This is a genomic window from Pedobacter sp. AK017, from assembly GCF_014200825.1.
GTDB classification, from domain to species: Bacteria; Bacteroidota; Bacteroidia; order Sphingobacteriales; family Sphingobacteriaceae; genus Pedobacter; species Pedobacter heparinus.
Genome location: NZ_JACHCW010000016.1, coordinates 1 through 57,671, shown reverse-complemented (window position 1 = coordinate 57,671; position 57,671 = coordinate 1). Strand labels below are relative to the sequence as shown.

Genomic DNA, 57,671 nt, shown 5'->3' with positions numbered 1-57,671 from the left:
GCGATCCAGCACTTGGCGGGTGTAAGTTCATCAAAAGTAATTGTGGTAATCAATAAAGACCCAGAAGCACCTTTCTTTAAGGTGGCCGACTATGGTATTGTTGGCGACGCATTTGAAGTTGTACCAAAATTAATAGAAGCATTAAAAGCACATAAAGGTTAATTAAACATACGGGGGTAATCATTTCATTGCTCCTGTATGTTTTACTTCATATGAAAAAAGTAAAACTAGATATTGTTGGTCTATCTTATAGCCAAACCCAGTCGGGCGCTTATGCGCTGGTATTGGGAGAAGTAAATGGCAGAAGGCGTTTGCCGATCATTATTGGTGCCTTTGAAGCGCAGGCGATAGCCATTGAAATAGAAAAGATGACCCCAAGCAGGCCATTAACACACGACCTGTTCAAAACCTTTGCACAGATTTATAACATCGATATCCAGGAGATCCTCATTTACAACCTGGTAGAAGGCGTATTTTATGCCAAGTTGATCTGTACTGACGGAAAAACAACTCATGAAATTGACGCCCGTACCTCAGATGCCATTGCCTTAGCTGTCCGGTTTAGTGCAGCCATTTATACCTACGAGTTCATCCTTTCTTCTGCAGGCATAGTCATAGAAGGCAATGATTTCCTTTTTCTTGAAAACATCGATAACATATCTAAAGAACAGGGCACGGAAGACCTCTCTTCTATCCCTTCATCAAGTTATAAGTCGCTTACCCTGGAAGAGCTTAACCAGAAACTGCAGGAAGCAATTGCGGAAGAAGCCTACGAAAAAGCAGCCAGGATACGTGATGAAATCAATAAAAGAGGATCAAAATAGATGAGCTTATGATGAATGTTAAGTTTCGCTTAACCCTGATGAATTTTATGCAGTTCTTTATCTGGGGTTCATGGCTGATTACTATTGGCGTATACTGGTTTCAAAATAAGAAATGGTCGGGCTCAGAGTTTGGTGCTATTTTTTCTACCATGGGCATCTCCGCTATTTTTATGCCTGCACTAACCGGCATTATATCAGACCGCTTTATCAATGCCGAGAAACTATACGGACTGATGCACATTTGTGGTGCAGTTGTATTGTTCTGTTTACCAATGGTAGATAACCCCCATACCTTTTTCTGGGTAATACTGTTAAACATGATCTTTTACATGCCTACCCTATCCCTTTCTATTACAGTAGCTTATTCTGCTTTAAAAAGCAATGGTAAAGATGTAGTAAAGGATTACCCACCCATCAGGATCTGGGGAACGATAGGCTTTATAGCTGCCTTATGGGTAGTCAGCATTTCCGGCAGCGAAGCCACATCCAACCAGTTTTACATTGCTTCGGCAGTTTCCCTGCTGCTGGGACTTTATGCCTTTACCCTACCTAAATGTCCGCCATTGGCCAATAAGGTAGATTCAAAATCATTTGTTGATGCCCTGGGTTTAAGGGCCTTTGCCTTGTTTAAGCAAAAGAAATTTGCTGTATTTTTTCTTTTCTCCATGTTCCTGGGTGCCGCCCTGCAGCTCACCAATGCGTATGGCGATACCTTTTTACACGATTTTAAGAATGTACCTGAGTTTCAGGACCTGCTGGCTGTAAAGTATCCGGCCATCATTATGTCCATTTCTCAGATTTCGGAAACCCTGTTTATCCTGGCCATCCCCTTTTTCTTAAGAAAGTTTGGAATAAAATATGTAATGCTGTTCAGCATGCTGGCCTGGGTATTGCGGTTTGGTCTGTTTGCTTACGGCGATCCTGCCGGTGGCCTATGGATGATCATTTTGTCCTGTATCATTTACGGGATGGCCTTTGATTTTTTCAATATCTCCGGATCGTTATTTGTAGAAACACAGATCGATGCAAAAATACGTGGCAGTGCTCAGGGCCTGTTCATGATGATGGTAAACGGCTTTGGCGCACTTTTCGGCAGCTTTACCAGTGGCTTTATCATTGATAAGTTTTTTACACATACCGATCAGAGTAAGGACTGGCACAGCATCTGGATCACATTTGCATCCTATACCCTATTGCTTGCCATTGTATTTCCATTTGTATTCAAATACAAACACAATAAGGCAGAAGAAAAGGCCATAGAAGCAATGCGCCATTAAAATATAAACCATAAAAAAAGCCCTGTCAGTTAATGACAGGGCTTTTTTTATGGAATTAAATAGCTGTATTACCTGTCTTTTATTGCAGTAAAAGTTCTGTCGGTATGACCAACGTAAATCTGGCGCGGGCGTCCTATCGGCTCTTTGTTTTCATGCATTTCTTTCCATTGTGCAATCCATCCCGGTAAACGGCCCAAAGCAAACAATACAGTAAACATATCCGTAGGGAAACCTAAAGCCCTGTAAATGATCCCCGAGTAGAAGTCGACATTAGGATATAGTTTACGTTGTACAAAATAAGGATCGCTTAAAGCTGCTTCTTCCAGTTTCTTGGCAATTTCCAGTACCGGATCGTTGATGCCCAGTTTTTCTAAAATATCATCACAAGCCTTTTTAATGATCTTAGCCCTTGGATCAAAGTTTTTATATACCCTGTGCCCAAAACCCATCATACGGAAAGGATCATTTTTATCTTTGGCTTTATTGATCCATTTTTCTGTATCCCCGCCATCTTGTTTAATTAGTTCCAGCATCTCTATTACTGCCTGGTTCGCGCCGCCATGAAGTGGCCCCCATAAGGCGTCTATACCTGCAGAAACCGATGCATACAAGTTACAATCTGAAGAACCAACAATCCTTACTGTAGAGGTAGAACAATTCTGTTCATGGTCTGCATGTAAGATCAATAAGGTGTTCATGGCATTTACCACAACCGGGTCAATCTCAACCTCCTCTGTACGCTGACCAAAGATCATGTTCAGGAAATTGCTGATGTAATCGTATTTATTTTTAGGATAGATCAGCGGGTGGCCTAAAGATTTTTTATATATGAAAGAAACAATGGTCGGAAACTTGGCCAGCAGTTTGATCATGGTCAGGTCCATCGTCTCAGGCGATGAATTTGCATTTAAAGACTCCGGGTAGAAAGTAGATAAAGAACATACCAGTGAAGAGAGCTGGGCCATAGGATGTGATTTCGACGGATAACCATCCAGAAATTTCTTCATATCCTCATGGATCAGTGTATGTCTGCTGATCTGTTTTTGAAAATCATCCAATTGCACCTGTGTGGGCAGGTCGCCATATATCAATAAATAGGCTACTTCTAAGAAAGTAGATTTTTTTGCCAGTTCTTCAATCGGATAGCCACGGTATTTTAATATACCTTGTTCACCATCCAAAAAGGTTATTGCACTTTTGGTAGAGCCCGTATTTTTGTATCCAAAGTCTAAAGTGATATGACCTGTTAAATCTCTAAGTTTAGAGATATCTATAGCTTTCTCCCCTTCGGTTCCAGTGATAACGGGGAATTCATACACTTTTCCATCAATCTTAATTTCTGCAATATCTGACATATATATTCTTAAATTTATAAAAACAAACTTAACTAATCCATTCCGGTTAGCTTTTAGCTTATTATAACAAAGCTGTTAAATTATTATTAAATGCGCGTCAAAAACAAGTAAGAATCAAAAATATTACTTACCAGTTCTGATCTCTTCCACAACCCTTCCGCAATCCATCATTTCATCTCCATAATAAGGGTTCTGTATTTTCTTTTCCGAAGCAAGCCAGTCGCCCCCAACGCCATTATTGGCCATTGGGCAATGCTGTACAAAAATGCTCCCTTTAATCAGGTCTGCATGTTTAAATAAGGCGATTACATCTTCACTCAGGGATGTAAACAAGGCCCTCTGGTTTTTAATATCCTTTGCAACAGCAATTTTTTCGGCAGTTAAAGCTGTGCTTTCACAACCTTTATAAGCGGCCAGATCCGTTTTAAGCACTGCGGCAGCCTTTTGTGCGTCCTCAAATTTTGCAGCAACCAGCGCATCTTTCAAAGCGATATAACCATTATAAATAGCCTGGACTTTATTGTCCTTCAGTTCAATATGATTAGCGATGGTATCAACAACGCCCGATGTAGTATCCGAATTCCCTGCTACTTTCTTTTCTGTATTGGTGCAGGAAACTATCCCTGTGATGAGCATTACTGCCAGATATTTCCTCATGTTTTGATTTTTGGGTTAAAATAGCATTTTAATTTTAAATAAATAAAAAAGCTCCTGAAAAAATCAGGAGCCTGGTAAAATTTTATACCTTATAGCAGTTACAACTTAAATCCGTAAGCTATTCTAAGTGCAACCTGGCCCAATGATGCACCGCTAAATTCAGCACCTTCATAACGCAGACCAAGATCTATACCATTGTCAAAGCCATAACCAATTCCAGGAGCCCACAAAAAGGCTGTTTTTGAACCTGATTCTGTACCAAACCCTGCACCTAGTTCACCGGATGCATACAGGCTCTCGGCTAAGAAAATTTTAACACCAGCTTTAACAGGTACCATTCCGAAACTTCCACCACCATAGCTATCCTTTAATGAGAAACTGGTATAACCTGCAGACAATAATCCTGAAACATTGGAACTAAAATCTTTTTGTAAACGTAAATCTCCACCTATTGCCAGACTATATCCGGTAGTTGTAGGCACACCTACATTAAGCCCAACGCCCAAGCGCCATGCTTTAGAATCTCCAGACTGAGCATGTACATTTGTACTAACCAATAAAGCTACTGCAGCTACTGCAGAAGCTAAAAATTTTGTAACTTTTTTCATCATTTGATTCGTTTTAATTTAATTTTTAATACAGAAACAATCCGTACACTATAGTTCTTTGCAAACAGCATGCCATAGCCGAAAAAATGAACACATTAAATTAAGAAATTTTATACAAAGAGATTATTTTACTAACCAGCTGATCTGTATTACCCTCTGTGTTCAGCCAATGGATGTTAACCCCATCCTTTTCCATTTTCCTGAAAAAGGTCATCTGTCTTTTCGCAAACTGGCAAATGGCGGTCCCCAGTTTCTCTTTAAGTTCCGTATAAGTGATTTCCTTATCCAGATATGACACCATAAATTTATACTCCAGACCATAAAAAACAAGCATTTCCTTACTTACCCCTGCTTCAAGAAGCTGTTCAACTTCTTCAATCATCCCTGTTTCCAGCCGTAGCTCCAGTCTTTTAAAAATCCTTTCCCTTCTTTTCTCCACATCCGAAAAAAGACCGATAACCAGAGGCTTAATGACCGCTCTTTCGGGTATATTCAGTGGGTACCGGCTTAAATAGGAAGCAATTTCTATAGCCCTGATCAGCCTTTTTGCAGAAGAGTGATCGGCATGTCCTGTAAATACATCAGGATAGGCCAGCAATCTTTTCCTCAGTTCCTCCTTATCCAGCGATAATAATTGTTGCCTAAGTTCCTGATCTACCGGCACTGCTGTATAATCGTGTTTTTGCAGTAAACTGTGTATGTACATACCAGTGCCACCGCACAGTATGGCCTTTTTGCCCTTACTGTTCAATTGCTCAAATACTTTATAAAAATCTTCTTTAAATTCATTTACATTGTATTTTTCTCCGGGCTTTTTAATGTCAATCAGGTGATAAGGGATTTGTTTTCCCTGGATATTGTACTCCTTCAGATCTTTACCCGTACCAAGGTCCATTCCTGTAAATATCTGTCGGCTGTCGGCACTGATGATTTCCGCATCCAGTACATCGGCCAGCTCAACTGCGAGTTTTGTTTTACCCGATGCAGTTGCGCCCAGCACGATCAATAATTTAGAGGCTTCCATTTACAAGTATAAGATGTATTTTAAATTACCAGTGTTATAAATCTGTACATAATCTGCCGCACAAGAAACTGCATCAGCTGGTAAGCGATGTTCAAAGTATCTGCAAAGCTCATTTTTGTTCAGCCATATTTTTGCTGGCGCCGTAGTTTCCTTTAGCACAAAGCCCGATTGGGCGTAAGCATTGCCGAGCGACCAGTCACGGTCGGCATAACTCATCACATCATCCGGCTGCATCAGCGTTATAAAATGTTTAAGCAGCTTACTAAAGCCCCCTGTAATCGTAAAGCCGGTAAGGCTTGCAAAGCGGATCAGCTCTGCAGATTTATGAGTAGCTGAAATGTTTTTCATTGACCTTAAAGCACTAAAACAAGCTACTGCAACAATTTTTTCATCTATACAAAGTGCAAATTTATACCTGGCTCTGGCCGATGCTTGTAAATGGTGCTGGTCCATAAAATCAGCGGCTTGTTTTTGGGTAAGCACTCTTATTTTTGCCTTGCGCGCATGCAGGCGCTTGTTTATGCCGAGTAATGAACAAATCCTGCCCAGTACCTGTACTTGCCTTGTCAGCCATACATCCTCCCACAAATGCAACAATATCTTACCAATAGCCTTATATTCGGTTTGCAATGCAATAAGACCAGCGGGATCATAATTATTTTCCAGGGGTACCAAATGGAGCACCACTTTTTGATTGCAAAGTAACAGCTGGTATATTTCATGCTCAGGATGCTCAACATACAGGCCTGTTTCTTCCAGCGCCAATACTACTTTACTTTGCCAAACCGATTTTATACCCAAGCCTTTTCTTTATATAATCTGTAACCCTCAGCAAGCGCATCTTCAATATGCCCTAAAAGTGCATCATCTAATTTTTTGATGTGAAAACACGATTTACCTTTCAACAACTTTAAAAGTGAAGGGTCAAAAATACGTTTCATTTCCGGTTCGGCATATACCGGCATATAATAAAACCCTACATGACCTTTATGGATCATTACTGCAGCAAAATATAACTCATTTCTTTTTTCACCATCAATTACTACATTTTTATCGCTCCAAAGGTCGTAAGTGGTCTCACTGTTTATCCGATTGCTAAAGCCCAAAGTTGCGTAAGGCTGTAAAACAGCCCTGATCGTTTGAAATATCTCTATAAAGTCTGTTTTCATCTTCTCAGGTTAATATGCTATTACAACAGTAAACCACGACTATTGTTTATGAATAATGCCTAATCCAGCCACCATTCTTTTGAAGGATAACTTTCATCTAAAATAACAGATTCTCCCAATAAAGGTGTAGTGAGCTTAAAATTTTCTGCCTTTGCTTTTTTTACCACTCGGATGGCCGGTTCATTCCAGGCATGCATGGCCAGGCTAAACTTAGCCCAGTGCACCGGCATCAGCACTTTTGCATTTAAATCTTTGGCAGCCTGTACCGTTTGTTCCGGAAACATGTGTATCAATGGCCAGTAAGTATTGTACTGTCCGCATTCCAGTATGGCCAGATCAAAAGGCCCATACTTTTCTCCGGCCTCCTTAAAGTGGGTATCATACCCCGAATCTCCTCCCAGGTACAGTTTGTGTTTTGTACCTTCCAGCACAAAGGCCGACCACAAAGTCTGGTTTCTGGTAAATGTTCTGCCTGTAAAATGGCGGGCTGGGGCTGCCCTAAACTTTAAGCCTCTGGCCAGCGTTTCTTCGCCCCATACCAGTTCCCTTATTTTAGCTGCAGGTACCCCCCATCGCTCCAGGTGCGCACCTGCACCTAAAGAAGTAATGAACAAGCTGGTCTTATCCTTCAGTTTCAAGATACTCTGATAATCCAGGTGATCATAATGGTCGTGGGTAATTAAAATAATATCCGTTTCAGGAAAATCTTCTGCTTTGATAAAATCCGTTCCCTTGTAGGCGCTGCTGCCCAAAAAAGAAAATGGAGAAGGTTTTTTACTAAATACCGGATCTACCAGTATTTTTACCCCATCTATCTGTAAAAAGTAGGAAGAATGACCAAACCAGATGAGTTTAGTCTGCCCAGATCCACTAAAATCCGGCACCTTATGCGGTAAAGGCTTTTTAGGTGAACTGTTTTCATTACCTTTGATCATTCCCCTGATCATATCCCAGTAACTTACACCATCCGGTTTCATCGGTGTGGGCGAAAGGTTTTGCAGGGCTCCCTCTTTATAATTGGCCAGGCTTTTTATCCGCTCCAAACGCTTTCCGGCAGGCACACCCCCAAATACGGGCAGGCGAAGTACCAAAATGATGGTCAACCCAAGCAGCACAACGATCAGCAAAATAACATACATAGTATTTTTCATTAAATAATTCTCCCGTTCCAAGGCATTAAAAGACAAATATATATTACACCAGGCCTTTTACAAGCCCAATAGCTTAGCGCAGCTTAAATTTACACGCCGGCTACACATCAATTGTATCTTAACAGGCTTATCGTTAATATTGCATCATGTTAAGAAAGACCTTGTTCCTCTTGTGTTTATTGTCTCCCCAGATTGGCGCTGCTCAAAAAAAAATGAGGGCCAGAGACTATGGCATCAACATTGGTGTGTTACCTGTTGGCCTGTTCAATGCCATTACCGATGTTCCCGGGGTTAAAGTTGGCCATACCACCCTTATTAAGGGCAATCATATCCGAACAGGCGTTACCGCCATATTGCCGCACTCGGGCAACCTTTTTCAGCAAAAAGTACCGGCTGCCATATTTGCCGGAAACGGATTTGGCAAGCTTGCCGGAAGCACACAGGTCATGGAGCTGGGGAACCTGGAAAGCCCCGTTGTGCTCACCAATACCTTAAATGTGGCAACCGCTATGGATGCTGTAGTTGGCTATACCCTGCAGCAAAAAGGAAATGAGAAAGTGCAATCTGTAAATGCGCTTGTGGGTGAAACCAACGATGGCTATTTAAATGACATCAGGGGAAGGCATGTTAGCCGGCAGGATGTGCTCCAGGCTATCCAGACTGCTACAGGCGGAAATGTGACCGAAGGGAATGTTGGCGCCGGCACAGGCACCGTCTGTTTCGGTTTTAAAGGCGGTATCGGCACTTCGTCCAGAAAATTACCCAAAAGCATGGGTGGCTATACCATTGGTGTAATTGTACAAACCAATTTTGGCGGTGTATTGCAGATTGCAGGTGCCCCTGTTGGTAAAGAGCTGGGTACTTTTACTTTCAGCAACCAGCTGCTGAACAACGTAGACGGATCCTGCATGATTGTAGTAGCTACGGATGCACCTATAGACAGCCGGAATCTGGAGCGTCTGGCGAAACGGGCATTTATGGGACTGGCCAAAACAGGGGGCATTGCCTCAAACGGCAGTGGCGATTATGTTATTGCATTCTCTACGGCCGAACAGCTGAGAATTGCCCACAGCCCTGCCAGCCCAACACAGGGCACCGAACTGCTGACAAACGATTACACCTCGGCTTTGTTTATGGGGGCTATAGAAGCGACAGAAGAAGCCATCATCAATTCCCTTTTTGCAGCAGAAAACATGAAAGGCAACGGCAAGGAAGTCGCCGCCCTTCCGGCCGATAAAGTTATCCCGATCTTAAAACATTACAACACCGTAAAATAATGAACAACAATTTCGTTTTTATCAATGATGCCTTTTTTCAGGCCGAGCATTCTGCCATCCTTATAAAAGATCTTTCCGTACAGCGGGGCTATGGCATTTTTGATTTTTTCAAAACGGTTAACAGCAAGCCGGTATTCCTTGATGATCATTTAGACCGCTTTTATTATTCTGCAGCACAGATGCACCTGCAGGTTGGCCTGTCACGCAGCCAGCTAAAAGAAATCCTGGCTGAACTGATGAAACGAAACAACCTTCCCGATTCAGGCATCAGGATTACCCTTACAGGTGGCTATTCAGAAGATGGCTATAACCTGGCCGAAAAGCCCAACCTCATCATCACCCAAAACAGCTTTGCCATTAACCAGCAGGCCATCAATAAAGGGATTAAACTGGTTACCTACAATTATCAGCGTCAGCTTTCGCACATCAAAACCCTCGATTACTTAACCGCCATCTGGCTGCAGCCTTATATAAAAGAACATGCTGCCGAAGATGTGCTTTACCATAACAACGGTGCTCTGCGCGAATGCCCGCGCGCTAATTTTTTCCTGGTTACAGCAGCGAATGAAGTACTTACCGCCGGCGAAAGTATTTTAAAGGGCATTACCCGTAAAAACATCCTTAACCTGGTACAAACTGACATACTGGTTGCAGAAAGGGCAATTACACTGGACGACCTGGCCACAGCAAAAGAAGCTTTTATTACCAGCACCACCAAAAACATCATGCCGGTTACAAGCATAGATGGGAAAAACATTGGCAACGGAACCATTGGCCCTGTTACCTCAAAACTGCAGGAGCTCCTGAGGCAGAAAGCCAGTACAGCTACCGGTATTTAGTTTTTATATTTTTTCTGCCAGTGTTAAGCCCGCTGCAAGCAATTCATTGGTAATGGTTTTGGTGTAATCGGCTATTTCGGCTTTAAAATCACTTACAGAAGCACCAGACCTGATCTCTTCCAGCCTTTTTTCCCATTGTCCGGTCAGTTCAGCCTGGGCAATTTTCTGGTCTTTTACCACATCGTAAACTGCCAGTCCTTTAGTTGTGGGCACCAGGTTCCGCTTTTCCCTGGAAACGTATTCACGGCTGATGAGCGTTTCGATGATGGCCGCACGCGTAGCGGGTGTACCCAATCCGCTATCCTTCATAGCGTACCTCAATTCCTCATCTTCAATGTCCTTACCCGAAGTTTCCAGTGCTTTTAACAAAGAAGCCTCATTGTACATTGCTTTAGGTTTGGTTTGCTTTTCCAGCAACGCCTTATTGGTAACCGGAAGCTCCTCTCCTTTTTTCAACTTAGGCAATGCCGGGTTATCCTCATCCTTCTTCTCCTCATCCGATTCATTAAATACCGACCGCCAGCCAGCAGTACGGATCACCGTGCCATTGGCAATAAATAAAGAACCGGATTCGACAGATATCTTAGTAATCTCTTTTACACATTCCTGATGAAAAGCCTCAATCATCCGTCCAACTACCATATCATAAACAGCTTGTTTATCACCACTTAACTGATAAGGGGACTCGCCTGTAGGTAAAATGGCATGGTGGTCGGTTACCTTTTTCGCATTTACACTGCGCTTGTTTAAAGGAACCGTAAGCAGAAACTCTGCCTGCTTTCCAAAATCTTTATGGCCCCTTACCTTATCGATCAAAGCAGGCACACCCGCAAATATATCATCGCCGATATACCGGCTGCCCGTACGCGGGTAAGTAACCAGCTTGCTTTCGTAAAGACCCTGGAGCAAACTTAAGGTCTGGTCTGCCGTAAAGCCCTTGCGCTTATTGGCCTCCTGCTGCAAACTGCTCAGGTCATGCAGCAATGGTGGTGGTTCCTTACGCGGCTTGGCTTCCACACTTAAAATCTTCCCTCCATTACTAAAACCCGAGGCCACGTCTTCAATTTTAGCCAGCAGTTCCTCTGCTTCTTCCTTTTTATCAAAATTGCTGACCGACATGGCCCTGAACAGCTGTCCGTCCTTATCCAGCTGTATGGCCAGCTGATAATAAGTTTGGGGGACAAAATTTTTGATCTCCAGAAAACGGGAGCAGATCATGGCCAGTGTAGGTGTCTGTACCCTGCCCAGCGACAATACCGAACGGTTTCCTGCCGAGATACTTAAAGCCTGTGTGGCGTTCATCCCTACCAGCCAGTCAGACTCCGACCTGCAGTGTGCAGAATTGAACAGGGTATCGTAATCTGTACCCGGCTTTAAGTTCCTGAACCCCTCTTTTATGGCTTCATCGGTCTGCGATGAAATCCAGAGCCTTCTAAAAGGCTTCTTGCATTTCAGGAAATAATAAATATAGCGGAAAATGAGTTCACCTTCACGCCCGGCATCCGTTGCCACAATGATCTCTGTAGCTTCATCAAATAACTTTTTAATGATATCCAGCTGCTTCCGCACACCCGGATCTTCAACCATGCCGTCCTTGGTTTTGATTTTACGGATAGCCAGTTTAAATTTCTTGGGCAGCATAGGCAAATGCTGTCTTCGCCAACCTATAAAACCATATTCCTGCGGCGGGGCCAGTTGTAATAAATGGCCAAATGCCCAGGTAAAAGAATAACCTTTCCCTTCAATATATCCATCCTTTTTAGTTGTAGCACCGAAAACCTTTGCCAATTCACGTCCCACGGAAGGTTTCTCTGCAATAACAATCTTCATAATTATTCAAAAATATCTAAACCAATTTTAAACGTACTGCAATGTGCATCCACAATGTCCTTAATAGCCGGCGAATAGCCACCACCCATACTTACCTGCACCGGCAAATGATGGTCTTTACAAAACTGCAGTACCATTCTGTCCCTCTCCCTGCAGCCTTCTTTGCTCAGGGCCAGCTTACCCAGCTTATCGCTGGCCAGTACATCCACCCCCGAAAGGTAAAATACAAAATCAGGCCGATGGGCCAAAAGCAAAGGTAAGCTTTCTTTCAGCTTACTTAAAAATTCAGCATCCCCTGTTCCATCTGCCAAAGCAATATCCAGGTCAGACTTTTCTTTCCTGAAAGGGAAATTCTTATCGCCATGCATGGAAAAGGTAAACACCCTGGGCTCATTTTCAAAAATCTCGGAAGTGCCATTGCCCTGGTGCACATCTAAATCAATTATTAAGATACGCTTTGCCAACCCGTTATTTAACAAATAGTTTGCTGCAATCGCCTGATCGTTCAGCAAACAAAATCCTTCTCCCCAGTTACTGCCAGCATGGTGTGTACCACCAGCAACATTAAAGGCAATTCCATATTGCAGCGCGTACTCGGAACCATCAACTGTACCCTTTGCAATCCTGATTTCCCGCTCCAGTAGTTGTGCTGTTAAAGGAAAACCTATCCTTCGTTGTTCCCTGGCAGGCAAACTGAGTGATTTTAGCTGCTGCCAATAAGCCTTTTGATGCGCATACAAGACAACCTCTTCCTCAAGCAAGCCCGGCTCAAATAAATTAGCTGCGCTGATCAGCCCCTCATGTAACAACTGTCCTGGGATCAGTTCGTATTTGATCATCGGAAAACGATGTCCTTCGGGAAGCGGGTGGGCATATAAAGGATGCCAGGCTATTTTAACCATGTTATTTTAAGATCTCCCCAACATGCTTTTCAATATTGTTGCATATCTCATCCACAGGAAGGTCATTGGCATCTTCGCCAAAAGGGTTTTCTATTTCCTCTGCGATCAGTTCCAGACTGGCCAGTACATATAAGATAAAAGGAACAATAGGCACTACAAAATAACCCAGACTAAACACCCAGCCAAAAGGCAGGGTGATCACATAAATGAAAATAAACTTCTTGATAAATGCACTATAGGAATATGGAATAGGTGTACGCTTAATCCGCTCACAACCACCACATATATCTGTAAATTGCTGAACATCTGCATTAAGTATAATCAGCTGTTCCTGACTGATCTCGCCATCTGCCTGCAGCTCAAATACCCTGGATGAAATACTTGCAGCCACCTGATTGGGAATATGTTTTCCGCCATCTACTTCGATCAGCAGACTGTTTTTTCCGAAATACTGTTTTTCCCTTAAATGCTCTTTTAAAGCAAAAGCATATTTGGCAATGGCATAATCAAAAAACTCATTGTGCGCTTCAGATAGTTTTAAAGATTTGATCTTAATGGCAAAATTCCGGCTCACATTGGTCAGCGCCCCTAAAAACCTGCGCCCTTCCCACCAACGGTCATACGAAGTATTGGTGCGGAATACCAGCAACATCGAGATTACAAAACCCAGGAGATTGTGCATCATGCCTATATTTTTAACATAAGTTGTTTCTGCAAGTTTCAGATAGTTCAGTTCGAGGTAAGCAATTATACCTGAAAATACCGCCACACTGATCATCAATGGCCATAACGTACGGATGGTATCTGCCTTGTGCACATGAAATATAAAGGTTACCCAGTCTTTCGGATTATAGTTTATCATATTGCTAAATTGTACTCAAAATTCATGGTTTAAAACTTAACGGTTAGGTTTACTTACATAAGGATTTCCTTTGATGTAATACCGCCATGGCAAAAGTGCATGCTCTTCTGCATAATCCACACCTACCCTCGGAACTGCTGCAATGGTCTCTTCACTAAACTTCAGACCAGTGTCTTCAATCCAGATCTCATCGCCCAGCAGGTCTTTTTCGTTCAGCAGCTTATCTATGCCCATTGCCTTGGCCAGTGCTCCCGGACCCGCGGTAAGGTTCGGTCTTACAACCTCCATATTTCTTCTCCTTAGCATCACATCTATGCCGATAAGCGGCTCCAGCCCCCTGATCAGTACTGCATGTGGTGTTCCTTGGGGGGCAGTAACCACATTAAACAAATGATGGATGCCGTAACAAAGGTATACATAAGAAAGGCCACCGGAACTGTACATCACTTTTGTACGGGGCGTAAACCTGCCACCATAGGCATGCGAGGCTTTATCAATCACGCCTTTATAGGCTTCCGTTTCTACAATGGTACCCGCAGTTAATTCGCCATCCACCAGGGTAAACAATTGCTTGCCCAATAACCCCACTGCCAGGGCATTCACATCCTCATGCTGATAAAAAGAAAATGGAAGTTTAGCCATTTAACAAGTTAATTATTTGCTGCAGGTATCTGGCATCAACATCATCAAAATGAGCAAGATGTTCACTGTCCACATCCAGAACTCCTATTACTTCATTTCCTTTATGCAAGGGCAATACTATTTCCGATCTTGAAGCAGATGCGCAGGCAATATGCCCGGGAAAAGCATCCACATCAGGCACAATCAGCGTTTTATCCTGTTGCCATGATGCCCCGCAAACACCCTTTCCTTTGTTGATGCGGGTACAGGCTACAGGTCCCTGAAATGGACCAAGCACCAATTCATCTCCTTTAACCAGATAGAAACCCACCCAAAACCATTTAAACTGCTCTTTTAAAGCTGCAGCGATATTAGCCAGGTTGGCAATCTGATCATCTTCACCATCAATCAGGGCTTTAATTTGTGGAATTAAAGATTGGTATTGAGCTTCTTTGTTTACATTTGTTGCAATGATCAGGTCTTCTGCCATGAACTTATATTTTTACACTGCAAAATTAAACATTCCGCAGCAATAAACTATCCACCTCAGCCTTTTTCCTTTTCTTATACGCTTTGTTTGTACTTTATTTTGTATGTCAAAAACAGACATTTACCAGAAGTATTATACTCAAGCAAATATCAGTGCATATACACTGACCGCAGACAGAGATGCACAAAAGATAAACAAACACTCGGATTAAAATTTTAGATTTGACCTTTTTAATGGCCATTGCAATGAAAGCAATACCAGCTTAACGGAAACTAACTGCTATACATAACAAAGATGAATAAAAAAATGCGAATTACATTATTGCTGACCGGCGCATTGCTTACAGTCGGCATTGTGCAATCGGGCTATAAGCCCTGGGAAGAGGGCATGTTCCCCTTAAGCGAAATCCATAAACTGGATCTAAAAAAAGCTGGCTTAAAGATCAGTCAGAATGAAATCTACAATCCAAATGGCACCAGTCTGGTTGATGCATTGGTCAATGTTGGTGGCTGTACCGGCTCATTTATATCTGATGCAGGACTGATCATCACCAATCACCATTGTGCTTTTAGTGCCGTGCAGCAGGCCAGCACACCTGAACACGATTACCTGAGCAATGGTTTTGTAGCACAAACAGCTGAACAGGAAATTGAGGCAAAGGGACTAACCTGTCGAATTACTGATAGTTATGAGGATGTGTCTGATCGTATTTTAGGTGCAGTATCGCAGGTTACCGACCCTGCTTCAAGGTTAAAACTGATTAACGACGCCATGAAAAACATTGAAGTTGAGGCCGAGAAAAAAGACCCGGGCATAAAAGCCGAAGTATCGGAAATGTTTATCGGAAAAACTTATGTATTGTTCAGGTATAAAACCATAAAGGATGTGCGGCTGGTTTATGTGCCCAACCGGCAGATCGGTGAATATGGTGGAGAAACCGACAACTGGGTATGGCCACGTCATACGGGCGACTTCTCTTTCATGCGTGCTTATGTGGCACCAGATGGTTCTCCGGCCAAATACGCAAAAAACAACGTTCCCTACAAGCCAAAAAAATTCCTGAAAGTAAACCCCAACGGAACCAACGAGGAAGACTTTGTATTCATTCTGGGCTATCCGGGCAAAACTTTCCGCCACCGCCCTGCCCAGTTCATTGCCTATCAGCAGCAATTTGTATTGCCCTACGTTTCGGACCTATATGATTTCCAGAATACCACTATGGAAAATGCCGGCAAAAAAGATAAAGCGACCGAAATTAAACTGGCAACCAGGATTAAGAGAAACGCCAATGTAATGAAAAACTACAGAGGTAAATTACAGGGCCTAAAGGGCATCGACCTGGTTGGCAAAAAGAAAGCGGAGGATGCGGAGCTTGCCCGGTTCATTAACAATAATGTGGAAGTAAAAGCCAGGTATGGCAGTTTAATGACCGACATTGACAACCTGTACAAACTAATTAACGGAGATGCCAAGCGGGATTTATGGCTTACCCAGCTTTACAACTCAACCAGTTTACTGGGTGTATCCAAAAACATCAATATATTCAAAGCAGATCTTGAAGCTCAGCCGGCAAACCAGCAGGAAGCTTTCTTTAAACAGAACCTGCCACGCTTAAAAGAGTTTCTGTCTGGAAATTATGCTTCATATGATATTGAGGCCGACAAAAACATCTTTAAAAAGATGCTGACTGATGCTGCAGCACTCCCTTCAGACCAGCAGGTAAATGCATTAAGCATATTAAACCTTACTTCCGATAGTGAAAAAGAGATTAGCCGTTTTATCGATAAAACATTTAACATCAGCAAATTGAAAGATAGTGCTTATGTGTTCCATACTTTATTGGCAAGCCCTGGTTCACTTACTGCATACAGCGATCCTCTGCTGGTTTTTGAAAAAGCAATAGCCCGGCAGATAGCCGAACTGAAATCAGAGAAAGACCGCCGGGAAGGCATATTGAATAAGCTGATGGGCGATTATGTGAATGTTAAAGAAAAATTCCTGAAGAAAGACTTTATCCCCGACGCGAACAGTACTTTAAGGCTGACTTATGGCTATGTTAGGGGATACTGGCCGGCAGACGCATCATATATGCGCCCATACACGACTATAAAGGGTATACTGGAGAAAGGGACAACCGGAAATCCGGAATTTGATTACCCGGCGCAGATCAGGGCATTGTGGGAGGCCAAAGACTTTGGGCCTTTTGCCAAAAAAGACCTTAAAGATGTACCTGTAGCTTTTCTTTATAATATGGACACTACCGGGGGCAACTCTGGCTCCCCTATTATGAATGACCGCGGTGAATTGATCGGTGTAAATTTTGACCGTGCTTACGGTGCTACGATTAATGATTATGCCTGGAACGAAAGTTATAGCAGGTCTATAGGGGTCGACATCCGTTATGTGTTATGGGTAGCCGCTAAAATTGACCATGCCAACTTTCTTTTAAAAGAGATCGGCGTTAAAATATAAATAATTAAAATATGAGAGTAATTGCAGAACTGCCCCATCCGGATTGTAAGATCACTTTATTTAACATGAACCAGAAGTACATCATCAAATTTGAACAGGGAACATTGGAACAGAGTTATAAACTCTCCGAACTGGACCTGACAGGTGGTGGGGCGAATGAAATTTTCCAGATCCTGGATGAGGCATTTATTGCCACGGTAGTGGAACGTTTTAAGGGAATGAGAGGTGATTTTTCAGCTGCTTACAACAGGCAGCAGTATTAGTTTAAATAAAGATCATAATACAATGTAAAACAGAATAAAAATATGTGTTTCAGAATATTATTTTGTGTTTTAAGTATAACTACCCTTATCAGGTAATTTTAAATTAAATAAAAAATCAATATAAATAATATTAATTATATTGATTAATAAATAGTTATATAAACAAACAAAATAATATTCTGGAGTACAGAAACGCCAAATATAATATAAGTTGCTTCGATTTAGGGAGGAAAAATGGTGCATTAAAAAACAAGATAAACGACCAGACAAAAGCTAACCGAATGAGGTTAAGGATTGATGGTCTCGATTTTATTTCGAATATTTGCTGCGTATAAATCACACCTCTACCCTTAGCCCGCCATGAAAAATAAAGTCTTATATATTGCTGTAATTTTGCCGGTTGTCATTTATACCTCATGCAGTAAAATAGCAGAAAATTTACAGCGGGATGCCATTGTTACAGACACGGTTAATTTTAAAATCCCTGTAATTGCAACATTGGATAATGCCCTTACCCTACCTAACGTAGCAACAACCATAAACCTGGAAAACCAGATCAATGCCCAGGTCCAGGACCTGACAGCTTCGAACCTGCATTCGGTTAAGCTTAAAAGTATCAACCTTGGTTTAGCTGAAATTGTTAAAGATTCCATTGATACAAAAAACAATTTCGCCAATCTTCAATCCATCAAGTTCAGCCTTACCGATGGCAGTAAAACCGATAGCCTGGCCAGTGTATCCATTCCTTCCAAAACATTAAGCCGTGGGCTGACCCTAAACCCGGTCATATTGCCCGAAACCTTGAAACCATATATCTCAAAACCTGCTATGAAATACAGCATCACCATTAAAGCAAAAGAAGTGACCACTGCTGTAATGACCGTTAGCGCTGCAATAAGCTATACAGTTACCCTGGTAAAGTAAACAGATAAGGTTTTTACGATAAAATTGCTTATATTTGCATAAAACGGGATATTCTAATACTTTTCTCTTCCCATTATCTGCCAACTCTTCTATTGAATTGGCTTCAAATTCATTCGGTTGTAGATCCGTTGTCAACCAGGAATTAAATTACACTCAGACCAGCATGATCCTAGCGAATCATTATAAGGTTACACAGGTAAGCGCAGAGGAAAGTTATTTTTTAATTAATTGATTGAATTTATGGCTAAATCTCAGGCTACCTTCATGAAGAAGCAACTGGAAAAAAACAGACAAAAGAAAAAAGAAGATAAAGAACAACGTAAACTGGAACGTCAGCAAAATTCTACAGGTGGAGATCTGGAAAGCATGATGGCCTGGGTAAATGAATTTGGAGAAATTGTGAATACACCTCCGGAGAAGAAATAAAAAAAGCTGCTTTACGCAGCTTTTTTTATAAGGTATAATTCAAAAGCAAGCGGAAATAACAGAAAAGTTACAAACATACAGATCAATAGTATTGGCTTCCGCCAGCTTTACATATCCGTTATCAGTATTTTTTTTAGTAATTTTGGAGAAACAGATAATTAAACAGTATTATTTATCTGGGGAATAGTAGAAAATAAGCAATAAGCTTTTAAATCACTAATTTAACCAATATAATGACAATTTTAAGTCTCTCCAATGCCGGCAGATAATTCCTCCCTACACAGCAATCAGAAAGATCAACTTGTTCATGAGCTTTTTGAAGTGGCGGCTGATCAGCATCCGGATGCTATCGCTGTAATGTTTGGTGACCACTTTATCAATTATCATGATTTAAATGCGAAATCGGATAAACTGGCTGCTGTCATATTAGATCATACACTTGGAGAAGAAATTATAGGCATCAGCACCACCCGGTCTGTAGAGATGATCATTTCCCTGCTGGCCATACTAAAGGCTGGAAAGGCATACCTGCCTTTAGACCCGGCCTATCCTGAACAGCGACTTGAACAGATCATTGCTGATTCAAAAATAAAATCCTGCATTGCCGAAAGCGACAGGCATGACTTTTTTAATGCTCTTGATTTGTCCGTTATTGCCGAAACTACTGAATTAAACGGGGCAGAGAATGCTGTGCGCATACAAAACCCAAATATTTATGTGCTATATACTTCGGGCTCAACCGGCACCCCAAAGGGAGTCTACATGACGCATAAAGCCATGGTGAACCTTATTCGCTGGCAACATGCCAGTTCATTGGCCGCCGTTGGCAGCAGGACATTACAATTTGCACCACTTACCTTCGATGTGTCTTTTCAGGAGATTTTCACTACCCTGACCATTGGGGCAACATTGGTATTGATCAATGATGATTTACGACTTGATCCGGAAAACCTGCTGGCACATATTGACCAATATAAGACAGATCGGATTTTCCTTCCTTTTGTTGCACTTCAGTTCCTTGCGGAAGCAGCCACGAGCACAAAACATTTCCCTGATAGCTTAAAAGAGGTGATGACCGCCGGTGAGCAATTAAAAATTACACCCCAGATCCGGGAATTTTTCAATTCTTTGAGCAGATGTAAGTTGTACAATCAATATGGCCCTACAGAATGTCATGTGGTTACGCAGCTCGAACTGACAGGTCCGGTTAGCGACTGGCCACTATTGCCAAATATTGGTATTCCAATATGGAATACGGCCATATACATCGTTGATGAGGATAAGAACCTGTTACCTGATGGAGAAACCGGTGAGCTGGCCATTGGCGGCTGGGGTGTTGCCGCAGGCTATTTAAACCGGCCTGAACTAACTGCAGAAAAATTTATTAACCTTAAAACAGCCGAACCTGAAAACCGGGTTTACCTTACCGGAGACCTGGCCCGCTATGAGGCAGATGGAACAATTGAATTTTTGGGCAGAAGGGATGATCAGGTAAAAGTAAGGGGATACAGAATAGAACTTGGCGAAATAGAGGCAATTTTAAATGAGCTTAAAGGTATTAAACAGGCTGTAGTAACAGCAAAAAATGATTTAGTCGGTCAGAGCAAATTAATTGCTTATCTGGTTGCGGTTGATACAGGATTGAATACCTCTATTATAAGGACTTATCTGGAAGAACGTCTTCCTGATTATATGATTCCGTCTGCTTTCATATGGCTGGATGATTTCCCTAAAACCAGCAGTGGAAAAATAGATAGGAAAGCGCTCCCTGCCCCTGAACAAAAGCGACCGGAGCTCACTGTACTGTATACACCGGCAAGTACGCTTAAAGAAAAGAAAATAGCAGCCATCTGGGCTACGGTGCTGGAACTGGATAAAGTTGGCATCCATGATAACTTTTTTGAGCTTGGTGGCAATTCTTTACTGGCCGTAAAAACTGTTTCTATGCTGAAGGCCGGCGCACAAATAGATTTACCGATTACCAGGTTATACCAGTTTCCAACGATACATGCTATCCTGAATTACCTGGAATCAGGAAGCAACCTAAATAGAACTAAAAGAAAATCTACTCCTTCAGATACTGCGCAACCTATTGCCATAATCGGTATGGCAGGCCGGTTTCCCGGGGCAGACACCATTGAAGAACTTTGGACAGTACTAAAAAACGGGGAAGAAACGGTTTCTTTTTTTAAGGAGGAGGAACTGGATGAGACCATTCCGAATGAGGTCAGGAAAGATCCCTTGTACGTTAAGGCAAGGGGTATAGTGAAAGATGCGGATTTATTTGATGCAGCTTTTTTCGGCATCAGCCCTAAATTGGCTGAAGCAATGGACCCGCAGCAAAGGATTTTTTTAGAGATCAGCAGGGACGTGTTGGAAAAAACCGGTTACCTGCCTGCTGTATATGACGGATTGATCGGTGTTTTTGCAGGATCGGGAAACAACAGTTACTATCCACATAATGTACAAGGTAATATAGCGCTGATCGATCAACTGGGCAGTTTCCAGGTAATGACAGTGAACGAGAAAGATTACATATCTTCCAGAACCTCCTATCAGTTAGACTTAAAAGGACCCGCGGTAAGTGTATTCTCCGCCTGTTCCACTTCCCTGCTCGCTGTTTCTCAGGCAGTGGAAAGTCTAAGAAAAAACCACTGCGATGTGGCCATAGCAGGTGGGGCGAGCATTTCGTCACCTGTGAATAGTGGTCATCTTTATCAGGAAGGTGCAATGCTGAGCAGAGACGGACATTGCCGTACTTTTGACGAAAATGCTACAGGAACTGTATTTAGTGACGGTGCAGGCGTTGTATTGCTGAAAACACTGGCCAATGCAATTGAAGATGGCGACACAATATACGGGCTGATCAAAGGCCTGGGGGTAAATAACGACGGAAGCCAGAAAGGAAGTTTTACTGCACCAAGTACCGAGGGGCAAGCTGCTGCAATTTCGATGGCCATAGCCGATGCTGATATAGAGGCTTCTACCATTTCTTATGTAGAAGCACATGGAACAGCTACCCCTTTGGGTGATCCTATAGAAATTGAGGGACTTAAACAGGCATTTGGCACTCAACAGCAGCAGGCTTATTGTGCCATAGGTTCCATAAAAAGTAATATGGGCCATATGACGGCGGCAGCCGGTGTAGCAGGGCTGATTAAAACGACACTGGCTTTATACCATAAGCAGCTCCCACCCTCCATTAATTTTGAACGTCTTAACCCTAACCTTGGTTTTGAAGGTTCTCCCTTTTTTGTAAACGATAAACTAAGACCATGGGAAGCGGCCGTACCACGAAGGGCCGGTATCAGTTCCTTTGGAGTTGGGGGTACAAATGTACATCTGGTGGTAGAAGAATATGTGCAGGAAACTAAAAATAAACCAGGTCAGACCGCCAGATCAAAACAGCTGTTTACCTGGTCTGCAAAATCACTGCATAGTTTACAGCAATATGGTAAAAAGCTCAAAAATTATCTGGGAGAAGTTTCTATTGATCTATCAGATGTAGCCCATACCCTGCAGACAACCAGGGCTGATTTTAACTACCGGACCTTTATCGTAGCAGAAAATACTGAAGAACTTAAAAACAGTTTGGACTGGGCTGGCAATCTTGAAGTGCCTCAGTTAAACCAGCTTCCGGGAGAAACAGTATTTCTGTTTCCTGGCCAGGGTGCACAATATATCGGTATGGGGAAAGAACTGTACGACAGTGAGCCGGTTTACCGCCAGGCCATTGATGAATGTGCCGTACTGTTAAATGCTTATCTGGATAAAGACATTCGTAACGTTATTTATGCCAACGAACATGATGAGCTGGCTGTTACAGATTTAAATAACACAAAATATACCCAGCCTGCACTTTTTGTAACTGAATATGCTTTGGCTACATTATGGATGAGCTGGGGAATAACACCTTCTATATTGTGCGGGCACAGCATAGGAGAATATGTTGCCGCTCATCTGGCAGGTGTTTTTTCGCTGGAAGACGCCATTAAACTTGTTGCCTGTCGTGGTTTACTGATCAGTGAACAGCCTGCTGGAAGTATGTTGAGCGTAAGGGAGAAATTTGAAGAGGTAAAATCCATATTGCCATCAGATTTATCAGTTGCTGCCATAAACAGTGATAAAATCTTTGTGGTTTCCGGTACTGATGAAGCTATTGAGGCTTTTCAGGGAGTACTGGATGCAAAAGGCATTCTGAACAAAAAACTATTTACCAGCCATGCTTTTCACTCTGCGATGATGGATCCGGTGCTGGATGATTTTGCCGGAGTAGTTGAAAAAATAAAATTAAACAGACCACAAAAACCTATAGTTTCGACCGTAACAGGGGATTTTTTAACCGACAGGGAAGCCCAAAGCCCGGCATACTGGACCAGACACCTGCGTGAAACGGTTAAATTTTCGGCTGCTATACATACTATACTTGAAATGAGCAATCCTGTTTTAATTGAAACAGGTCCGGGCACAGTGTGTACCACACTCGTATATCAGCAACAAAATAAAAATGCTTTTGCTGCACTTGCCAGTTTAGATCATAAAGCAACAACAGACTCGCTTAAATCTATGCTGCAGGCTCTGGGAAGGGCCTGGCAATTGGGTTTAAAACCCGACTGGACGGCATTTTATAGTGGCAGACAAGGAAATAAAATAGACATACCTACTTACAGTTATCATAAAAAAAGATTTTGGTCGGACTTTAAGCATCCTGCGAGTCCTGAAATCAATGAATCAGAAAATCACAGTAACATGCGGAAAGACACTTTACTTGAAAAAATAAAACAGGTTTTAGAAAATGCATCAGGCATAGAAATGGACGGAGTAAGTGCCCATCAAAGCTTTATGGAAATGGGCCTGGATTCTTTATTGCTTACGCAGGTTGCCATTTCGTTAAAAAATGAATTTAAGTTGCCCATTACTTTTAGAAAACTGCACGAGGAATATCCGAACCTTGGGGCTTTGACAAATTATATATCGCAGCATACAACGGCTGAGGTTAGTGCCGGGCTGCAAAACCATCAGGTTACCAAGCCTGCGTTTCAACAGATGCTTGCCAGCGGTAACGGAAATCCGACGACCGAAAATGGCGCTGTACTGGGACTTCTGGCACAGCAACTGGAAATTTTATCTAAACAGGTGATGCTGATGCAAGGGCAGCAGCAGGACAATGCCATCGTCCTGTCTGACCATTCTCCTGCTGTAACGGTGCATAAACCTGTACAAAACGAGGAGCTGAGCATTTCAGAAAAAAAGGAACTGCAAAAACCATTTGGAGCTACACCAAAAATAGAACGGAGTAGCGATGAGCTTAGCGCCAGACAGCTGAATTTTATTGAGCAGTTAACCGAACGCTACAATAAGAAAACGCAAAAAAGTAAAGTATATGCTGCTGAGAGCAGGAGCTATATGGCCGACCCCAGGGTTGTTTCTGGTTTCAGGCCGCAGACTAAAGAGCTTGTTTATCCGATAGTGGTAAACCGGTCGGAAGGAAGTACATTGTGGGATATTGATGGAAATGAATACATTGACGCACTGAATGGTTTTGGCTCTAACATGCTAGGCTATCAGGCCCCTGTTGTTAAAAAAGCAATGCTGGAACAGATCGAAAAAGGCTATGAGGTGGGCCCTCAGCATGAACTTGCGGCTGAAGTAAGTAAACTGGTATGCGAACTTACAGGTTTTGACAGGTCGGCTTTATGCAGCACAGGTTCTGAGGCCGTACTGGGTTGTATCAGAATTGCAAGAACAGCTACCGGCCGGTCGCTCATTGTTGCTTTTTCGGGTTCTTACCATGGCATTAATGATGAAGTGCTGGTGCGTGGAACAAAGAAACTAAAGTCCTTTCCGGCAGTTGCAGGCGTAATGCCGGAAGCTGTTCAGAATATACTGGTGCTTGACTATGGTACTGATGAATCGCTGGCTATTATTAAAGAGCGGGCCCACGAAATTGCAGCTGTTTTAGTGGAACCGATACAGAGCCGGAGGCCTGAATTTGTACCTGTAGAATTTGTAAAACAACTAAGAGAGATTACCCTGTCATCGGGCACAGCTTTGATATTTGATGAAGTGATTACTGGTTTCAGGATGCATCCCGGAGGTGCGCAGGCCTTGTTCGACATTCGGGCAGACCTGGCTTCGTATGGTAAAGTTGTTGGTGCAGGTGTTCCTATTGGGGTAATTGCCGGTAAAAAAGAATATATGGACGCCCTGGATGGTGGAAGCTGGGAATATGGTGACAGCTCATTTCCGCAGGTTGGAGTAACCTATTTTGCAGGAACATTTGTACGCCATCCGCTCGCCCTGGCTTCGGCTAAGGCCGCCTTAGGGTACATGAAAAAGAAAGGCCCTTTGTTGCAAGAGCAATTAAACGAAAAAGGAAATCGTTTGGCCAGGTTGTTAAATACAGAGATTGAAAAACGGGAATTACCTTTTTTTGCTGCAAATTATGGCTCATTATGGAAAATTAAGTTCCATGAGGAATTGCCTTATACTGAACTACTGTTTACACTGATGCGTGAAAAAGGTATTCATATCCTCGATGGTTTCCCTTGCTTTATTACAGAAGCAATATCTGATAAAAATATAGATCAGATGGTAAAATGCTTTAGTGAAAGTATGGATGAGATGATTGAAGCAGGTTTTTTTAACCAAAAAGAGCAGCTTAACGGCGCTGTCCTAAACAACCGGGTAGTTATCAATTCGGATACCCCTCCTGTTGAAGGCGCAAAACTGGGTAAAGATGCGCAGGGAAACCCGGCCTGGTTTATCAAGGATGAAAAGAACCCTGGAAAATATTTACAAATACAGCTTTAGAAATCTTCAGATAGAAATGCATAATAATTATAATCTTGTAGCTGTCGATTTTAATCCTTTTGAGGGTAATGAAATTGAAAAAGTTGTCATTACCAATGAGCCTCAAAGAGAAGTCTGGCTATCCTGTGTACTGGGTGGCGATGAGGCAAGTTTAGCGTATAATGAGTCTGTATCGCTGGAGCTGAATGGAAATTTTGATCACCTGGCTTTTCATAAAGCGATCCATAGCTTGGTTGAACGTCATGAAGGGCTGAGATCTGTTTTAAGTAAAAATGGCGAAGATTTAATAATATATAAAGAAATAGCTTATGATGTTTATACATCAGACAGCCTATCAGACCTTAGCCCGGAAACACAAGAGCAAGCGCTTAAAAACTTCATCCACGAAGAAATGGGCAAGGCATTTGACCTTTATGATGGTCCGCTTTTTAAGTTTTATGTACATAAGCTTAGTAATACCCGGCACTACTTCAGCCTGATCATTCATCACCTTATAGGAGATGGCTGGTCGCTGGGCATCATACTTGAAGATCTTAGTTTATTTTATAACGCTTATTTAGCCGGTAGGGAACCACATTTACCAAAAGCGGCGCAAATAAGTGATTATGCACTGCAGCAGACTGCTTTTGAGCAGAGCGAAGAACATCAGCTCACCAACGATTTTTGGCTTGACCAGTATAAGCATATTGTGCCGGTTTTGAACCTGCCTTTAGATTATAACAGGCCTGCTGTAAGAACTTACACAGGTACGAGAAATGACTATACCCTGGATGAGCAGCTGCTGGTCCAGATCAAACAATTGTCTGCAAAGACCGGAAGTAGCCTCGTGGTTACCCTAATTACAGTTTTTGAAGTTTTATTGTATCACCGTACCGGACAAACAGACCTGGTGATTGGGTTACCTGCAGCCGGACAGCTGGCAACTGAAAACCTGAACCTGGTAGGACATTGTGTTAATTTATTACCGCTATTGAGCAAAATTGATCCGGACGAGTCCTTTATCAGTTATCTGATAAAACGCAGGTCTGAAATATATGATGCTTATGACCATCAAAGGCTGACATTTAGTGAGCTGATCAGAAAGTTAAACCTGAAAAGGGACAAAGCACTGATCCCTTTAGTCCCTGTTGTTTTTAACGTAGACATGGGGATGGATGAGAAAGTAAGTTTTGATGGGTTAAAGCATCATTTAAGCTCCAACCCCAGAGTTTCACAAACCTTTGAAATCTCATTAAATGTAAATGGGTCTAAAAATGCGCTTACCTTTGAATGGGCATATAATACACAGCTTTTCAAATCGGCCACTATAGACGGGATGATGCAGGAATTTGAGGCTTTATTAAAAAAAGTAACCTCGGTTCCGGATGTGGCCATCCGGGATGCTATAGTTCACGAGTCCCCTTTCCCTGAAACAGCAGTACATTATTGTGATTATCCAAAAGACAAAACCTTCCTGGACATATTCTCAGGACAGGTTACCAAGGGTCCGGATCAAATTGCTGTAGTATTTGAGGGCAGGAAATTAACTTATCTTGAACTTGAGACAAAAGCTAACCAACTTGCAAACTACCTGCTCAATAAGGGTGTAAGAAGTGGGACATTGGTACCCATTTGCATCTGCCCTTCATTGGAAATGTTAGTGGGGATCTTAGGCATATTAAAAACAGGCGCTGCTTATTTACCTATTGATGTTGAATTCCCTGCTAAAAGGATTAGTTATATGCTCAATGAATCAAAATCTGATATCATTATAAGTGATAGCGAAACTTCAAAATCATTTTCTAAAATAACAGAAAAAGAGATCATTTGCCTCGATAACGCAGCAATAAGTATTTGGAAAGAATCGGGAAAAAGGCCTGAAGTTCTAATCTTACCAGATGACCTTCTATACGTTATCTATACTTCTGGTTCCACCGGAAACCCGAAAGGTGTAATGATAGCGCATGGTGCTTTGATGGATTATTTGTTTGGTTTGAAAGAGACCGTATCTGTCCTTAACTCCTGCAAGCAATTCGCGCTGGGTTCTACTATAGCTACAGATCTGGGCAATACCATTTTATACAGTGCACTTATCTTAGGTGCTGAGCTCCACATCTTCAGCAAGAATAATTTTAATGATGCGGATTATGTCCATGAATATTTTGAGAGGCAAAACATTGACTGTTTAAAAATTGTCCCTTCTCATTGGAAGTTTTTGACAAAGTCAAACCGCTCTTTGTTTCCTTCAAAACTGCTGATTTTTGGCGGTGAATTGCTACCCGGTGAATTTATCAGGGAAATCACTGAATCAGGAACAAGTTGTGAGGTAGTTAATCACTATGGACCTACTGAAACAACAATAGGAAAGCTGCTACATAAAGTTGATAAAAACTTAAATTATCCGGTGACTGCTCCTATTGGTAAACCCTTTTCTAATACAACCATTCTGGTACTTAATCAGCATTTGAAATCATGTCCGATAGGGATACCCGGAGAGCTTTATATTGGAGGGGCAGGTTTAGCCAAGGGCTATTTAAATAATATTGAGCTAACCAATAAAGTTTTTGTGACGAATCCGCTCAAACCTCAGGATGGTGCCCGGTTTTATAAAACCGGAGATCTTGTCAGATGGTTAGCAGATGGTAATATTGAATACATTGGCCGTATTGATGACCAAATTAAAATTAGAGGAAACCGAATTGAACTTGGGGAAATCCAGAATGTACTGCAAAAGTTTAAAGGTATTAAACAATGTGCAGTCACTGTAGAAGAACACCCCACTGCGGGTAAAATGCTGGCTGCTTATATCGTAAGCGAACAGGAATTTAATAAAGAAAACATCATTGCCTATATAAGGGATCTCCTTCCGGAATATATGATTCCGAGGCTAATGATGAGGATTGATCAGATTCCATTAACCCCAAATGGGAAATTAGATAAAAGAGCACTTCCCAAAATCGAAAGTCTGATTGAATTCGACAGAAAAGAATTCATTAAACCCCATACAAAAGAACAGGAACTTATTGCCCGTATATGGGCAGACGGTCTTTCTTTAAAAGAGGTAAGTATCAATGATGACTTTTTTGAACTGGGCGGACATTCTCTTATTGCTGTAAAGGTCATGGTAACAATTGAGAAAGAAACTGGAAAACGCCTGCCTCTTGCTGCCCTTTTTGAAAATCCGACCATAGATGGGCTTGCAAAAATGCTGGTTGCTGATGAACAGGAAATAAAATGGGATTCTTTGGTCCCTATTAAAAAGACAGGAAACAAAACTCCAGTTTATCTGATACATGGCGGAGGACTGAACGTACTGGTATTTAACCCATTGGGAAAATACATGGATCCGGAACAGCCAGTTTATGGAATGCAGGCTTTAGGTCTCGACGGAAAAACCGAGTTTCGGTATAATATGGAAGATCTGGCTGATCGCTATAATGCCGAAATACTAAATAATGATCCGATTGGCCCCTACAGTTTAGTTGGATATTCCTTTGGTGGCCTCCTTGCTTTTGAAATGGCTAAAAAACTATTGGCAGCGGGTAAAGAAGTTAAAATGCTTGGCATATTGGATACTTACGCCGGTGGTAAAGATAAAAGTCATAGCACATGGTATAAAATCTATAAAAAAGCATTCCGACAGTTTTATAAGGTGTTGTTTTTTGGTAAAATGTTACTTAGTAATCCAAAGGAAACGCATGATTACCAGGTTTTGGTTTTAAAACGAAAAATAAGAGAATTTTTTAATAAGAAACCAGTAAATCAAGGAGATATGATAAGCTATCTGGATGAGATTGAACGTGCTTATGATATGGCTTCACATAATTATTACATGGAGCCTCTGGCAATTAAAGTTGATCTGTTTAGAGTAAAGAAAAGATTGTATTTTCTTGACGATGCTGTAACATTAGGTTGGAAGGAATATGCGAAAAAAGGAGTAAATATCCATGAAGTTCCGGGCGATCATAAGACTTTTCTTTTTCCACCATACGATAAAGAATTTGCTGAAATACTTCAAAAGGCACTCGACAATTAATTCTAAATAAGATGAAGGACATTTTATTTAATGACGAACCTTCATGGAGCCGCTATAATAAAGATTTAGGCTTAGAAAGGAATGCTATTCATATTTTTAAAATAGAAACAGATAGCTTTTACGAACAGATAAAATTACTTTACAACAATGTTTTATCCGAAGCAGAACTGATAAAAGCCAATCGCTACGCTCAGATCAAGGATAAAAAAAGACATATTGTGAGTAGGTATGCTTTACGGAATATTTTATCAGATTTTACAGGAACAGGGGCATCTTCAATTCAGTTTCTTTATACGGCAGGCAAAAAGCCCTATCTTAAAGAAATAGAATTTAATGTTACCCATAGTAATAATGCTGTATTAATTGCAGTTAGTGATCAACTGATTGGCATTGACATGGAGTACATCAATAAAGATTTTGATTACAAAATTCTGATACCCACAGTTTTTAATCAACCGGAACAGCAATTTATCGATTCGGGTTTAAACAGGCTAATTTGCTTCTACTTATTATGGACCAGGAAGGAAGCCTTCTTAAAAGCAACAGGTGAAGGTTTAACGGATACAATGGACCAGGTAAACTCATTACAGCCAGTTATAACAAGGGGTGATTTGGGTTTCCATGTTAAAAGTTTATTGATAAATGGAAGTTATATGATGAGCCTGGCAACAGAAAACAATAACGATCAGATATATTACTGGAATTATGAATAATTTATTTGGAATGCTGATTATTAGACAGATATTTATATATCGTTTTTAAACTTATCACATGGAAGTACAGAGAAAATCAAATATTAGTTATCAGGAGTTTATGGAAGAGCATCATAATCCGGGAATTCCTGTGATTTTCACTGATGCGACTAAAATTTGGAAGGCCAGTAATTTACTTACACCAGATTGGTTCAGAGAACATTATCCAAATAAACTAAGTGAAGTAAAAAACAAGGATACTGGAGAATTTTATACCATGACAGAGGTACTGGATATGGTAGAGCAAAGCACTACCGAAAAGCCGGCACCTTATCCGCTTACTTTCAACATTACTCACGAGATTCCTGAAATGCTGGATTTACTGACACCATTAAACCTAAATTATGCGAAACCCAACTGGTTGGAAGATAAACTTTTTAAACGTGGCTATTGGGGTGGAGTAACAGAATTGTTCATTGGTGGCCCAGGCGGCAAATTTCCTTATGTCCACAAGGATTATTATCACCTGAGTGCCTGGATTAACCAGCTATATGGTGAAAAGAGATTCACCGTATTTCCACGGGGGCAGGAAGAATTTCTTTACGTAACAGGAAAGAACCAATGGCGTTCTGAGGTCAATATTTTTGAACCTGATTACGAAAAACATCCTAAATTTAAACATGCCACTCCAATTAGTTTTACCGTAGGCCCTGGAGAGACTTTATATATTCCATTTGGGGTTTGGCATTCGGCTTACTCTCTTACTCCTACAATTTCTGTTGCTTTTGACCAACTGAACAGTAAAAACTTCTCGCCGTTCATGAAAGACGTATGGCATTTTAAAAAGCAAAATGGAAAGACAAAAGCGTTAGCGGCTTATGCTTATGCTTTGATGTCGGGCATCAGGTGTAAGCTAAAGGAAAGTTAAAACTATTTCCTCTTCGATTTTTCCCAGGCAGCACTTTGGTTCTTTTTTAAATATCTGATTATACCCGCAATTACCGCATAATTCATAAGGCAAAAATAATAAGGGATAAAAAGCACCTTGATGCGCATGTTTCTACTTTCAAAGAACAGCCCTAACAAACTGAGAAAATAAAACATAATTTGTGCAGCAAATAGGATTTTGTAAAGCATAGCCCCCCCATTGGCAACAATAAAGCCATTCAATACTAAAGTTGCAATTAGTAAAAATGGTGTAACTGTCCATCTTAAAACCCTGTGGCTAAAGTATTGAAAGGTGAGTACCGGATAATAAAAAGGATTAGCTGCTTTTGCTAAACGGAGAATGGATTGAATGCCCCCTGCTGCTATCCTTACTTTTCTTTTCAGTTCTTCTTTGGTGTTGGCTGAAGCCGTTTCCATTGCATAAGCATTGGGTTCGTAAGCAATGATATAACCTTTTTCAGCAATTCGCATCGCAATCATGTGGTCGTCAATAATGGTATCTGATTCTACCGGCTGGTAAAGAATAGTCCGTATACTGAACAATTCTCCAGCCGCACCTACATTGGAATACAACTCGTAATCCCATTTTTTAAGTGCGGATTCATATTTCCAGTAAAAGCCCTCTCCTGCTGAACTGGCATCGGCTTTTTCTTCTACCAAAATTCTCTTTTCTCCTGCCACTGCTCCCACTTTATCGTTCTGATAATGTTTTACCAGCTCAAGGATGGCATCTTTATTCAAAAACGTATTTGCATCTGTAAAAATGGTAATTGCTCCGTTAATATAAGGCATGGCTCTTTTTATCGCAGCCATTTTACCTGCACGACCATCCTGATGCAATAAAGTAATCCCCTCAATGTTCCTCAATTTTTCGGCTGTACCATCGGTAGAACCATCTGTAATAAATATGATCTGTATTTTATCTTTCGGATAATTAAGTTCCAGTGTATCATTCAATTTATTGGTAATGATAGCTTCTTCATTATAGGCGGCGATAAGGAGACTGACTTTAGGCAGCTCATCTGGCAAAGCGTTAAAAACCCGGGGCCGGGTGAATATTCTTTTTATCTTAATAAGGATAAATAACACCAGGCCATATCCAACAAAGGTATATATGATGATGAAAAGACAAATCCAGAAAGCTATGATCATATTTTATATTTTAAAGCCAAGTTTATGGCTGTTTTTTGAATTGGTAAAATTCCAAAGTATTCCTTTAAAAACCCATTTTATTAAATCTGTCCTGCCTTTTGAAAGGTAAACAATAATTTGCTTGGCACAGGCAAACAACAGATAATAGATGCTAAATAATAATGTATTAAGCATGCCCGTATTTCTTCTGATAAAAAGCATCCGGTTACGGGTCATGAAATAGGTTTTGATGCTGCTCTCCTTTCCTACACTGATTGATTCTTTATGATAAATTTTGGTTTTACCTGTAAACCAGATTTTTTTACCTGTTTTTTTAAATTTCTCACACCAGTCCAGCTCTTCATAGTACAAAAAGAAATGTTCAGCCATCAGGCCAACAGCATTCAGATCTGCTTTACGACACATCATTGCTGCCCCATGGCAGTATCCAGTTTCCCTGCTGTCCAAATCATACTGTCCCCTGTTGGTTTCCATGCTTCCTATCCCCCGGTTTCTGCAGGTAAGGTAATTCATGGGTGTAAAACCTGCATATTGAATAAGCTCTGGCTGGTCAAAGTATAAAATCAAGGGCGACAACATCCCGATTTCCGGATGCTCCTCAAACTCTGCAATCATTGTTTCAATAAAGTTTTCCGTAATTTCAGTATCATTGTTCAGCAGCAAAAGATAATCTCCTTTGGCTATTTCAATTCCCAGGTTATTACCACCGGCAAATCCGAGATTTACAGCTGACCTGATGTAAACCAGTTCCGGATAAACCGCTTTATACGCGTCTTCATGATCTTCCCTGCTCCCATTGTCGACCAGGATAACCTCTACATTTTTTTCAGGAGTATTTTCTTTTACAGATTTAAGAAAATCTATAGTTACTTTGGGTTGGTTAAAATTTACTGTGATGATAGAAGTCGTTTTCATTTTCGTAAATGTAATTATATGTTTTTTAAATTTTATTAAAATCCATTCAAGACAAATACTTTTATAGCTGCGTTCAAATCGTGTTGCGATACTTCAAATTATTTTTCTTAAATTTTAACAACTCTTATTATAATTAATTAGCTTAGAGGCTAGTTTTGTAAACACCTTTAACACGGCCGTATTTAAAATTTTGGATAATATTGACCTGATTTCCTGCAATGATTAATAATTTAAAATCTACTTTAAGAAAGAACCTTCCGGTTTTTTTAAAACGTTATATAAATCGTATTGGCTTATATCCAGGATTTGTCCCTCCACAGGGCAAAATCAGTTGGGGAGATTTTAATTCTGTAGTACCGTTTAGTAATGATTTTGGTTTTGATCGTGGGGGTGCTGTGGATCGTTATTATATTGATAAATTTTTGACTGAACAATCCGTTCATATCAAAGGTAATGTTTTAGAGATCGCAGATAACGCATATACTTTGAAATATGGTGGTAACAATGTTATAAAAAGTGATGTATTACATTTAAATCCCGGAACACCTGGAGCTACTTATATTGGGGATTTAAGTAAAGGTGAGCATTTACCTTCGGACCATTTTGATTGTATTATACTTACCCAAACCTTACATCTTATTTATGATTATACATCAGCACTCAAACATTGTTACCGAATCCTTAAAAAGGATGGAATATTACTGATAACAACTCCGGGGATAAGCCAAATCGATCGGGGAGAATGGGGTCAATACTGGCTATGGTCATTTAATGAGCACTCTATGAAGCGTATTTTGACAGAGCTATTCCCTGCTAACAGTTTTCAGATACAAACTTATGGTAATGTATATGCAGCCACAACTTTTTTATATGGGGCTGGACTGTCTGAAGTGGATCAATCAAAGCTTGATGTAAGGGATACAGCATATAGTGTCATTGTTGGCATTCAATTAAAAAAACAGGCTTAATGTTACGTTCGTTGCTATACAGAGTGAAAAATAAATTTGCTCGCCGTGGTGTAGTATTGATGTATCACCGGATAGCAAAACCTATATCGGACCCCTGGGACCTTGCTGTTAGCCCTGAAAATTTTGAAGAACATTTAAAGGTGTTAAAAGCCTATAATGTAATTTCTGTAAATGAATTGGCTGATATACTTGCCCAAAAAAGCAAAATGCAGACCAATACCGTTGTTGTTACTTTTGATGATGGCTATCGCGATAATTATTTAGCGGCGAAACCCCTACTTGAAAAATACAATATCCCGGCAAGTTTCTTTATGACGACTGGCTCTATTGGAAAGCAAAAGGAATTCTGGTGGGACGCACTAGAACGCATTTGTTTGCAATCGGCTAAGCTACCTGATAAATTAACACTTGAGGAGCCAGATAAAATTTCATGGGATATTGGCAATTCTGATATCATTAATGTGCTAAGTCCACTTGATTTGTATTTAAAACTTTGTGACATTGTTAGAAAAATGCCTGCAATAAAACACCAGGCGTTTATTAAATTCCTTGAAACATGGGCAAATAACATCAATGAAAGGCCAGCTTATTTTACAATGGATGAAAAAGAATTGTTGGACCTGCAATCAAACAAACTCTTTACCATTGGTGCGCATACGGTAACACATCCGTTTTTACCAAATTTTTCATGCGATTATCAAAAAAAAGAAATACAGGAAAGTATTAACTTTTTGAAAGATTTAACAGGAGACGAAATTAACTACCTGGCATATCCTCATGGTGGGCATAATCAATCTACCATGGATATAATGTCGCAGCTAAACCTAAAGCTTGCTTTTACTACAAATGCAGCCTGCTTTACAAGTAAAACTTATGCTTATACCATTCCGCGTTTTCAGGTTAAAAACTGGGATGGCGATACATTTGTTGCAGAACTTAAAAACTGGATGAATCAAATATTTTAATTAAAAATGAATAACAAGGAGAATGTTTCTTCAGATTGGGAATGGGAGATAAATTCAACCAGAAGTTGGTTTAAATTGGGTTTAAAAGATCTTTACTTTTACAGAGGTCTTATTCTTCGTTTTGTACGGCGTGACCTGCTGGCTAGCTATCAACAAACGATAATCGGTCCACTTTGGCTGTTTTTACAGCCACTGTTAACAACCATAATTTACATGGTTGTATTTGGAAATATAGTTAAAATTTCTACTGATGGAATACCTAAAATATTATTCTATTTATCTGGGAGCATTATATGGAACTTTTTCTTTGATAGCCTTTCCGGTACCATGTACACGTTTATCACCAATTCACATATTTTTAGTAAGGCTTACTTTCCCAGACTGGTTATGCCTGCAAGTATCATCATTACACAAATGGTTAAATTGCTGATACAATCTTTGTTGTTTGTAGTGATTTATTTTTTTTATCATATATCCTATGGTATGTTTAACTTATCAGTTTCATTACTGCTGGTTCCATATCTCATCATTCTTACAGCAGCATTTGCAATGGGCGCTGGATTGTTAATTTCAGTGTTTACCGCAAAATATCGTGATGTAGATACTTTTATACAATATATATTGCGCTTATTCATGTTTGCCACTCCGGTAGTATTTCCAAGCTCAATTGTTCCAGCAAAATACGAATTTCTATTATGGTTAAACCCGCTTACGCCAGTTATAGAAACTTTCAGATCTATATTTTTTAACAGTTCGGATATTCGCTTCGATTATTTGTTGCTGGCTACAGTTGAAGTCGCCATCCTATTGTTGTTAGGGCTTGTACTATTTAAAAAACGGGAAATTGAAGTAATGGATATCATTTAAATTTGAATTGATGGGAAACTTAGTATTAAAAGCTGAAAATGTATCGAAGTATTATCGTTTAGGCGTAATTGGTTCAGGCTCGTTAAAAGAAGACATCCAAAATCTATGGACAGGTACTTTTTCTCCAAAACATAAAAAAGTGCGATTGCCAACAGATAAAGCTAATGCCAATGAACTTTGGGCATTAAAAGATATCAATTTTGAAATCATGCAGGGGGATGTTGTGGGCTTTGTTGGTAAAAATGGAGCTGGAAAATCGACTTTATTAAAAGTGTTGTCGCGCATTACATTACCAACAATAGGTTCCATTAAGGGTAAAGGGCGGATTGCGAGCTTACTAGAAGTAGGAACCGGTTTTCATGCAGAATTAACCGGCCGGGAAAACATTTTTCTAAATGGTCAGATCTTAGGCATGAATAAAAAAGAGATTGTAAGCAAATTTGATGAAATAGTAGATTTTTCGGGAATTGAACAATTTTTGGATACACCCGTAAAAAGATATTCAAGTGGAATGTATGTACGACTTGCCTTTGCAATAGCTGCACACATTGATCCTGATATATTAATTGTTGACGAAGTACTGGCAGTTGGAGATGCAGAATTTCAAAAAAAATGTCTGGGCAAAATGAAACAGGTCTCTACAGAAGAAGGCAAAACTGTACTTTTTGTTAGCCATAATGCACAGGCACTTAAAAATTTATGTACTAAAGCTATTTATCTGGAAAAGGGCAGCATGATTGACATAGGACGTCCAAATGATGTTATAGCTAATTACTTAAAACGTGAACAAACTTTTTATCTAAGCAAAATATTTGCGGATCCTGACGCAGCACCTGGAAATGAAAATATCCGGATTAAACGTGTAGAAATGCTGCCGCAATACCTGGATACCAGCAACATCATTGACATCAGAACACCACTCATCATTGAATTTGAATTTTGGTATTCTCCAACTGAAGAAATGCATCTGGGGGTAAATATCCTACTAAATACTGTAATGGGTGAATGTATTTTTGATGTTGCCTCACTAGCGGGTCAGTACACCAAAGGGTTGATCAAAGGGAAATGTACCATCCCTGGTGACTTTCTGAATAATGGCTCCTATTCAATAGACTTATTGTTTGTAAAAAACACAAGTAGCTCTTTGTTTGATTTTGAAGAATGCTTATCTTTTGATGTTGAGGACTTTAGAGAAAATACGGCATGGTACGGCGAGTGGGTTGGTGCGGTTAGGCCAAAGTTTAAAGTACAACTACAACAGGACGGGTTTTAAAATATGGAAAACTTCAAGCCCTTTACCATACAGCATCTCCAGGTTGATCAACTTGATTTTTTTATGCCATTTCCTGTTAATTACTACCTGGTTTTTTGGTGGAAAAACATTCCTTTAGGACACTTATGGCTATATACCTATAACAGCACCATCGATAGTACAACCTTCAAACAAAAGGTAACAGGTGCTATACAAGAGGCCGTTGATCATTACGCCACTATACAGAAAAAGGATAACCAAACTTTATGGAAAACCTATCTGTTAAATAGTGACCTGGAAAAACTTAAGCTAGAACTGGATGATATCATTCCTTTAAAAATAGGCAGTACAACTGATGAAAAGCTTTCAATTGTAATTTGTACCCGAAACAGACCAAAGGCACTTGATCAGTGCGTAAAAGCCCTGATGGATTCACAGGATAAGGATTTTGAATTAATAGTGGTCGACAATGCGCCTGATGATGATAGTACAGAGCAGATCATGAAAAAATACCCTGATGTAAAATATGTAAAAGAACCTCGTAAAGGACTGAGTATAGCTCGTAATACAGGTGTCAGGCATACAATACATAATATAATTGCCTTTACCGATGATGATGTAATTGTTGAGCCTAACTGGACCAGAATTATTAAAACAACTTTTCAGGATCCTTTAACCATGGCTGTTACCGGCTTAGTGATTCCGATTAGTTTACAGGTTAAAGCGCAATATCTTTTCGAAAAAAACCAGGGTTTTAATAGGGGTTATATAACAAAAGTTTTTGACAAGAACTATTTTGAAAAGTACCTTAATATTGGTGTCCCGGTGTGGGATATTGGCGCAGGGGCCAATATGGCATTCAGGCGCAAAATTTTTGAACAGATAGGTTGGTTTGATGAGCGATTGGGTGCGGGGGCCTCGGGTTGTAGTGAAGATTCTGAATTTTGGTACAGAATAATGGCCGAAGGCTGGAGCTGTAATTATTATCCGCAATTATTTGTTTATCACCAGCACCGTGATTCTGAAGCATCGCTAAAAAATCAAATGTTTAGCTATATGCGCGGGCATGTTAGTTCCTTACTGCTGCAATACAAAAATTATCACCACAAAGGCAATTTATTTAGGCTGTACCGGGTACTACCGGTTTATTACCTTAAAAGGATATGTTCAGCTATTCTTCATCTTCGGTTTTATGTATTAAAAGGTACTTTGAACGAAGTTTATGGATGCATTTCAGGTTATCTGTATTATTTTAAATATTGTAACGGAAAACAGAATGATACATAAAAAGACCAGTATATGTGATTGATTATGATTTAAAAAACGACAAAAATGTTTTAAATATCAAATCGAAATATAATCGTTTATCATATTTTCTTAAAGTTTTAAGCGTTAATTTATTTGATTCAATACTTTCGTGGAAAACCTTGACCATTTCATTGTGCATAATATTACAATACCAGTTTTTCCAGAAAGTCTGACCTAAATTAAACCAATGTCTTTCATTGGCATCTCTCAAATTACTTTTTTGTGCATCTAATATTTGTAAAGCGGTACTTAGCATCATTGCTGAGCCTTTAGATACGTTTGAATCATGAATAAAATAGACCGCAATTAATTCTGTATGGTGGGTAACAGGATATCTGCGTGCCACCTTCAAATATAAATCATAATCTTCACAGACCTTCAATGTAGTGTCGTATCTGAAGGAATCAAACACCCAGCGTTGAAACATTACAGCAGCGATCATAGCTATGAAGTTGGTTTGCAAAAGATTACAATAATGATCGGAATCTACTTTTCGTGTAACATCACGCGTTGTTTGATCGTGGCCATAAAAAAATCGAAATCCACCAGACACAAAAGCCAGTTGTGGGGACATTCGGATAAAGTTCAGATTTATCATTAACGCATCTGTTAGTAACCAATCATCCGCATCCAAAAAAACCAGGTAGTCACCAATACTTTGATCAATACCGGTATTCCGTGCTGCAGAAAGTCCCTGATTGATTTGATATATATATTTAACCTCTTTATAATTCTGGGCTATTTCTTTAGTATTATCTTTAGAACCATCATCTACAACTACAATTTCAAAATGAGTATAAGTTTGTGCAAGCACACTTTCTATTGCCTTGGATAAATATTTTCCATGGTTATAACATGGGATAATGACACTAACCAGCGCCTCATCTTTTAAATTGATCATAGTTTACCACATTTTTAAATGCAACAATTAATTTAAAAGTTTTTATATTGCATACGGAACAAAAATAAAACAAACTTTTACTTTTATACATAAAAAGTACTCTCCTCCTGAAATACCAAAGTCCGGTGTAGAGCGCAATTGATGTGAAAAATGTTGATACAGATCGATATATTGATTAATTATGTTTGAACGAACGCCTAAAGCCCCCCCAAGGATTGCGCCAATACCACTAAATGTTATCAGACCAAAATGGTCGGTTATGATTCCATCATACAATTGCATTCATTATTTGCGTAAAACTATAAAAAGCGTTTTAGAACAAGCGCCTTCAATAGAAGAAATGCAAATAGAAGTTGTTGATGACTTTAGTACTGATGGTGATGTAGAGGCATTGGTGAATGAAATTGGCAGAAATAGGGTCTCTTTTTTTAAACAACAGAAAAATGTAGGAAGTCTTCGTAATTTTGAAACCTGTATCAATAGAGCCAGAGGAACATTTGTTCATATCTTGCATGGAGATGATCTTGTTAAACCAGGATTTTATGAGGAAATAGATAGTTTGTTTGTAAAATTTCCGGACATCGGAGCCGCCTTTACTGGCTGCACAGATTTTAATGAAAATGATGTGCCTATCTGGGACAGCAAAAAAATCCTCTCCGAGCCTGGTATAATTGATAACTGGCTACTTAAAATAGCAGAAGGACAACTGCTGCAAACACCCTGCATTGTGGTTAAACGGAGTGTATACGAACATCTGGGCAGTTTTTTTGGTGTACACTATGGTGAGGATTGGGAAATGTGGACACGCATTGCGGCTCATTATCAGGTTGCCTACTCTCCCAAACCTCTAGCATTTTACAGGGTTCATAATAGTAATATCACAAGTAATTCTTTCCGCTCGGGTCAAAATATAAAAGACATTTCTACAGTAATTAATATCATTCAGGATTATCTACCCAAAGAAGAAAGAAAAAGATTAAAGAGAATAGCAAAAAAAAATTATGCTTTTTATATTACTATGAATGCTGATGCCCTTTACCATAACAATAAAGACCCAAAAACAGCATTGTTGCAAACGGCAAGGGCTTTCAGGCTGCACAGTAACAAACATACTTTATACTATTTTCTTAAAATTTCGATAAAAGCATTAATTGGATATAAAACCAAAACATCGCATACATCGAGAGTTTAAGATGATTTGAGGTCAAATATATTGTTCTACATCTCATTCAAATAAAAATTAACCATTTTACAATTAAATTCTGGGATAATTAGGGAGACGATGTAGACTGTTCAGAAATAAAATTTGGCATTCCTTTTCGTTTTAGAAAAATGGCTATTTTCCAAAAAAAATTATTAGGTTTGGTTACTGTAATTAACGTAACAACGAATGTTTGCTGTGATCATTTTATACAGTGTTAAAAAATAATATGATAACCTTTAAGGAACTTAAACGCAATTTAAAGAAAGAATACCCTACCCTTCCTGTCAAAAAAGTAGCGCTCTTAGGTGATGTTGCTACACAGTTTTTAGCTGTATCCGTTAAAGGAATGGGATACGAAAGAAACTATAATATCGATTTATTTGAGGCCGAGTTCAATCAGGTTGAACGCCAGGTAATGGATCCCACTTCAGACTTACATGAATTTGGTGCCGACTATACCATTGTTTTTCAAACTACACACAAATTATTGGAAAAATATAGTATCATGTCCCCCTCAGCACAAGTAAACCTTGCAGAAGATCGGCTAGATTTTGTCCGCACATTATGCAATTCGGTTAAAGGACGTATTATCTATTATAACTATCCGGAAATAGAAGATACCGTTTTTGGTAGTTATGCCAATAAGGTACCCTCTTCATTTACATACCAGGTACGCAAGCTTAATTTTGAGTTGATGAACCTGGCACAGGAAAATCCAAACCTGTTTATCTGCGACATCGCCGGATTACAAAATAAATTCGGACGTGATGTCATGTTCGATAGCAATATATACGTAAGTACAGAAATGGTACTCAGCCTGGATGTTCTGCCCTATGTAGCTTCCAGAACGCTGGATATCATAAGTGCTATAGAAGGGAAATTTAAAAAGTGCCTGATCCTTGACCTGGACAATACTACCTGGGGAGGCATAGTTGGTGATGATGGTTGGGAAAATATTCAGGTTGGACATGGTTTAGGTATAGGTGTAGCCTTTTCCGAATTTCAGCAATGGGTCAAAAAACTAAAAAACCGGGGCGTCATCATTGCAGTTTGCAGCAAAAATGACGAAGACAAGGCAAAGGCGCCCTTTGAGAAGAATCCAGAGATGGTACTAAAAATGGAAGACATTGCTGTTTTTGTAGCCAACTGGGACAATAAAGCAGATAATATAAGGATGATCCAGGGAATTCTCAATATTGGATTCGATTCTATGGTATTTCTTGATGACAACCCTTTTGAACGGAATATGGTACGGGAAAATGTACCCGAAATTACAGTACCCGAACTCCCGGAAGATCCGGGTGGATATTTAGAATATCTATATTCGTTAAATCTTTTTGAAACCGCGTCCTATTCTAATGCAGATGCCGACCGAACCTTGCAATATCAGGTTGAAAATCAACGTGTTTCACTTTTAAAAAGTTTTACCAATGAAGCTGATTTTTTAAAATCCTTAGATATGCTTTCAGATGTAAAAGGATTCGATTCTTTGAACACCGTGCGTGTAGCGCAACTCACACAACGTAGCAACCAGTTTAATCTGCGTACTGTCCGTTACACAGAAGCTGAAATTGAGGCCCTGGGTAAAGATGATGAATATGTAAATTTCTCTTTTACCCTTTCAGATAAATTTGGCGACAACGGACTTATCTGTGTCATCATTTTAAAGAAGCTTGATAACGAAACACTATTTATAGAGTCCTGGTTAATGAGCTGCAGGGTGCTTAAACGCGGCATGGAGAATTTTACGCTAAATACCATTGTAGGTTATGCTAAAGATAATGGCTTTAAACGGATTGTTGGTGAGTATCTGCCAACAGCTAAGAATCAAATGGTAGAAGCGCATTATCCCAAGCTGGGGTTCAATAAACTGGCCGCAAAAGAAACCATGCAATTTGAACTTGACGTAAATACCTATCAAAACAAAGAATGTTATATCACTAATAAATAATAAGAACAAAGAATGGAACACAATGAAATTTTAGCTAAAGTACAGGAGATTTTCCGTGACGTACTCGATAATGATGATATAGTACTAAGCCCTCAGACTACTGCTGATGATGTGGAGGATTGGGACTCCCTTTCGCACATTCAACTGATTGTGGCTATTGAAAAGGAATTTAAAATAAAATTCACGTCCAAAGAAATTCTTTCCTGGGCAAACGTGTCTGAAATGATTGAATGTATAGCCAGCAAGTAAAAGATGCTCAGTAATTTCAGATTTCATCACATTGGCTATGTAACAGATAGCATTGAGCATACCGCGGCACTTTACTTGAAGGCTGGTTATCAGGCAACGTCCAGAATAGAAGACGAAATTCAGGGCGTTTATATCTGTTTTCTGACAAAAGATGGTTTCCCTCGTATAGAACTGATAGAGCCTGTTAGTGAAGTATCTTCAGTAAATAAAATTTTGAAAAAAAGTGGTGTAGCCCCCTACCATGTCTGCTACGAAGTTGATGACATTAACGAAGCATTTGATAAATTGGTGGATGAACAAGGTTATATCCCGCTTTTCCGTCCTGTTGAAGCTATTGCATTGGACAATAAACTGATCTGTTATCTGTATAAAAAAGAAATAGGGTTTATAGAACTGGTAAATAAAGATTAACGATGGTCGTAAATTCAATCAATTTTCTGATATTTTTCGTAGTTATCTTTTTTGTATACTACTTTCTATTGAAAGGCAAAGGCAAAGCACAGAATGTATGGTTGCTGCTGGCCAGCTATTTTTTTTACGGTTTTGCAGAATGGAAAATGATTCCGTTACTGCTTACGGCTACCATTGTTTTTTATGGCATTGGGCTTTCCATTGGAAATTATAACAAGACCAACGAAAAAAAAGCATCTATACTAACTACCGTAGGTGTGTTGCTGGGTCTGGGCTTGCTTTTGTACTTTAAATATCTGAATTTCTTTATACAATCTTTTAGTGATTTTTTTAATGCAATCGGACTTCAAACACATTGGAGTACCTTTAACATCTTGATGCCATTGGGCATTAGTTTTTTTACTTTTAAGCTGATCAGCTATGTCATTGAAGTGCACCGTGGGCACATAGAGCCAAGTAAGGATTTTGTAGATTTTGCAACTTACATTTCTTTTTTTCCTACCATTCTTTCTGGCCCTATTGACCGTCCGAAACCTTTTCTGACGCAGCTGACAAAGGCACGTATTTTTGATTATGAACTGGCATCAATCGGACTGAAGCGGATATTTTGGGGAATGTTTATGAAAATGTGTGTAGCCGATAGGTTAGCCATTTATGTGGATGCTATTTTTGACAATGCCTTGCACCATAACGGAACCTCCCTTGCTTTTGCTTCCCTGCTTTATCCAATCCAGATGTATGCTGATTTTGCCGGCTACTCTGAAATGGCCATTGGTGTCGGTTGCCTGTTGGGAATTAAAATCACCGAAAACTTCAAAAGACCTTTCTTCTCTCAAAATATAGCTGAATACTGGCGAAAATGGCACATCTCGCTAACCGGCTGGCTTACAGATTATGTATTTATGCCATTAAACATACGCTTCAGGAATATGGAAAAATGGGGCTCTATTTTCGCCATCATCATTACCTTTGTGCTGATTGGTCTTTGGCATGGATCTGCATGGACCTTTGCCTTGTTTGGTTTGTATCATGGTCTGTTATATATTCCATTAATGCTCTCAGGAGCTTTTTTTAAGAAGAGTAAACTAAAAAAGAACAGCTATGGTTTACCAGTATTCAGTAGCAGCCTAAAGATGCTGGGCACCTTTCTGTTGGTTGCCCTCGGACTTATTTTGTTCAGGTCTGCCAGTCTTAATGAAGTTGGGATGATCCTATATAAGATAGCTGGCAACTGGGGAAGTCTGTTTGTTGATTTTAAATCATTGATAAATGGAATTCTTTGTATGATTATTTTGTTTTGTAAAGACTTTCGTGATGAATTTTTTCCGGATAAACAGGCTTTCTCTACAGGGGTTTTTCATCGGTACCGTTACGAACTGACCGTAGCTGCGTATATAGTTTTAATTCTGTTTTTTGGTGTACTTGACGGAAACCAGTTCATCTATTTTAAATTTTAGCCAGGATGAAAAAATTTCTAACAAGACTGCTGATCATTATAGCCATTACTTTAGTAGCAGACAGAGCCCTATCTTATGTTATCCGTTTCTTTTATAATACAACTACGACTACAGATGAATATAAAATAAACTCCGTTACCTCCCGAATGACTGATCCTGTTATATTTATGGGCAGTTCAAGGTGCCATCATCATTATATTCCCTCTATTATCGGTGATTCATTACAAACTGGTGTTTACAATGCTGGTTTATGGGGTATGCGTAATATTTATTTTCAGTATGCCTTACTTTCCAATATACTTGAGCGATATACTCCCGAAACAATATGCCTCGAAATACACCCGGCAGATTACCTTAAAACCCCTTTTTCAGATATAGGCACAGTTGGTATTCTGAGTCCTTTTATCCATTACAGCCACGACTGTGATGAGTTGTTAAAAAAAGCCGGTGTATATTATAAAAGTGAGGTTTCCCATTTGTACAGGTATAACAGTCAGTTTGCAAATATACTTGCAGGTAACCTGTCTGAACGCTCTTTTGCGGCAGACAAAGGATATAAACAATTAAATGGCCAACTGGATATCTCCTACGGAGCACCTAAACCAGAAAAGTTTCCGTTTGCTGTAGATCAGGAAAAAGTGCAATACCTCCAGGCTTTTATAGACAAATGCAAGAAAAAAAACATCAATCTGATCTTTTTATTTTCTCCAATGTATGCGACAGAAAAAACAAATTTATTTGACATTCCATCCCATATTGCAAGTAAAAACAACATCCCCTTCCTAAATCACTATTATCTGGAAGGTATTACCGGACACCTCCAATATTTTCATGATTTTGGTCATCTCAATGATGCCGGAGCCAAGTTATATTCCTCTATAATAGGTTCAGAATTAAAACGATATATCAAAAGGAAATGAAACAACTGCATTGGTTATGCTTCTTTTTAACAATTCTATCACTGGTCGGATGTTTTAAAAAATCTCAGCAAAAAAAAACAGTACTGGCCATACCCGTGTATGGCCAGAGTCTGGCACTAGGTGAAGAAGCCATCAGAATAACTGATTTTGACTCATTAAATAAACAGACGCATCATCATGTACTCACAGAAAACCTCGACGATAAGTTTGGATACCTTTCAGATACCCATTTCAAACAATGGATGAAAAAACTATTGCACGACAGACGTCGTGCTTTTGAGCTTTCCATATATGGCATGTCGGAAGTTGTGGTGAACTATTTAGACAAAAAAGGGTATCAGGATAGCGTGTTGATCTGTACTTTTCCAGGTGGACGGGGTGCTACCAGCATTGTTGATTTGGATAAAGGAAGCGAGGCATACATAAAATTTTTAGACGAGATAAAAGAAGCTTATGAAACAGCCCAGGATAAGGGCTGGAATTTTGTAGTTCCTGCTTTTTGCTGGATGCAGGGTGAAGATGACATTGTGTGGAAAAAATCCACCAATTATAAAAAGGACCTCGAACAATTTCAGACAGACCTAAACAAAGACATAAAAGCGATTACCAAACAACGGCGTAATGTAATTTGTATTGCTTATCAGACCAATTGCCTGACCTTATCTAAGGATTTTAAAGCAAATGACTTTAAAAGCAGAGAAACCTCGGTTCCTCAAGCACAGCTGGAGTTGATCAGAGATAATTCGTTTTTTATGGCCAGTGGCCCTACTTATCCCTATTCTTTTGCCGGAGGAGAACGTGTACACCTTGATGGCCTTTCGCAAAAACGTTTAGGCTACCTGGCAGGATTGTCAGTAGTAAGATTGCTTGAATCGCAACCTGGTGGAAAAGGGCTAACCCCTGAAAAGTTCAGGATATCAGGCAATACAGCAGAAATAACATTTAACGTACCCAGTCCTCCTTTAGTGCTCGATACCAATGCTGTATTAAAAGCTGCCAATTATGGTTTCAGCGTTATAGATTCAACAAATACCAACATTTTGAACAAGGTGAGCTTACAAAACAACAAAGTAATGCTTTATTGTAAAAAATCTCCTTCCGGGTGTAAAATAAGATATGCAGTAAATGGCATTAAAGAAAAAAGCGGTTACAGGTATGGTCCCAGAGGAAATGTCCGCGATTCACAGGGTATAACACAAACAGCAACTATTCTTAAACAAGTATATCCTTTACACAATTGGTGTTACCAATTTGACATACTTGTAAACTAACTCCATTCTTGCATGAGCCAATCCATACCATACGAAAATTTAAAAACACTTAATAAGCCGTTTGAGGAATTATTAAAACAAAAATTTTCAGATTTCTTAAGTAAGGGCTGGTATATTTTAGGCGGAGAAGTTGCTTCATTTGAAAAAGAATTTGGTAATTTCCATAATGAAAAATATGTAGTTGGTGTTGCCAACGGACTGGATGCACTGATTCTTGCTTTAAAATGCTGTGACTTTAAAAAAGGAGATGAAGTTATTGTCCCCTCAAATACTTATATCGCAACCATACTTGCAATTTTACATTGTGACCTGGTGCCGGTTTTTGTTGAACCAGATATCCATACTTATAACATTGACCCGAAGAAAATAGCAGGCGCCATTACGGAAAGAACAGTAGCCATAATGGTAGTTCATTTATATGGACAATGCTGTGATATGGAACCAATAATTTCAATTGGACAGCATAAAAAACTCAAAATAATAGAAGATTGTGCGCAGGCGCATGGCGCAGCATATAAAGGAAAACTGGCAGGAACTTTTGGGGACTTTGCTGCTTTTAGTTTTTACCCTACTAAAAATCTTGGTGCTTTAGGCGACGCGGGTGCTGTTATATGTAAATCTGAAGAACATTATCTGATGCTTAAACAACTTAGAAACTATGGATCTTCAGAGAAATATCACAATGCTGTAATAGGATATAATTCCAGGTTAGATGAAATTCAGGCAGCCTTTTTAAGGGTTAAGCTACCCTATCTCACTAAAATCAATTTATATAAGAAGGCACTTGCAGAGATATATCAAAAGAATTTAAACAATAAATTTATTAAGCCTGTAATAAATAAAGATTTTGATAACATTTATCATATATATAACATCAGGCATCCAGAAAGGGACCGTCTAAAAAAATATTTACTTGATAATGGTATTGGAACCGAGATACATTATCCGGTTGCTCCCCATAAACAAGAAGCTTTAAAGTTTATGCGCCACTTAAATTATCCGCTCTCATCAGAAATCCACCATACAACATTGAGTTTACCTTGTTCTTTTGCCCATACCCATGAAGACATTTATTATGTTGTTGAAACCCTAAATAATTTTAAATAGCAAAATATTTATGCATTACTTGATTAGAAAGTTGATATTACCCTTAATAAATACTTTGAGCTGGTATAATCCGAAATATGACTGGACAAGTGTAACTATTACTTTCTAAAATGACAGAAACTATTTTAAAATCATCAAAAAGGTCGGGCACACTTGATTTATTACGTTTCATAGCCGTATTGTATGTTTATTTCGCCCATTATGCCGATTCATTTAATTACATCTATCAAATAGTTCCTGCCAATTTAAAATACAACCCAGTAATTAAATATGGGGACACAGCGCTGCTAATCTTTTTCTCGGTAAGCGGTTATGTGGTTACAATGACCTCGATAAAAAAAGATTTAAGAGTATTCTTTATAACCAGATTATCCAGGATTTATCCCCTATTTTGGGTAAGCTGTATAGTAGCATTTCTTTTACCAAGACTGGTTTCGGAACACACCTATTTATCGCAATCTTCTTTTAAAACTTTTCTGGTTAATCTGACAATGATGCCTTCTGTCTTTAAGTATGAGATGATCAATCCCATTTATCATACACTACTTGCTGAGCTCATTTTCTATGCCTTTATAGGACTTATTATTGCTTTTAGGTTATGGAACAGGATTTTAATCATCATTGCCGCCTTACTGGTTTATTGCTTGTCGTATGGATTAAGTTTAGAAAAATCTGTGCAGGTATTTATAATACCTTATGTGGCCGGAATGCTATTTTATCTGATACGGATTAAATATGATAAACCCTGGAAATTGTATACCTTGCTGGGCATAACTTATATATGCCTGTTAAACATTGGCAGGATACTGGCACATGATGTGGATTTGTTTTTTGATAAACCGGGGCTTGTTAACCCCTGGATAATGTGTGTAGTTATTACTTTCATTTATTTTTTATTCCATTTAATATCAATCAATAAACTAAATATTAAAAGTACTGTAGTGACAGAGGTTTTGGGTCAGATAGCTTATCCTTTTTATCTGTTTCATATTTATTTTTTTTATGTGTACTGGTATTTTAGCGATAAAATACAACCTGATCTGTTGTTGATTGGCCTCTTATTTTTAATCATGATTGTTGCATGGATACTTCATGTTACTGTAGAAATTCCATTTTCACAATTATTGGCCAAAGGCCTCACTTATCTTGCAGACATTTTGAGCAAAATTAAAAGACACTTCCTTTCTTCTTTCAAAACCTTAAAAAAGAAAGCTTTAAACAGGAAGCAACAAACTGCATATCTGGCTAAAAGCCTGGAAGATTATACTATTTTAAATGTTAAACCCGACAGACCAGAAAAATGGGAAGATGGGATGCGTACCGATGGTGGGAAAGGAAGCTATGAGTGGTGGTATTTTGATACACATTTAGAGGATGGGTCGAAAGTGGTTATTGTATTTTATACCAAGGCAATGACCGAAGTAAACAAGTCTTTAAAAGCTTATGCGACATTAAATATTGATTATGCAGATGGTACCAGGTTTGAGCGTTACCTGCCTTCTGAAGATTTTAGTGCTTCGAAGGAACAGTGCGATGTGACCATTGGAAAATGCTATTTTAAAGGTGATTTAAAAACTTACCAGATTCACCTTGAAGACCATGATTTTAGTTTTGATGTTGAATTTTCTAATGAAGAAGAAAGCTGGCGTCCCGAAACAGGCCATTTAAATTTTGGAGATAAAGGTTTTCATCTTTCCTGGTTTGTTGCAGTACCTAAAGGGCGTTCAACTGTCAGTTACCGGATACCAGGTAAAACGGTTAATGTAAAAGGCACCTGTTACCATGATCATAACTGGGGAAATAAAAGCTTGCACAAACTTGTTAATCATTGGTATTGGTCCAGATCTGAATTTGGTCCCTACACAATCATCATGTTCCATATTATTCCAGCCAAAGCATTTGGCCACAATCCCATCAATATGGTTTATGTTTCAAAAGATGGGATAAAGATCGCAGATCATGCGGAATACCTGAAAGTTTACAGGAGTTATCCGGTAATTGCCGAGACTGGGAATAAACCTATCAGCAATGATGTGTTGTTTACTTATGAAGAGGGGGATTTAAAGCTTGATCTTCATTTAAGCCGGACAAGGGATATAATGCAAACTTATTTAATTTATGAAAAATTTAAGCGGGAACTTATAAAAACAGCTACTGGGTTTAATGGGGCTTACTTCAGAATTACAGGTAATTCCATATTACAGGTATATGATAAAGAACTAGTTAAGGAACGTTTTGAAAACAGCAACTCCATTTGGGAACTGATGTATTTTGGAAATCCTATTTAATTTATTATTTTTTTGTATATCGATTTACAAATATGGTAGGCATCCATACAAACATTGAGGGCAATTTTATGAAAAAGTAAAAGATGAGCTATCAAAACCACCCATCCATAAGCTTGAGTATATGAGGCATATACCAGCAGCGATAAGGGAAAAAACAGTGCGTAATAATCCAGCATCAACATTTGAAAATGGGTGTCTTTTTTAGATACTATGATGATTATTTCTGATTTGAACACCTTTTGACGGATAAAGATAAAGATCAAATAGATCAATAGGAATACCAATGGAAAACCAAAACCCAATTTAAATAATATAGTAATTAAGGCCATTATTTCTACGGCAAAAATTATTAATGATTTCAATTTAAAAGAATCAGGGTTAATGGTACTTACATAAGTTTTTATACCAGATTTAAGGTCATTTTCCCTGTCTAAAAACTGGTGCCATAAAATACTTCTTAGGCCATGACAAAAAGCTACAATACCAGCTGCCGTAAGCCAGGTAAAATCAAGAACCCATCCCGAAAAATGAGCTACAATCGCAATCGAGAACAACGTTGGAAACAAGTGCTCGGCCGCAGCACAGGCAATTACCCCCCAAAAGCCTCTATTTTTTAATCTAACTGGAGGAAATGAATATGAACTTATAGCAATAGCAATACACAAATAAAAACTAACAGCATAAATATCAGGATAAATGAAATAGGTCACCATTAAAACCAACATCAATGAAGATAAGGTTAAAAGCCATCGAGTAACCGGTTTAAGCCGCAACATCATGTTTGATTTTCCGCAGGCTATATCAATTTCCAGATCAGTAAGGTCATTAATTATTCCGGCATATATGGCCACCAAAATAAAACCAATTAAAATGATGAAAAAAGCGGGAAATAACAATTCATATAATGAGACCTTTGTAAGCAAAGCGGTTGCATAAGCAAAAGACAAAACCTGCGGGGTTTTATGGTCCCACCATTCCTGTGAACGTGTTAATTGAGCTAATTTCATTTTATGAACTTATTGTTATCAGGATCAGTATTTAGAAGTTATATTTTCAATTACATGATCAACAAAATCTTTTTCTGGCATTGCAGGTACTACTGCTGCTATTTGCCGGGCTGCCTCTTTTCCCATAACTTCCCAATCCTGCCGTTTGCTCCAAGCCCTTTCCATCGCCTCTTCAAAAGCATTTTCGTAAGGATAACCACTAAATCCGGTGATGTTTTCTTCCATAAGCTCTGTATTTCCTCCAGCATTTGAAACAATAACGATCCTGCCGGCAGCCATGGCCTCAACCATTGAAAGCGGCAGTCCTTCACTTCTTGAAGGGAGTATTAAAGCGTGATAATCCTGCCACAAAAGGTCAATGTCCTGCACCTGTCCGGCAAAAGAAATGTTCTGCACATCCAGCAGCGCAGCCATTTCTTTTAAACCTATATCGTCAATTCCCGAACCCACAAATGTGATCGTAATGGCTCTGTCCTTCCATTTTTTCTTACTCAAAATCCGGATCAGGATATCCTGGCCCTTGTCTAAAATAAAAAGACGACCGATACAGGCAAGTCTGAACCCATTTTTAGTATGTGGATACGGTTGAATTTTGCCGATTTTTAAAGGGTTAAATATAACATGACCATTGGTTAACCTTGTACCAAATTGTTCCTCAGTTAATATCTTGTTGTGTTTAGATACAAAATAACAGGCTTTAGCATGCTTTAATAGTTTAGTCATTAAATTACGGTCCGATTTTGCCGGCCAGTAAAAATCGACTGCCTTTTGACATACTAAGGAGTATGGAATATTTAAAGAATAGCATGCATAGCTAAAGCCCAATCCATCAAAATTTATTCCCTGGGAAACTATGGCAAATACATGGTTGTTTTTCTTTAACAATTTGGTCAGGTAGTTTACCCATGGGTTGTTCACAAAAGAGAATGGATTATCTTCTGACCAGATCTTCGTCACTACTTTATTAAACAATTTTGTGATGTTACGGCTAAAAAAAGGTTTGTGCTTATCAAATTCTTCAAATAAAACACCCTGGTTTGCAAGTTTTATAAATTCTTTATGTGCCCTGTTAATTTTACTTTTATAAACAGTGACCCGATATCCTTTTGCCAATAAAAAAGGTACACTCCTGCCCCACAATTCTTCACTTCCACCCCAATCCTCATAACAAGATGATATGATAGCCACATTTCCCAAATATTTTCCTGTATTTTCTGAATTCATTTAATTATACTTCTGAATCTGTTTTTTTAAATAACCTTGCATAATCACCTTCTATTGCCAGTAGCTCCTGATCAGTTCCTTCCTGTAGTATCTTTCCATTTGAAAGTACATAGATGTAATCGGCGTGTTTAACTGCAGAATGTCTATGGCTGATTACTAGTGCAGCACGATTTCCGATATGCTGTCTGAAGGAATCAAAAAGCTCCTTTTCTGCAACCGCATCCAATGCACTTGTTGCTTCATCTAAAATTAAGAACCTGGATGAACTGTATAGTGCTCTTGCCGTTGCCAGTTTTTGCCACTGGCCAATACTAATTTCATGTCCGTTCTCAAATACTTTGCCCATCATGGTATCATACCCTTCCTCAAAATCTTTGATGTAATCATCAGCCCCGGAATTCTTCGCTGCATTGATAAGGTCTTCCTCACGATGAACCGCTCTGTTAATATCTCCAAAACGAATGTTATCTGCGGCTGTAAAATTATATTTACAAAAATCCTGAAATACGGTGCCAATTTGTTTGTTAAAATCGGTCGCTACAAAATTTTGTATATCCTCTCCACCCAACATGATTGTTCCCGCACTTGGCTTATACAAACGGCAAAGAAGTTTTATTAAAGTTGTTTTGCCCGACCCATTCAGACCTACAACAGCAATTATTTTTCCGGAAGGAATTTTTAAATTGATATCAGTTAAAGTAGGTTTATTGCTGTTGGGATAGGTAAAGTGTACATGCTTCAGTTCAAGGTCAAGCTTTTCTTTTTCGGGCACCTGTTTTATTGTCTGAGGTACATGCGTATGCTTTTTTAGATCAAACAAATCAAATATGCTGGTTACAAAAACATTGTTCTGGTATAATATTGAAATACCTGAGGCGATACTTTGGAGTAAATTAAACGTTTGAGGAAAGATAACAAGTAATAAGGTAATGTCACCCAGCGAACCCTTGCTAACGCTTAACATCACATAAGCCATACTGATAAAAAATCCGGCATTTGCCAATCCGGAAGTAACGGCCTCACCTACGGTACGCTTATAGCTTATTTTTAATTTTTCCTTTAACAGGTGCATTCTGATCTGAAAGTACTGGGTTTTAAAATACCCGCCTAAATCGTAACTTCTTATTTCTTTGGCACTCGTATCTGAAGTTATCAATGTACTTAAATAGGCTGTTTTTCGCTCAATCGGTGTTTGCTTAATGCGCAGTACATTTTGCTTGTTAGAAAAATATATCCTTACCATTAACGTTGGAAAAACGAAAAGTGCCAGCATAGGAAGTAACATCCAGTTAATGGTAATCAGGATGAGTGCAACTCCCATAAGGCTCAAAATGTTCTTAATGATATCGAGGATAGATAAAATCACCTGGTTTGGGCGATAGGATCCGGCTTCTCTGGCCCTTTTAAGTACGTCAAAATACTCCGGGCTTTCATAAAATGACAAATCTAAATTTGCTGCTACATCATGTATCCTGTCATCTATATGCTCTGAAACCCTGGCGGCCTGAACTTCTCCTATATAAGCTGAAAATGCCTTTATGATATTATAGGAAACACCTATGGCTGCAGCAATGGATACATACTTTATAATGACGGCCCTGCCTTCGGGGCTGCTCAGGTCTAATTTAGAAACAGCATCAACCAAAAGTTTTAATGAATACAGTGAACCCAGCATAAAAATGGTTTCAATTAAGATCATCAGTATCACCAGTGCGGTCCAGCCTTTTGCTACAGACCATACAAGATCCAGCGTACGCCCTATATTAAGATTTGTTTTTATTTTTTTAATTTTTTCAGACAAATATTGTTTCATTGTTAGCATCCAGGCGTTTGATAACAAATATAGATGAATAGAATGCTAAAACTTCCATAATTAATCTGATATTTATAGAAATCCGGTTAATTTATTTTTCAAAATTAATTTTATCCATTTACTTATTCTATTGGTCAATTTCCTATTTTTGAATCCGTTTAGATCTACTCACATACCTATAATGATGTCTGGCAGTTTAGTTACCATAATAATTCCAACTTTTAACAGAGAAAAGAAACTTCCTAATGCTATAGAGAGTGCGCTAAATCAATCGTATAAGAATATTCAGATTATAATTGTTGACGATGGTTCTGTCGATCAAACTGCAGAACTTGTTAAAAAATACCCGCAGGTAGAATATTATTATAAAGAAAATGGCGGTCAGGCTTCAGCAAGAAACTTGGGTTTAAAGCATGCAAAAGGTTCAATTATAGCTTCATTAGATTCTGACGACATCTGGTATACAGACTTTCTGAAAAACTGCGTGGAAAAGCTGGAAAAAGATCAACTCGATTTCGTATTTGCCAATTGGGATCAGGATACAAGGGCTGGCGACACCTGGGATTTTCTTAATAATGATCCTTTTCTGGCACCCTATTTATATAAAGAAAAAGACGGTTGGATAGATCTAAACTACAAAGAAGTTAGGGAGTTATACATTAAATCATGCCCATCACCATCTTCATCACTCGTCATGCTCAAGTCTTCTATAGTATCCGGCTGGGATGAAAATATGAATATTGGCGACGATTGGTGTTTGTACCTCGAAATGATACTAACCAAAGAATGCAGGGCCGCTTTTACCTTAACTAAATTATGGCATAAAAGGATTGATGAGATCAACGTTTATGATGGTAGAAAATGGAGTGAGGTGGTCGAGTTTTTGTACATTGCAGATGCAAAAGCAAAAATCATTAAATTTGATAAGCTGCTTACCCCATTTGAAAGAAAAACCCTGGAGCAAAGGTATATGATTGGCCTTGTTGAATTTGCCAAACACAATTTAATACGTGAACTTAACTTCAAATATTCATTCATTTTACTGATCAGGTCATTTGCGGTGAACATCCCTTTCACCCTGAAAGAAATTCCTAAAGTATTTATTACTGGCTTACAAAACAAAAATAAAAAACTGAAAAAGCTGCTCACGTAAAATTATCTACAATGCCTCAACTGCTCTACATCAAATATTCGCCAACATAAACGCTTGTACTCACCGCATCTCCTTTCACATTTACATAATGCATCCAGGCATATACCCTGTCCCCTGCAAAATTCGCGGGTAGCTGCAGGTCCACTTGCTCATCAGCCCGTTTTGCCACATCCTTAAATATCACAAACTTTTGCTTTGCATTATTGTACACCACCACAGTCGCTTTATCACTTGCTTTGCAAAAAACGGAGGCCGATGGATTTTCCCACTTAATCTGCAGCACGCTGTCTATCAATACCAGTACCTGTTTAATCAGCGATATCAGCAACTCTCCCCTGCTCAGTATTACATTTGCAAAATCTATGGCATAGTTTTCCCTGCTGTTACCTGTTACTGCTTCTTTCAGTAATAATGACACAGCTCCGTTCATAGGCGTTTTTGTGCCAGTGAAAATCTGGAAACCAATCCATATCAGGTCTCTCAGGGGTTTTAACCAGGCGTTTACCATTGCAAATACAAAGCGCTGGTTTAGCTGTTTTTCTGATGGCGCTTTCGTACTGGGTTCTGCCAGGCTTTTTAACACAGCTATGCCCCGCCAGGTGCTCCCCACCACGTTTCCAATTTTGCCGCTAACAGGCCCGTTTATTCCATTCTTATATCTTCCCATCTTCGTTTTTTTTAGTTGTTTTCAAATCACATTCGCCAATGTAGTACCCGTCTTTGTTTAATTCAGCCATCAGATCAAGCAACAACAAGGCATTTTTGTTGTCCGTTAATGTTTCAAACCCTTTTGTAGTATGGTAATGCTCATAGTTTTTATCTACCTCTTCATATACTTCTTCCTTATTCAGCATAAATTGCGTTACCCCATAAAACAAAATCAGCTCCATGCACCAATAATAACTTAACACGTTAACGTAAATACTATTATAGCTGCCATCACAATCCATTTCATAAGTATAGGCGTAATAAATGCTTCCAGCTGCTTCATTAAATTCATCGTTACATATTATTTCCATACTGTCAAGGTTGTTTACCATTAAATAGGTATCCTTATATCGGGATATTTTATCAACAGAGCTCATGATCAGCTTAACCAGCGGATCTTTCACCTGCCTTAACAGCTCAATTTCATCTGTTATACACACATATTCACTGGGTTCAGCAAGCCAGTATTCATCTTCTACCCTTACCAGCCCTTTTAAATCCTTTAACTCATCTCGCATAGCGAGTAAAAAGCCATGTCGCAATAGCTCCATGATCATAAAATTCATCAAATGAAAAATTGATCCTTTAATTATCTCTTCTTCGTTCATAATATAATTTTCTCTTTTTAAAGTAAATCAAGGGCGGTGCCACGCACCGCCCCTTTAAATTAAAGCACTATAAACTCCCCTACATATACACTATCGCTCACCTGCTTACCATCAGCACTTACAAAAAACAGATACACCTGCACCTCGTCACCACTATACCCTGGTACCGGAAGCACATAAGCTTGGGCCGATCTTGGTACAGCATTAACCTTTTTGGTATAATTCCCTTTTGTGGGGTTAATGGCCAGTACAGTAAGCATATCCGTATCGTTGGTACTTTCCGGGTCCGAATCGTCAACCCAGCTAAAGTTCAGCTGATTGGCAACCGTAACGTTCACCTCAGGATCATCGGCTACAGGCAAATTGCCTTCACTGATCATTACCTTGGTATAATCAATGGCATAGTTCAGCGCACTGGTACCCGTAACCGCATTCTTCAGGTGATAAGAAGTGGCGGCGTTCATAGGCGTAATGCCCTTGTTAAACAGCTTATAACCTATGTTCAGCAGTGGTTTAAGTGGCTTCAAAAAGCC

At 39.4% G+C, this 57,671-nt stretch carries 49 protein-coding genes (1 of these 49 running past the window's edge); 28 read left to right on the top strand and 21 right to left on the bottom strand.

Going from position 1 to position 57,671, the window contains the following annotated elements; translation table 11 throughout:
* The 3 genes in view from HDC92_RS20035 to HDC92_RS20025 are tightly spaced (at most 50 nt apart) and all read left to right on the top strand, a layout consistent with a single transcriptional unit that may run on beyond the window.
* Nucleotides 1-162: the 3' portion of an electron transfer flavoprotein subunit alpha/FixB family protein gene (locus HDC92_RS20035; protein ID WP_183876831.1), read on the top strand. 810 nt of this gene lie to the left of the window's left edge; 162 of the gene's 972 nt are visible here — the last part of the coding sequence; the start codon falls outside the window, past its left edge; it ends in the stop codon at nucleotides 160-162.
* Between the two features lie 50 nt (nucleotides 163-212).
* The gene (locus HDC92_RS20030; RefSeq protein WP_015807873.1) at nucleotides 213-824 is read left to right on the top strand and encodes a bifunctional nuclease family protein; all 612 of its coding nucleotides are present in this window, start codon (nucleotides 213-215) and stop codon (nucleotides 822-824) included.
* A gap of 11 nt (nucleotides 825-835) precedes the next feature.
* Nucleotides 836-2,101, top strand: a complete 1,266-nt coding sequence (locus HDC92_RS20025; RefSeq protein ID WP_036674455.1) for a nucleoside permease — start codon at nucleotides 836-838, stop codon at nucleotides 2,099-2,101.
* 68 nt (nucleotides 2,102-2,169) lie between these two features.
* Here HDC92_RS20025 and HDC92_RS20020 read toward each other — a convergent pair whose 3' ends face one another.
* From HDC92_RS20020 to HDC92_RS19990, 7 genes are all read right to left on the bottom strand, one after another.
* The gene (locus tag HDC92_RS20020) at nucleotides 2,170-3,456 is read right to left on the bottom strand and encodes a citrate synthase (protein ID WP_015807871.1); all 1,287 of its coding nucleotides are present in this window, start codon (nucleotides 3,454-3,456) and stop codon (nucleotides 2,170-2,172) included.
* 123 nt (nucleotides 3,457-3,579) lie between these two features.
* Nucleotides 3,580-4,113: a DUF3347 domain-containing protein gene (locus HDC92_RS20015; protein ID WP_183876830.1), complete on the bottom strand. Its 534-nt coding sequence runs from the start codon at nucleotides 4,111-4,113 to the stop codon at nucleotides 3,580-3,582.
* 98 nt (nucleotides 4,114-4,211) lie between these two features.
* Nucleotides 4,212-4,724 (bottom strand): outer membrane beta-barrel protein, encoded by a 513-nt coding sequence (locus HDC92_RS20010; RefSeq protein ID WP_015807869.1) that lies wholly within the window; start codon nucleotides 4,722-4,724, stop codon nucleotides 4,212-4,214.
* A 97-nt stretch (nucleotides 4,725-4,821) separates the two neighbouring features.
* Complete coding sequence (gene miaA, locus HDC92_RS20005; RefSeq protein ID WP_183876829.1) at nucleotides 4,822-5,745, bottom strand: tRNA (adenosine(37)-N6)-dimethylallyltransferase MiaA; 924 nt, start codon at nucleotides 5,743-5,745, stop codon at nucleotides 4,822-4,824.
* Complete coding sequence (locus tag HDC92_RS20000) at nucleotides 5,746-6,546, bottom strand: hypothetical protein (RefSeq protein ID WP_183876828.1); 801 nt, start codon at nucleotides 6,544-6,546, stop codon at nucleotides 5,746-5,748.
* A complete protein-coding gene (locus tag HDC92_RS19995; RefSeq protein ID WP_183876827.1) occupies nucleotides 6,537-6,914 on the bottom strand; it encodes a DUF1801 domain-containing protein in 378 nt (125 codons plus the stop codon). Before HDC92_RS19995 ends, HDC92_RS20000 begins: the two co-directional genes overlap by 10 nt.
* 59 nt (nucleotides 6,915-6,973) lie before the next feature.
* Nucleotides 6,974-8,065, bottom strand: coding sequence for an MBL fold metallo-hydrolase (locus HDC92_RS19990; RefSeq protein ID WP_183876826.1), 1,092 nt, complete (start codon nucleotides 8,063-8,065; stop codon nucleotides 6,974-6,976).
* Between the two features lie 146 nt (nucleotides 8,066-8,211).
* On the opposite strand from HDC92_RS19990, the gene HDC92_RS19985 reads away from it, so the two are divergent.
* The gene (locus HDC92_RS19985) at nucleotides 8,212-9,342 is read left to right on the top strand and encodes a P1 family peptidase (RefSeq protein WP_183876825.1); all 1,131 of its coding nucleotides are present in this window, start codon (nucleotides 8,212-8,214) and stop codon (nucleotides 9,340-9,342) included.
* Nucleotides 9,342-10,181: an aminotransferase class IV gene (locus HDC92_RS19980; protein WP_183876824.1), complete on the top strand. Its 840-nt coding sequence runs from the start codon at nucleotides 9,342-9,344 to the stop codon at nucleotides 10,179-10,181. Before HDC92_RS19985 ends, HDC92_RS19980 begins: the two co-directional genes overlap by 1 nt.
* Before the next feature lie 3 nt (nucleotides 10,182-10,184).
* Here HDC92_RS19980 and HDC92_RS19975 read toward each other — a convergent pair whose 3' ends face one another.
* Genes HDC92_RS19975 through HDC92_RS19955 form a run of 5 tightly spaced genes read right to left on the bottom strand, consistent with a single transcriptional unit; the run spans nucleotide 10,185 to nucleotide 14,886 of the window.
* Nucleotides 10,185-12,011 (bottom strand): DNA topoisomerase 3, encoded by a 1,827-nt coding sequence (locus HDC92_RS19975; RefSeq protein WP_183876823.1) that lies wholly within the window; start codon nucleotides 12,009-12,011, stop codon nucleotides 10,185-10,187.
* Between the two features lie 2 nt (nucleotides 12,012-12,013).
* A complete protein-coding gene (locus HDC92_RS19970) occupies nucleotides 12,014-12,913 on the bottom strand; it encodes a histone deacetylase (RefSeq protein ID WP_183876822.1) in 900 nt (299 codons plus the stop codon).
* 1 nt (nucleotide 12,914) lies between these two features.
* Entirely contained in the window at nucleotides 12,915-13,775 is an 861-nt protein-coding gene (locus HDC92_RS19965) for a bestrophin family protein (RefSeq protein WP_015807860.1), read from the bottom strand.
* A 36-nt stretch (nucleotides 13,776-13,811) separates the two neighbouring features.
* Nucleotides 13,812-14,417: a DNA-3-methyladenine glycosylase gene (locus tag HDC92_RS19960; protein WP_183876821.1), complete on the bottom strand. Its 606-nt coding sequence runs from the start codon at nucleotides 14,415-14,417 to the stop codon at nucleotides 13,812-13,814.
* Nucleotides 14,410-14,886, bottom strand: a complete 477-nt coding sequence (locus HDC92_RS19955; RefSeq protein ID WP_183876820.1) for a GAF domain-containing protein — start codon at nucleotides 14,884-14,886, stop codon at nucleotides 14,410-14,412. The genes HDC92_RS19960 and HDC92_RS19955 overlap by 8 nt, the downstream gene beginning before the upstream one ends.
* Before the next feature lie 294 nt (nucleotides 14,887-15,180).
* Between HDC92_RS19955 and HDC92_RS19950 the strand changes: the two genes are divergently transcribed.
* The 8 genes from HDC92_RS19950 to HDC92_RS19915 all read left to right on the top strand — a co-directional run bounded on the left by HDC92_RS19950 (nucleotide 15,181) and on the right by HDC92_RS19915 (nucleotide 31,419).
* The gene (locus tag HDC92_RS19950; RefSeq protein WP_183876819.1) at nucleotides 15,181-17,358 is read left to right on the top strand and encodes a S46 family peptidase; all 2,178 of its coding nucleotides are present in this window, start codon (nucleotides 15,181-15,183) and stop codon (nucleotides 17,356-17,358) included.
* A gap of 11 nt (nucleotides 17,359-17,369) precedes the next feature.
* On the top strand, nucleotides 17,370-17,621 hold the full coding sequence (locus HDC92_RS19945) for a hypothetical protein (protein WP_015807855.1): 252 nt from the start codon (nucleotides 17,370-17,372) through the stop codon (nucleotides 17,619-17,621).
* A 360-nt stretch (nucleotides 17,622-17,981) separates the two neighbouring features.
* Nucleotides 17,982-18,545 (top strand): hypothetical protein, encoded by a 564-nt coding sequence (locus HDC92_RS19940; RefSeq protein WP_183876818.1) that lies wholly within the window; start codon nucleotides 17,982-17,984, stop codon nucleotides 18,543-18,545.
* Nucleotides 18,546-18,785: 240 nt separating this feature from the next.
* Nucleotides 18,786-18,971, top strand: coding sequence for a hypothetical protein (locus tag HDC92_RS19935; protein ID WP_015807853.1), 186 nt, complete (start codon nucleotides 18,786-18,788; stop codon nucleotides 18,969-18,971).
* A gap of 255 nt (nucleotides 18,972-19,226) precedes the next feature.
* Nucleotides 19,227-25,784 carry a polyketide synthase gene (locus HDC92_RS19930; protein WP_183876817.1) on the top strand — a complete coding sequence of 2,186 codons (6,558 nt, stop codon included), beginning with the start codon at nucleotides 19,227-19,229 and terminating at the stop codon, nucleotides 25,782-25,784.
* Entirely contained in the window at nucleotides 25,711-29,799 is a 4,089-nt protein-coding gene (locus HDC92_RS19925; protein WP_183876816.1) for a non-ribosomal peptide synthetase, read from the top strand. The genes HDC92_RS19930 and HDC92_RS19925 overlap by 74 nt, the downstream gene beginning before the upstream one ends.
* Nucleotides 29,800-29,810: 11 nt before the next feature.
* Entirely contained in the window at nucleotides 29,811-30,512 is a 702-nt protein-coding gene (locus tag HDC92_RS19920) for a 4'-phosphopantetheinyl transferase family protein (RefSeq protein WP_183876815.1), read from the top strand.
* 58 nt (nucleotides 30,513-30,570) lie between these two features.
* The gene (locus tag HDC92_RS19915; RefSeq protein WP_183876814.1) at nucleotides 30,571-31,419 is read left to right on the top strand and encodes a cupin-like domain-containing protein; all 849 of its coding nucleotides are present in this window, start codon (nucleotides 30,571-30,573) and stop codon (nucleotides 31,417-31,419) included.
* 2 nt (nucleotides 31,420-31,421) lie between these two features.
* On the opposite strand, the gene HDC92_RS19910 is transcribed toward HDC92_RS19915, so the two are convergent.
* Nucleotides 31,422-32,591, bottom strand: a complete 1,170-nt coding sequence (locus tag HDC92_RS19910; protein ID WP_183876813.1) for a glycosyltransferase family 2 protein — start codon at nucleotides 32,589-32,591, stop codon at nucleotides 31,422-31,424.
* Between the two features lie 3 nt (nucleotides 32,592-32,594).
* Complete coding sequence (locus tag HDC92_RS19905) at nucleotides 32,595-33,506, bottom strand: glycosyltransferase family 2 protein (RefSeq protein ID WP_183876812.1); 912 nt, start codon at nucleotides 33,504-33,506, stop codon at nucleotides 32,595-32,597.
* Between the two features lie 218 nt (nucleotides 33,507-33,724).
* On the opposite strand from HDC92_RS19905, the gene HDC92_RS19900 reads away from it, so the two are divergent.
* Genes HDC92_RS19900 through HDC92_RS19880 form a run of 5 tightly spaced genes read left to right on the top strand, consistent with a single transcriptional unit; the run spans nucleotide 33,725 to nucleotide 38,845 of the window.
* A complete protein-coding gene (locus HDC92_RS19900; protein ID WP_183876811.1) occupies nucleotides 33,725-34,474 on the top strand; it encodes a methyltransferase domain-containing protein in 750 nt (249 codons plus the stop codon).
* Between the two features lie 23 nt (nucleotides 34,475-34,497).
* Nucleotides 34,498-35,439, top strand: coding sequence for a polysaccharide deacetylase family protein (locus tag HDC92_RS19895; protein ID WP_183876810.1), 942 nt, complete (start codon nucleotides 34,498-34,500; stop codon nucleotides 35,437-35,439).
* A 6-nt stretch (nucleotides 35,440-35,445) separates the two neighbouring features.
* Nucleotides 35,446-36,306, top strand: coding sequence for an ABC transporter permease (locus tag HDC92_RS19890; RefSeq protein WP_183876809.1), 861 nt, complete (start codon nucleotides 35,446-35,448; stop codon nucleotides 36,304-36,306).
* Between the two features lie 10 nt (nucleotides 36,307-36,316).
* Nucleotides 36,317-37,579 carry an ABC transporter ATP-binding protein gene (locus HDC92_RS19885; protein ID WP_183876808.1) on the top strand — a complete coding sequence of 421 codons (1,263 nt, stop codon included), beginning with the start codon at nucleotides 36,317-36,319 and terminating at the stop codon, nucleotides 37,577-37,579.
* Between the two features lie 3 nt (nucleotides 37,580-37,582).
* Nucleotides 37,583-38,845, top strand: coding sequence for a glycosyltransferase family 2 protein (locus HDC92_RS19880; protein ID WP_183876807.1), 1,263 nt, complete (start codon nucleotides 37,583-37,585; stop codon nucleotides 38,843-38,845).
* A 22-nt stretch (nucleotides 38,846-38,867) separates the two neighbouring features.
* On the opposite strand, the gene HDC92_RS19875 is transcribed toward HDC92_RS19880, so the two are convergent.
* The gene (locus HDC92_RS19875) at nucleotides 38,868-39,767 is read right to left on the bottom strand and encodes a glycosyltransferase family 2 protein (protein ID WP_183876806.1); all 900 of its coding nucleotides are present in this window, start codon (nucleotides 39,765-39,767) and stop codon (nucleotides 38,868-38,870) included.
* Between the two features lie 181 nt (nucleotides 39,768-39,948).
* Between HDC92_RS19875 and HDC92_RS19870 the strand changes: the two genes are divergently transcribed.
* From HDC92_RS19870 to HDC92_RS19830, 9 genes are all read left to right on the top strand, one after another.
* On the top strand, nucleotides 39,949-40,959 hold the full coding sequence (locus HDC92_RS19870; protein WP_183876805.1) for a glycosyltransferase: 1,011 nt from the start codon (nucleotides 39,949-39,951) through the stop codon (nucleotides 40,957-40,959).
* Nucleotides 40,960-41,197: 238 nt separating this feature from the next.
* Entirely contained in the window at nucleotides 41,198-42,922 is a 1,725-nt protein-coding gene (locus HDC92_RS19865; protein WP_183876804.1) for an HAD-IIIC family phosphatase, read from the top strand.
* A 12-nt stretch (nucleotides 42,923-42,934) separates the two neighbouring features.
* Nucleotides 42,935-43,171 (top strand): acyl carrier protein, encoded by a 237-nt coding sequence (locus HDC92_RS19860; RefSeq protein WP_183876803.1) that lies wholly within the window; start codon nucleotides 42,935-42,937, stop codon nucleotides 43,169-43,171.
* Between the two features lie 3 nt (nucleotides 43,172-43,174).
* Complete coding sequence (locus HDC92_RS19855) at nucleotides 43,175-43,582, top strand: VOC family protein (RefSeq protein WP_183876802.1); 408 nt, start codon at nucleotides 43,175-43,177, stop codon at nucleotides 43,580-43,582.
* A gap of 2 nt (nucleotides 43,583-43,584) precedes the next feature.
* Entirely contained in the window at nucleotides 43,585-45,039 is a 1,455-nt protein-coding gene (locus HDC92_RS19850) for an MBOAT family O-acyltransferase (protein WP_183876801.1), read from the top strand.
* A gap of 5 nt (nucleotides 45,040-45,044) precedes the next feature.
* Nucleotides 45,045-45,959 carry a hypothetical protein gene (locus HDC92_RS19845; protein WP_183876800.1) on the top strand — a complete coding sequence of 305 codons (915 nt, stop codon included), beginning with the start codon at nucleotides 45,045-45,047 and terminating at the stop codon, nucleotides 45,957-45,959.
* The gene (locus tag HDC92_RS19840; protein ID WP_183876799.1) at nucleotides 45,956-47,230 is read left to right on the top strand and encodes a sialate O-acetylesterase; all 1,275 of its coding nucleotides are present in this window, start codon (nucleotides 45,956-45,958) and stop codon (nucleotides 47,228-47,230) included. The genes HDC92_RS19845 and HDC92_RS19840 overlap by 4 nt, the downstream gene beginning before the upstream one ends.
* Nucleotides 47,231-47,242: 12 nt before the next feature.
* A complete protein-coding gene (locus tag HDC92_RS19835) occupies nucleotides 47,243-48,337 on the top strand; it encodes a DegT/DnrJ/EryC1/StrS family aminotransferase (protein WP_183876798.1) in 1,095 nt (364 codons plus the stop codon).
* 110 nt (nucleotides 48,338-48,447) lie between these two features.
* A complete protein-coding gene (locus HDC92_RS19830) occupies nucleotides 48,448-50,625 on the top strand; it encodes an acyltransferase family protein (protein ID WP_183876797.1) in 2,178 nt (725 codons plus the stop codon).
* On the opposite strand, the gene HDC92_RS19825 is transcribed toward HDC92_RS19830, so the two are convergent.
* From HDC92_RS19825 to HDC92_RS19815, 3 genes are read right to left on the bottom strand one after another with little or no spacing between them, the layout of a single operon-like run.
* On the bottom strand, nucleotides 50,622-51,632 hold the full coding sequence (locus HDC92_RS19825) for a UbiA family prenyltransferase (protein ID WP_183876796.1): 1,011 nt from the start codon (nucleotides 51,630-51,632) through the stop codon (nucleotides 50,622-50,624). The two genes, HDC92_RS19830 and HDC92_RS19825, sit on opposite strands and share 4 nt — an antisense overlap.
* A 24-nt stretch (nucleotides 51,633-51,656) precedes the next feature.
* Nucleotides 51,657-52,856 carry a glycosyltransferase family 4 protein gene (locus HDC92_RS19820; protein WP_183876795.1) on the bottom strand — a complete coding sequence of 400 codons (1,200 nt, stop codon included), beginning with the start codon at nucleotides 52,854-52,856 and terminating at the stop codon, nucleotides 51,657-51,659.
* Between the two features lie 4 nt (nucleotides 52,857-52,860).
* Nucleotides 52,861-54,669, bottom strand: coding sequence for an ABC transporter ATP-binding protein (locus tag HDC92_RS19815; RefSeq protein ID WP_183876794.1), 1,809 nt, complete (start codon nucleotides 54,667-54,669; stop codon nucleotides 52,861-52,863).
* A gap of 181 nt (nucleotides 54,670-54,850) precedes the next feature.
* Here HDC92_RS19815 and HDC92_RS19810 point away from each other — a divergent pair, with 181 nt between their 5' ends.
* A complete protein-coding gene (locus tag HDC92_RS19810) occupies nucleotides 54,851-55,822 on the top strand; it encodes a glycosyltransferase family 2 protein (protein ID WP_183876793.1) in 972 nt (323 codons plus the stop codon).
* A 25-nt stretch (nucleotides 55,823-55,847) separates the two neighbouring features.
* On the opposite strand, the gene HDC92_RS19805 is transcribed toward HDC92_RS19810, so the two are convergent.
* The 3 genes from HDC92_RS19805 to HDC92_RS19795 all read right to left on the bottom strand — a co-directional run.
* On the bottom strand, nucleotides 55,848-56,489 hold the full coding sequence (locus HDC92_RS19805) for a DUF6266 family protein (protein ID WP_183876792.1): 642 nt from the start codon (nucleotides 56,487-56,489) through the stop codon (nucleotides 55,848-55,850).
* On the bottom strand, nucleotides 56,476-57,138 hold the full coding sequence (locus tag HDC92_RS19800; protein WP_183876791.1) for a hypothetical protein: 663 nt from the start codon (nucleotides 57,136-57,138) through the stop codon (nucleotides 56,476-56,478). Before HDC92_RS19800 ends, HDC92_RS19805 begins: the two co-directional genes overlap by 14 nt.
* 59 nt (nucleotides 57,139-57,197) lie before the next feature.
* Nucleotides 57,198-57,671, bottom strand: a 474-nt coding sequence (locus tag HDC92_RS19795; protein WP_183876790.1) for a DUF6266 family protein, incomplete at its 5' end; no start/stop codon positions are given.

What these genes read in the sequence shown, in the direction of transcription:
- HDC92_RS19920 (WP_183876815.1), top strand. Translation starts at nt 29,811, where the DNA reads ATGAAGGACATTTTATTTAATGACGAACCTTCATGGAGCCGCTATAAT.
- HDC92_RS19805 (WP_183876792.1), bottom strand. Translation starts at nt 56,489, where the DNA reads ATGGGAAGATATAAGAATGGAATAAACGGGCCTGTTAGCGGCAAAATT.
- HDC92_RS19950 (WP_183876819.1), top strand. Translation starts at nt 15,181, where the DNA reads ATGAATAAAAAAATGCGAATTACATTATTGCTGACCGGCGCATTGCTT.
- HDC92_RS19835 (WP_183876798.1), top strand. Translation starts at nt 47,243, where the DNA reads ATGAGCCAATCCATACCATACGAAAATTTAAAAACACTTAATAAGCCG.
- HDC92_RS19855 (WP_183876802.1), top strand. Translation starts at nt 43,175, where the DNA reads ATGCTCAGTAATTTCAGATTTCATCACATTGGCTATGTAACAGATAGC.
- HDC92_RS20030 (WP_015807873.1), top strand. Translation starts at nt 213, where the DNA reads ATGAAAAAAGTAAAACTAGATATTGTTGGTCTATCTTATAGCCAAACC.
- HDC92_RS20015 (WP_183876830.1), bottom strand. Translation starts at nt 4,113, where the DNA reads ATGAGGAAATATCTGGCAGTAATGCTCATCACAGGGATAGTTTCCTGC.
- HDC92_RS19985 (WP_183876825.1), top strand. Translation starts at nt 8,212, where the DNA reads ATGTTAAGAAAGACCTTGTTCCTCTTGTGTTTATTGTCTCCCCAGATT.
- HDC92_RS20020 (WP_015807871.1), bottom strand. Translation starts at nt 3,456, where the DNA reads ATGTCAGATATTGCAGAAATTAAGATTGATGGAAAAGTGTATGAATTC.
- HDC92_RS19980 (WP_183876824.1), top strand. Translation starts at nt 9,342, where the DNA reads ATGAACAACAATTTCGTTTTTATCAATGATGCCTTTTTTCAGGCCGAG.
- HDC92_RS19935 (WP_015807853.1), top strand. Translation starts at nt 18,786, where the DNA reads ATGGCTAAATCTCAGGCTACCTTCATGAAGAAGCAACTGGAAAAAAAC.
- HDC92_RS19975 (WP_183876823.1), bottom strand. Translation starts at nt 12,011, where the DNA reads ATGAAGATTGTTATTGCAGAGAAACCTTCCGTGGGACGTGAATTGGCA.
- HDC92_RS19800 (WP_183876791.1), bottom strand. Translation starts at nt 57,138, where the DNA reads ATGAACGAAGAAGAGATAATTAAAGGATCAATTTTTCATTTGATGAAT.
- HDC92_RS19845 (WP_183876800.1), top strand. Translation starts at nt 45,045, where the DNA reads ATGAAAAAATTTCTAACAAGACTGCTGATCATTATAGCCATTACTTTA.
- HDC92_RS19865 (WP_183876804.1), top strand. Translation starts at nt 41,198, where the DNA reads ATGATAACCTTTAAGGAACTTAAACGCAATTTAAAGAAAGAATACCCT.
- HDC92_RS19840 (WP_183876799.1), top strand. Translation starts at nt 45,956, where the DNA reads ATGAAACAACTGCATTGGTTATGCTTCTTTTTAACAATTCTATCACTG.
- HDC92_RS20010 (WP_015807869.1), bottom strand. Translation starts at nt 4,724, where the DNA reads ATGATGAAAAAAGTTACAAAATTTTTAGCTTCTGCAGTAGCTGCAGTA.
- HDC92_RS19990 (WP_183876826.1), bottom strand. Translation starts at nt 8,065, where the DNA reads ATGAAAAATACTATGTATGTTATTTTGCTGATCGTTGTGCTGCTTGGG.
- HDC92_RS19890 (WP_183876809.1), top strand. Translation starts at nt 35,446, where the DNA reads ATGAATAACAAGGAGAATGTTTCTTCAGATTGGGAATGGGAGATAAAT.
- HDC92_RS19995 (WP_183876827.1), bottom strand. Translation starts at nt 6,914, where the DNA reads ATGAAAACAGACTTTATAGAGATATTTCAAACGATCAGGGCTGTTTTA.
- HDC92_RS20025 (WP_036674455.1), top strand. Translation starts at nt 836, where the DNA reads ATGAATGTTAAGTTTCGCTTAACCCTGATGAATTTTATGCAGTTCTTT.
- miaA (WP_183876829.1), bottom strand. Translation starts at nt 5,745, where the DNA reads ATGGAAGCCTCTAAATTATTGATCGTGCTGGGCGCAACTGCATCGGGT.
- HDC92_RS19830 (WP_183876797.1), top strand. Translation starts at nt 48,448, where the DNA reads ATGACAGAAACTATTTTAAAATCATCAAAAAGGTCGGGCACACTTGAT.
- HDC92_RS19960 (WP_183876821.1), bottom strand. Translation starts at nt 14,417, where the DNA reads ATGGCTAAACTTCCATTTTCTTTTTATCAGCATGAGGATGTGAATGCC.
- HDC92_RS19930 (WP_183876817.1), top strand. Translation starts at nt 19,227, where the DNA reads ATGCCGGCAGATAATTCCTCCCTACACAGCAATCAGAAAGATCAACTT.
- HDC92_RS19870 (WP_183876805.1), top strand. Translation starts at nt 39,949, where the DNA reads ATGTTTGAACGAACGCCTAAAGCCCCCCCAAGGATTGCGCCAATACCA.
- HDC92_RS19815 (WP_183876794.1), bottom strand. Translation starts at nt 54,669, where the DNA reads ATGAAACAATATTTGTCTGAAAAAATTAAAAAAATAAAAACAAATCTT.
- HDC92_RS19825 (WP_183876796.1), bottom strand. Translation starts at nt 51,632, where the DNA reads ATGAAATTAGCTCAATTAACACGTTCACAGGAATGGTGGGACCATAAA.
- HDC92_RS19885 (WP_183876808.1), top strand. Translation starts at nt 36,317, where the DNA reads ATGGGAAACTTAGTATTAAAAGCTGAAAATGTATCGAAGTATTATCGT.
- HDC92_RS19820 (WP_183876795.1), bottom strand. Translation starts at nt 52,856, where the DNA reads ATGAATTCAGAAAATACAGGAAAATATTTGGGAAATGTGGCTATCATA.
- HDC92_RS19915 (WP_183876814.1), top strand. Translation starts at nt 30,571, where the DNA reads ATGGAAGTACAGAGAAAATCAAATATTAGTTATCAGGAGTTTATGGAA.
- HDC92_RS19970 (WP_183876822.1), bottom strand. Translation starts at nt 12,913, where the DNA reads ATGGTTAAAATAGCCTGGCATCCTTTATATGCCCACCCGCTTCCCGAA.
- HDC92_RS19940 (WP_183876818.1), top strand. Translation starts at nt 17,982, where the DNA reads ATGAAAAATAAAGTCTTATATATTGCTGTAATTTTGCCGGTTGTCATT.
- HDC92_RS19850 (WP_183876801.1), top strand. Translation starts at nt 43,585, where the DNA reads ATGGTCGTAAATTCAATCAATTTTCTGATATTTTTCGTAGTTATCTTT.
- HDC92_RS19810 (WP_183876793.1), top strand. Translation starts at nt 54,851, where the DNA reads ATGATGTCTGGCAGTTTAGTTACCATAATAATTCCAACTTTTAACAGA.
- HDC92_RS19955 (WP_183876820.1), bottom strand. Translation starts at nt 14,886, where the DNA reads ATGGCAGAAGACCTGATCATTGCAACAAATGTAAACAAAGAAGCTCAA.
- HDC92_RS19860 (WP_183876803.1), top strand. Translation starts at nt 42,935, where the DNA reads ATGGAACACAATGAAATTTTAGCTAAAGTACAGGAGATTTTCCGTGAC.
- HDC92_RS19875 (WP_183876806.1), bottom strand. Translation starts at nt 39,767, where the DNA reads ATGATCAATTTAAAAGATGAGGCGCTGGTTAGTGTCATTATCCCATGT.
- HDC92_RS19945 (WP_015807855.1), top strand. Translation starts at nt 17,370, where the DNA reads ATGAGAGTAATTGCAGAACTGCCCCATCCGGATTGTAAGATCACTTTA.
- HDC92_RS19880 (WP_183876807.1), top strand. Translation starts at nt 37,583, where the DNA reads ATGGAAAACTTCAAGCCCTTTACCATACAGCATCTCCAGGTTGATCAA.
- HDC92_RS19925 (WP_183876816.1), top strand. Translation starts at nt 25,711, where the DNA reads ATGCGCAGGGAAACCCGGCCTGGTTTATCAAGGATGAAAAGAACCCTG.
- HDC92_RS19965 (WP_015807860.1), bottom strand. Translation starts at nt 13,775, where the DNA reads ATGATAAACTATAATCCGAAAGACTGGGTAACCTTTATATTTCATGTG.
- HDC92_RS19910 (WP_183876813.1), bottom strand. Translation starts at nt 32,591, where the DNA reads ATGATCATAGCTTTCTGGATTTGTCTTTTCATCATCATATATACCTTT.
- HDC92_RS19905 (WP_183876812.1), bottom strand. Translation starts at nt 33,506, where the DNA reads ATGAAAACGACTTCTATCATCACAGTAAATTTTAACCAACCCAAAGTA.
- HDC92_RS19900 (WP_183876811.1), top strand. Translation starts at nt 33,725, where the DNA reads ATGATTAATAATTTAAAATCTACTTTAAGAAAGAACCTTCCGGTTTTT.